41 protein-coding genes (1 of these 41 cut by a window edge) are annotated in these 57,671 nt (G+C 66.7%); 25 read left to right on the plus strand and 16 right to left on the minus strand.

Annotated elements, in window-relative coordinates; genetic code table 11:
- The first annotated feature begins 91 nt into the window (after window positions 1-91).
- Window positions 92-2,455 carry a TonB-dependent receptor gene (locus tag IE187_RS17205; RefSeq protein ID WP_189677260.1) on the plus strand — a complete coding sequence of 788 codons (2,364 nt, stop codon included), beginning with the start codon at window positions 92-94 and terminating at the stop codon, window positions 2,453-2,455.
- Between the two features lie 237 nt (window positions 2,456-2,692).
- On the opposite strand, the gene IE187_RS17210 is transcribed toward IE187_RS17205, so the two are convergent.
- From IE187_RS17210 to IE187_RS17235, 6 genes are all read right to left on the minus strand, one after another.
- The gene (locus tag IE187_RS17210) at window positions 2,693-3,658 is read right to left on the minus strand and encodes a fumarylacetoacetate hydrolase family protein (protein ID WP_189677261.1); all 966 of its coding nucleotides are present in this window, start codon (window positions 3,656-3,658) and stop codon (window positions 2,693-2,695) included.
- Window positions 3,659-3,692: 34 nt separating this feature from the next.
- On the minus strand, window positions 3,693-4,472 hold the full coding sequence (locus IE187_RS17215; RefSeq protein WP_133187964.1) for a cyclase family protein: 780 nt from the start codon (window positions 4,470-4,472) through the stop codon (window positions 3,693-3,695).
- The gene (locus tag IE187_RS17220; protein ID WP_189677262.1) at window positions 4,469-5,626 is read right to left on the minus strand and encodes an alpha/beta hydrolase family protein; all 1,158 of its coding nucleotides are present in this window, start codon (window positions 5,624-5,626) and stop codon (window positions 4,469-4,471) included. Before IE187_RS17220 ends, IE187_RS17215 begins: the two co-directional genes overlap by 4 nt.
- A gap of 3 nt (window positions 5,627-5,629) precedes the next feature.
- Entirely contained in the window at window positions 5,630-6,532 is a 903-nt protein-coding gene (locus IE187_RS17225) for a VOC family protein (RefSeq protein WP_189677263.1), read from the minus strand.
- Window positions 6,533-6,560: 28 nt separating this feature from the next.
- Window positions 6,561-7,676: an FAD-dependent oxidoreductase gene (locus IE187_RS17230; RefSeq protein ID WP_189677264.1), complete on the minus strand. Its 1,116-nt coding sequence runs from the start codon at window positions 7,674-7,676 to the stop codon at window positions 6,561-6,563.
- A 161-nt stretch (window positions 7,677-7,837) separates the two neighbouring features.
- Window positions 7,838-10,267, minus strand: coding sequence for a TonB-dependent receptor (locus tag IE187_RS17235; protein WP_229839473.1), 2,430 nt, complete (start codon window positions 10,265-10,267; stop codon window positions 7,838-7,840).
- A 129-nt stretch (window positions 10,268-10,396) separates the two neighbouring features.
- On the opposite strand from IE187_RS17235, the gene IE187_RS17240 reads away from it, so the two are divergent.
- The 3 genes from IE187_RS17240 (at window position 10,397) to IE187_RS17250 (ending at window position 13,905) form a co-directional block, all read left to right on the plus strand.
- Window positions 10,397-11,305: a LysR family transcriptional regulator gene (locus IE187_RS17240; protein WP_189677265.1), complete on the plus strand. Its 909-nt coding sequence runs from the start codon at window positions 10,397-10,399 to the stop codon at window positions 11,303-11,305.
- A gap of 313 nt (window positions 11,306-11,618) precedes the next feature.
- Complete coding sequence (locus tag IE187_RS17245) at window positions 11,619-12,017, plus strand: hypothetical protein (protein WP_229839474.1); 399 nt, start codon at window positions 11,619-11,621, stop codon at window positions 12,015-12,017.
- A gap of 274 nt (window positions 12,018-12,291) precedes the next feature.
- Complete coding sequence (locus tag IE187_RS17250; RefSeq protein ID WP_189677266.1) at window positions 12,292-13,905, plus strand: M28 family peptidase; 1,614 nt, start codon at window positions 12,292-12,294, stop codon at window positions 13,903-13,905.
- Window positions 13,906-14,276: 371 nt separating this feature from the next.
- On the opposite strand, the gene IE187_RS17255 is transcribed toward IE187_RS17250, so the two are convergent.
- Window positions 14,277-16,619: a glycoside hydrolase family 31 protein gene (locus IE187_RS17255; RefSeq protein ID WP_189677267.1), complete on the minus strand. Its 2,343-nt coding sequence runs from the start codon at window positions 16,617-16,619 to the stop codon at window positions 14,277-14,279.
- A 681-nt stretch (window positions 16,620-17,300) separates the two neighbouring features.
- Between IE187_RS17255 and IE187_RS17260 the strand changes: the two genes are divergently transcribed.
- From IE187_RS17260 to IE187_RS17280, 5 genes are all read left to right on the plus strand, one after another.
- Window positions 17,301-19,601 carry a TonB-dependent receptor gene (locus tag IE187_RS17260; RefSeq protein ID WP_229839475.1) on the plus strand — a complete coding sequence of 767 codons (2,301 nt, stop codon included), beginning with the start codon at window positions 17,301-17,303 and terminating at the stop codon, window positions 19,599-19,601.
- A gap of 72 nt (window positions 19,602-19,673) precedes the next feature.
- Window positions 19,674-21,014, plus strand: a complete 1,341-nt coding sequence (locus tag IE187_RS17265; RefSeq protein ID WP_189677268.1) for an alpha/beta hydrolase family protein — start codon at window positions 19,674-19,676, stop codon at window positions 21,012-21,014.
- Between the two features lie 59 nt (window positions 21,015-21,073).
- Window positions 21,074-22,276 carry a mannonate dehydratase gene (gene uxuA / locus IE187_RS17270; protein ID WP_189677269.1) on the plus strand — a complete coding sequence of 401 codons (1,203 nt, stop codon included), beginning with the start codon at window positions 21,074-21,076 and terminating at the stop codon, window positions 22,274-22,276.
- Window positions 22,277-22,283: 7 nt separating this feature from the next.
- Entirely contained in the window at window positions 22,284-24,182 is a 1,899-nt protein-coding gene (locus tag IE187_RS17275) for a glycoside hydrolase family 2 protein (protein WP_189677455.1), read from the plus strand.
- 37 nt (window positions 24,183-24,219) lie between these two features.
- A complete protein-coding gene (locus IE187_RS17280; RefSeq protein WP_229839476.1) occupies window positions 24,220-26,757 on the plus strand; it encodes a beta-glucosidase family protein in 2,538 nt (845 codons plus the stop codon).
- A gap of 69 nt (window positions 26,758-26,826) precedes the next feature.
- Here the strand turns inward: IE187_RS17280 and IE187_RS17285 are convergent, their stop codons facing one another.
- Window positions 26,827-28,935 (minus strand): M3 family metallopeptidase, encoded by a 2,109-nt coding sequence (locus tag IE187_RS17285; protein WP_189677270.1) that lies wholly within the window; start codon window positions 28,933-28,935, stop codon window positions 26,827-26,829.
- An 83-nt stretch (window positions 28,936-29,018) separates the two neighbouring features.
- Entirely contained in the window at window positions 29,019-30,434 is a 1,416-nt protein-coding gene (locus tag IE187_RS17290) for a M20/M25/M40 family metallo-hydrolase (RefSeq protein WP_189677271.1), read from the minus strand.
- A 297-nt stretch (window positions 30,435-30,731) separates the two neighbouring features.
- Here IE187_RS17290 and IE187_RS17295 point away from each other — a divergent pair, with 297 nt between their 5' ends.
- The 6 genes from IE187_RS17295 (at window position 30,732) to IE187_RS17320 (ending at window position 35,533) form a co-directional block, all read left to right on the plus strand.
- Window positions 30,732-31,919 (plus strand): DUF2252 family protein, encoded by a 1,188-nt coding sequence (locus tag IE187_RS17295; RefSeq protein WP_189677457.1) that lies wholly within the window; start codon window positions 30,732-30,734, stop codon window positions 31,917-31,919.
- A 49-nt stretch (window positions 31,920-31,968) separates the two neighbouring features.
- Window positions 31,969-32,463 (plus strand): nucleoside deaminase, encoded by a 495-nt coding sequence (locus IE187_RS17300; protein ID WP_133187938.1) that lies wholly within the window; start codon window positions 31,969-31,971, stop codon window positions 32,461-32,463.
- A complete protein-coding gene (locus IE187_RS17305) occupies window positions 32,460-32,666 on the plus strand; it encodes a helix-hairpin-helix domain-containing protein (RefSeq protein ID WP_189677272.1) in 207 nt (68 codons plus the stop codon). The genes IE187_RS17300 and IE187_RS17305 overlap by 4 nt, the downstream gene beginning before the upstream one ends.
- A gap of 214 nt (window positions 32,667-32,880) precedes the next feature.
- Entirely contained in the window at window positions 32,881-34,272 is a 1,392-nt protein-coding gene (locus tag IE187_RS17310) for a phospholipase D-like domain-containing protein (protein WP_189677273.1), read from the plus strand.
- Between the two features lie 118 nt (window positions 34,273-34,390).
- Entirely contained in the window at window positions 34,391-35,068 is a 678-nt protein-coding gene (locus IE187_RS17315; protein WP_189677274.1) for a nitroreductase, read from the plus strand.
- A gap of 189 nt (window positions 35,069-35,257) precedes the next feature.
- Window positions 35,258-35,533, plus strand: a complete 276-nt coding sequence (locus IE187_RS17320; RefSeq protein WP_133187930.1) for an HU family DNA-binding protein — start codon at window positions 35,258-35,260, stop codon at window positions 35,531-35,533.
- A 138-nt stretch (window positions 35,534-35,671) separates the two neighbouring features.
- Here the strand turns inward: IE187_RS17320 and IE187_RS17325 are convergent, their stop codons facing one another.
- From IE187_RS17325 to IE187_RS17350, 6 genes are all read right to left on the minus strand, one after another.
- Window positions 35,672-37,375 (minus strand): cation acetate symporter, encoded by a 1,704-nt coding sequence (locus IE187_RS17325; protein WP_189677275.1) that lies wholly within the window; start codon window positions 37,373-37,375, stop codon window positions 35,672-35,674.
- Window positions 37,372-37,698 carry a DUF485 domain-containing protein gene (locus IE187_RS17330; RefSeq protein ID WP_189677276.1) on the minus strand — a complete coding sequence of 109 codons (327 nt, stop codon included), beginning with the start codon at window positions 37,696-37,698 and terminating at the stop codon, window positions 37,372-37,374. The genes IE187_RS17325 and IE187_RS17330 overlap by 4 nt, the downstream gene beginning before the upstream one ends.
- 55 nt (window positions 37,699-37,753) lie before the next feature.
- On the minus strand, window positions 37,754-38,818 hold the full coding sequence (locus tag IE187_RS17335) for a lipocalin-like domain-containing protein (protein ID WP_189677277.1): 1,065 nt from the start codon (window positions 38,816-38,818) through the stop codon (window positions 37,754-37,756).
- The gene (locus IE187_RS17340) at window positions 38,818-41,346 is read right to left on the minus strand and encodes an FtsX-like permease family protein (protein ID WP_189677278.1); all 2,529 of its coding nucleotides are present in this window, start codon (window positions 41,344-41,346) and stop codon (window positions 38,818-38,820) included. Before IE187_RS17340 ends, IE187_RS17335 begins: the two co-directional genes overlap by 1 nt.
- Complete coding sequence (locus tag IE187_RS17345; protein ID WP_189677279.1) at window positions 41,336-42,016, minus strand: ABC transporter ATP-binding protein; 681 nt, start codon at window positions 42,014-42,016, stop codon at window positions 41,336-41,338. The genes IE187_RS17340 and IE187_RS17345 overlap by 11 nt, the downstream gene beginning before the upstream one ends.
- A gap of 71 nt (window positions 42,017-42,087) precedes the next feature.
- On the minus strand, window positions 42,088-44,979 hold the full coding sequence (locus tag IE187_RS17350; RefSeq protein WP_189677280.1) for a TonB-dependent receptor domain-containing protein: 2,892 nt from the start codon (window positions 44,977-44,979) through the stop codon (window positions 42,088-42,090).
- Window positions 44,980-45,269: 290 nt separating this feature from the next.
- Here IE187_RS17350 and IE187_RS17355 point away from each other — a divergent pair, with 290 nt between their 5' ends.
- Complete coding sequence (locus IE187_RS17355) at window positions 45,270-46,928, plus strand: M20/M25/M40 family metallo-hydrolase (RefSeq protein WP_189677281.1); 1,659 nt, start codon at window positions 45,270-45,272, stop codon at window positions 46,926-46,928.
- Between the two features lie 21 nt (window positions 46,929-46,949).
- Here IE187_RS17355 and IE187_RS17360 read toward each other — a convergent pair whose 3' ends face one another.
- A complete protein-coding gene (locus tag IE187_RS17360) occupies window positions 46,950-48,212 on the minus strand; it encodes a YihY/virulence factor BrkB family protein (protein WP_229839477.1) in 1,263 nt (420 codons plus the stop codon).
- A gap of 301 nt (window positions 48,213-48,513) precedes the next feature.
- On the opposite strand from IE187_RS17360, the gene IE187_RS17365 reads away from it, so the two are divergent.
- The 9 genes from IE187_RS17365 to IE187_RS17405 form a co-directional block, all read left to right on the plus strand.
- Window positions 48,514-49,452, plus strand: a complete 939-nt coding sequence (locus tag IE187_RS17365) for a DUF808 domain-containing protein (protein ID WP_189677282.1) — start codon at window positions 48,514-48,516, stop codon at window positions 49,450-49,452.
- 166 nt (window positions 49,453-49,618) lie between these two features.
- Window positions 49,619-50,680, plus strand: a complete 1,062-nt coding sequence (locus IE187_RS17370) for an AI-2E family transporter (protein ID WP_229839478.1) — start codon at window positions 49,619-49,621, stop codon at window positions 50,678-50,680.
- A gap of 122 nt (window positions 50,681-50,802) precedes the next feature.
- On the plus strand, window positions 50,803-51,708 hold the full coding sequence (locus IE187_RS17375) for a diacylglycerol/lipid kinase family protein (protein WP_189677283.1): 906 nt from the start codon (window positions 50,803-50,805) through the stop codon (window positions 51,706-51,708).
- 24 nt (window positions 51,709-51,732) lie between these two features.
- Complete coding sequence (locus tag IE187_RS17380; RefSeq protein ID WP_189677284.1) at window positions 51,733-52,260, plus strand: peptide-methionine (S)-S-oxide reductase; 528 nt, start codon at window positions 51,733-51,735, stop codon at window positions 52,258-52,260.
- 216 nt (window positions 52,261-52,476) lie between these two features.
- Complete coding sequence (locus tag IE187_RS17385; protein WP_229839479.1) at window positions 52,477-52,749, plus strand: hypothetical protein; 273 nt, start codon at window positions 52,477-52,479, stop codon at window positions 52,747-52,749.
- A 124-nt stretch (window positions 52,750-52,873) separates the two neighbouring features.
- Window positions 52,874-53,689 (plus strand): universal stress protein, encoded by an 816-nt coding sequence (locus IE187_RS17390; RefSeq protein WP_189677285.1) that lies wholly within the window; start codon window positions 52,874-52,876, stop codon window positions 53,687-53,689.
- 86 nt (window positions 53,690-53,775) lie between these two features.
- A complete protein-coding gene (locus IE187_RS17395; RefSeq protein ID WP_189677286.1) occupies window positions 53,776-56,322 on the plus strand; it encodes a cation-translocating P-type ATPase in 2,547 nt (848 codons plus the stop codon).
- 143 nt (window positions 56,323-56,465) lie between these two features.
- A complete protein-coding gene (locus IE187_RS17400) occupies window positions 56,466-56,804 on the plus strand; it encodes a hypothetical protein (protein WP_189677287.1) in 339 nt (112 codons plus the stop codon).
- Between the two features lie 238 nt (window positions 56,805-57,042).
- On the plus strand, window positions 57,043-57,671 hold the beginning of the coding sequence (locus tag IE187_RS17405) for an SLC13 family permease (RefSeq protein WP_189677288.1). Its footprint extends 1,147 nt past the window's final position; the window shows 629 of its 1,776 coding nt (coding positions 1-629); it begins with the start codon at window positions 57,043-57,045; its stop codon lies off the right edge, out of view.

Genomic DNA, 57,671 nt, shown 5'->3' on the forward strand with positions numbered 1-57,671 from the left:
CGCGATTATTATAAGCAGTTATTCAAATCGCACAAAGTCGCATATCCTTTGAGGACGGTTGTCGGAAGAACGGCCCAAAAGGAGAGAAAGCATGAGAACAGCGCGATGGATCTTGCGGTGCGCCCTGCTGGGCAGCGCGACGGCAGCACAGGCCCAGGTGTCATCCCCGCCCCCCGCCAAGACGCAAGCGAGCGCCCCCGCCGAAGCCGGGTTGCAGGACATCATCGTCACCGCGCAGCGCCGCTCGGAAAATCTGCAGCGCGCCGCGGTCGCGATCAGCGCCGTGTCGGGCGACACGCTCGCCAGCGCCGGCATCACGCGCCCGACCGAGCTGACCTCGGTCGTCCCGTCGCTCCAGGTCGCGCCCGCGGCGGGCCCGTACGCGCTGTTCTATCTGCGCGGCGTCGGCAATTTCAACGGCAACGCGCTGTCGGACTCGGCGGTCGCGTTCAATTTCAACGGCGTCTATGTCGGCCGCCCGAGCTCGACCACCGGCTTCTTCTACGACCTCGAGCGCGTCGAAGTGGTCAAGGGCCCACAGGGTACGCTGTACGGCCGCAACGCCACCGGCGGCGCGATCAACGTCATCCCCAAGCGCCCCGATTTCGACAAGGCCAGCGCCGAGGGCAATGTCGAGTACGGCAATTACAACGCGCTGCGGCTCGATGCCGCGGTCAACGTTCCGCTCGGCGAGAATGTCGCGCTGCGCGCCGCGGGCATCTATGTCCGCCACGACGCCTATATGAAGGACGGCACCGACAATCAGAAGGACGGCGGTGGCCGCGTTTCGCTCCGGCTGCGTCCGACCAACACGCTGTCGATCAACCTCACCGCCGATTATTTCCGCCAGCGCGGCCGCGGCACCGGCGCGACTCCGCTCGGGCTCAACCCCGACAATCGCGACGGTTTCTTCTCGCCCGCGGGCCAGGCGTTCGTCAACGGACAGGTTGATCAGGTGCTGGGCCGCACGATGGTCGCGCAGACGACGCCGCAGTTCCTCAACAACAGCTATTGGGGCGTGTCGTCGACGATCGAGCTCAACACGCCCGCCGGCACGATCACCGTCATCCCGGCCTATCGCGAGGGCAAGCTCGATTATCTGTCCTATTCGCCGGGTTTCTACATACGCCAGGTCGAGAAGGACAAGCAGACCAGCCTCGAGGCGCGGATCGCGTCGGACGAGACGCATCCGCTGCGCTACATCGCCGGGCTGTTCTACTATGACGAGAGCAACCACGTCCCCGGCAGCTATATCAACCAGCAAGCGAGCGTGAACTCGAACGTCGCCGACCAGCGCACCAAGAGCATGGCGGTGTTCGGGCGGCTGACCTATGCGATCGCGCCGACGTTCCGCGTCACCGCGGGCGCGCGCTACACCACCGAGGACAAGTCGCTCGATGGCTTTACCACAGCGGCGCTGCGGCTCTGCACGCGCCCGAGCAGCTTCTTCCCGACCTATGTCGCGGGCTGCCCGACCGCACAGCCGATCGCGGTGTCGACGGCGATCCCGTCGGTCGTGCCGACGCCCAATTTCAACCCGTTCATCGATGGTACGATCACCACGCTCGCGATCGGCACCTATCAGGGATTGAAGGCCAAGCGCGCCTCGTTCGATCGCATCACCTATCGCGCGGCGGCGGACTGGGACATCACGCCGCGCAACCTGGTCTATGCGAGCTACGAGACCGGCTTCAAGTCGGGCGGCTTTTTCCAGACGGTCGATCGCGGCGTGTTCCGCCCCGAGCGGATCGGCGCCTGGACGCTGGGGTCGAAGAACCGCTTCTTCGACAATCGCCTCCAGCTCAACCTCGAGGCGTTCTACTGGCGCTACCACGACCAACAGATCAGCCATGTCGTCGCCGACTCGTCGGGCAGCCAGATCCTCGCGACCGAGAATGTCGGCCAGGCGACCTTCAAGGGGGTCGAGGTCGAAGGGCGCCTGCTCGTCACGCGCTCGACGCAGCTGACCGCCGACGCGCAGTATCTCGACGCGCGCTACGATTCGTTCGTCTACAGCGCGCCCAACAACAATGGCGGGCGCGACAATGGCACGGCTTGCGCCACGCGCGGGACGCCGGGCGCGACCTATGTCATCGATTGCTCGGGCCGCCGCCCGCCCAACGCGCCTGAGTGGACGATCAACCTCGGTGCCGCGCAGACGGTAAGGCTGGCGAACGACGGGAAAATCGTCGGCAACGTCCGCGCGCATTACCAGAGCCGCACGCTGACCGGCCTCGAGTTCACGCAGGTCGAGTATCAGAACGCGTATTGGACCGCCGACGCACAGGTCACCTACACCGCGCCGGGGAGCCGCTATTCGATCGGGCTGTTCGTCAACAATGCGTTCGACAAGACCGTGCTGGCGCTCGCGACCCCGGTGCCGTTCACGTCCTATTACGCCGGCGCACTCCGCCCGCCGCGGACCTTCGGCGTGCGCGCCGGGGTGAAGTTCTGAGGGGCGTCGGATGCCCCGCTGGTGCGGGCCGCCCGACGAGTGCAGTACTCCGCTCGCATCTAGCTGGGCGCTTCCCCGGCTAAGGCCGGGGCCCAGTCGCGAAGGTGGTCGTCTTCGGGCACTGCCGCTGCCATCAGCCGACCGCGACTGGGCACCGGCCTTCGCCGGGGAAGCGCGGCCGTGGTGACGCTGCGGATATTCCCGCGAGCGAAAGACAGGATTCGATAAGCTAGGGCCTCAGCCCTTGACCACGCGCTGGTCGATCACGCCGAACAGCGGTGTGCCATCGACGCCGCGGGCTTCCATCCGCACCCGGTCGCCGAAGCGCATGAAGCCCGTCACCGGGGCGCCGTGGTCGATCATCTCGATCGCGCGACGCTCGGCGATGCACGACGATCCGACCTCGCGATAGTCGACATTGGCGACCGTCCCCGATCCGATAATCGTCCCCGCCGGCAGCGCGCGCGTGCGCGCGGCATGCGCGACCAGCTCGGGAAAGCTCACCGCCATCGCATCGCCGCGCGCGCGACCGAAGGGCTCCCCGTTCCATTGCACCTCGAGCGGAAGACACACGCGCCCCTCCGCCCATGCCGCGCCCAGCGCGTCGGGCGTCACCGCGACGGGCGCCATGCTGCACGCCGGCTTGGCCTGGACCCACCCGAACCCGGTCTTCATCTCGGGGCCAGCGAGTGTGCGCAGCGACCAGTCGTTGATCTGCACCACCAGCCGGATCAGCGCGGCGGCATCCGCGGCGCTCGTGCCCATCGGCACGGCGGCGGTGATGACGCCGAACTCGCCCTCGAAATCGATGCCATGCGCCTCATCCGGCAGCGGCACGTCGGCGGTCGGCGCGAGGAAGCAGTGCGACATGCCCTGGTACATCAGCGGCAGCTCGGTCTCGATCGGCGGTGCGTTGTACGCGCGCTGCATCAGAACGCCGTGGTTCGGGAAAGCCGACCCATCGAGCCACTGCCACGCGCGCGGCAACGGTGCCTCGAGCGCTTCGCCCGCCAGCGGCGTGCCCCCGCCCGCGGCAAGCTCGGCGGCGAGCGCCCGCAGCGCCGGCTCGACCGCGTCCCAACGTTCGAGCGCGTCCTGCAGCGTCGGCGCGATCGCCTCGGCACCGGCATAGCGCTCGCCGTCGGGCGAGACGATCACGAGGCGACCGTCGGGCCGCCCATTGGCGAGCGTAGCGAGCTTCATCGAAAACAATCCTGTGTTGGTAGGGGCCGCCCGGTCAGTCTTCGAAGATCGCGACTGCGCGGGTCCAGCCGGCCGAGCCGGCCTTCACCTTGTGCGGGAAGCACGACACGGTGTAGCCGGTCGCGGGCAACGCCTCGAGATTGTGGAGTTTCTCGAGATGGCAATAGCCGATGTCCGCGCCCGCCTTGTGGCCTTCCCAGATCAGCGAGGTATCGCCCGTCTCGGCGACGCGCTTTGCGGTGTGGACGAACGGCGCATCCCACGACCAGGCATCGGTGCCGGTCACGCGCACACCGCGCGAGGTGAGGTACATCGTCGCTTCATAGCCCATGCCGCAGCCCTTGCTGACATAATCGGGCTGCCCCAGCGCCGCGCCTGCGGCGGTGTTGACGAGCACGATGTCGAGCGGTTGCAGATCGTGCCCGATGCGCTTGAGCTCGGCCTCGACATCCGCCGCGGTCGCGACATAGCCGTCCTCGAAATGACGGAAGTCGAGCTTGACGCCCGGTCGGAAGCACCAGTCGAGCGGCACTTCGTCGATCGTGATCGCGCGTTCACCGCCGTTCATCGTGGGATGAAAATGCCACGGCGCGTCGAGATGCGTGCCGTTGTGCGTCGTCATCTTGACCGTTTCCGCAGCGGCAAACCCCTTGCCCCCGCGCAACTGCTCCGACGTCAGGCCCGGGAAGAACACCTGCATCCCCGCGGTCGTCTCGTCATGCGTCTCGTAGGTGATCTCCGGCCGCATGAAAGGTGGATCGGTGATGACATCATTGTCGAGCGTGATCGACAGATCGACGAAGCGGCGTGTCATCCGAGCTTCCCTCCCAACGTATCGGCGAACCAGTCGGCGATATAATCCTTGCCGAACGCCATATTGTCGGCGCCGACATGCTCGACCCCGCCTTCGCGCTCGGTGAAGATCTTGAGCTCGCGCTTGGCGGCGTTGGTCAGCTGGTCGTAGCTCTTGTGGGCATATTCGAGCCCGATCTGGCGGTCCTTCTCGCCGTGCGTGACGAGGAACGGCACCTTGATCCGCTCCATCACGCCGTCGAGCGTCATGCCCTTCGATTTCTCGAGGAAATCGTCCATGTCGCTCGCGCCGAACACCCAGTGCACATGCCCCCAGTAATGCGGCACGGGGTTCTCGCCCTCGCGGCGCAAGCGCTTTTGCTGGACCTCGGCCCAGTCGTGGTTGGCGCCCCACACCGCGCCCGCGGCAAAGCGCGGCTCGAACGCGACGGCCCGCGGCGTGTAATAACCGCCGAGCGAAATGCCGGTCATGCCGATCCGCTTGGGGTCGACCTCGGGCTGCGTCTCGAGCCAGTCGACCCAGGCCGATGCCCAGCGCTCGCTCTCATGCGTTGCGGGAAGGCTCTGCAACCGCAGCGCCTCGCCGGTGCCGGGCTGGTCGACGCTCAGCGTCGAGATGCCGCGCTTGGCGAGCGCTTGCGGGAGCCCCGAAAAATAGAGGAGCTCCTTGGTGCTGTCGAGCCCGTTGCAATAGATCACGCTCGGCCCGTTCGCGGCACCCGGCGCGCGAGTCCAGATCGCCGACAAGGTCTTGCCCTCGTACGCGATCTCGACGCGCTCGGCCGATTCCCCGGCGAAGCGCGTGCCCTTCTCGAAGCTGGCGAGCTGGCGCGCATAGGTCTCGGCCTTGCCGGGATGCCCGTGCCCCTGCATCCGCTCGGCCACCGCGAAATAGAGGCTCGCGCGCTTGAGCTTCTCGCCCGCCGAGAAGAGCCGCCCACGCGCCTCGTCTTCGTCGGCGAGGCCGCTCAGCCGCTCGGCCATCGCCACCCACTGCGCCATGAAGGCGGGCGTGCCGGCATCCTCGCCGCGTTCGGCCGCATCGAGCAACGGGGCGCACATGTCGACGATCTCGCCAATCTTGGCGCCGCTCTCGAGCGCGATCGCGAGCGACAGGTTCCAGACATAGTTCGGGAAATATTGGAAAAGTGCCATGGTTCAGACTGCCACCGGCTGGAAGAGACCCTTGTCGGGTGCAGGCTTTGGCATCGTCTGCGGGCCACCGATGCCGGTGCCCCACTGATCCATCGTATTCGGCCCAGCCTCGTGCACCGTCGCTTGGTGCGTCTCGAAATCGACCGCCTCGACCTCAGCGGTATATTCGACCGCGAAGCCGTTGGGCGTGGTGAAATAGCTGAAGGTGTTGTTGCCCGCAGTGTGGCGGCCTGGCCCCCACTTGATGTCGACGTCCTTCTTCCGGAGGCGCGAAACGCCGCGCATCATGTCGTCGATCGACGCGACCTCATAGGCGACGTGATTGAGGCACGGCGGCCCCGGCAGGAAGGCGAGCCGGTGATGGCAGCTATTGCAGCGCAGGAACGCCATGAAATCGCCGAGCCAGTCGCTGAGCTTGAAGCCGAGCACGTCGATGAAGAACTGCACCGCCGCCTTATGGTCGGGCGAATGCAACACGATGTGGCTGATGTTGCGCGGGATGCCTTCCCATTTGACGATATCGCGCTTGTCGCCACGCGCGACGCCTGCCGACACTTCGAACGGCAGGCCGTCGGGCGAGAAGAAGCGGAAGCCATAGCCGCCGCCGAAGCTCTCGAGCGCCTTGGGCGCGAAGATGATCTTGCAACCGGCGTCGACGACGCGCTGGTGGAGCGCTGCGACATCGGCATCGGTCTCGGTCGCGAGCGCGATCACGTCGATGCGATTCTCCTCGGCTTCGCGCAGCCGCACGACGTACAGCTCCTCGTCGCCATGCGTCGCGAGATAGGTCATCCCGTCCTGCTCGGCGACGGTCTTGAGGCCCCATTTTTCGGTGTAGAATTCGCGCTCGGCCGGCAAGTCGACGACGCCATATCCGACATAGCGGATCTCGGTAACACGGCTCATAGTCATATCCTCACGCAGAGCGGCACACTCAGATCGGTTGCGCCGTCAGTTGAAACATTTCGAAAGTGGCCGCCGCCTGGTCGACCATCGGCCCGCGACCCAGCTGCCCGTCACAAATCGCGATCGACGCGCGCACAATGTAGGCACAGCGATCGAAGCGCCGCGCGCGATATGCGGCGAACGCCGTCTCGGGATCGGCAGCGCGCGACAGTTCCTCGGCGAGCACGAGCGAATCCTCGATCGCCATGCCGGCGCCTTGGCCGAGATGCGGCGTCGTCGCGTGGACCGCGTCGCCGAGCAGGACGACCCGGCCCTTGTGCCACGGCCCCTCGACCAGCAACCATTCGAGCGGACGATAGACCACGCCATCGTCGTCGGTGATCTGCGCTGCCAGCGCCGCGATCTCGGGCGGTGCGCCAGAAAGCTTGTCGCGCATCGCACTGGCGAGTTCGCTCCGCTCGTAGCGCCGGTTATCGGGCTCGGGCGTCGTCACGAACATGTACATCAGGTCGTCGGACAGCGGGACCAGCCCGATCCCGAGCGGCCCCTGAAAGGCGTGCAGGCTGGTGACCTCGGCAGGGCGCGGGAAATTGTAGCGCCACACGCCTTGGCCGGTGAAAAGCGGGGCTGGCGCATCGGGAAACAGCGCGGCGCGCGTCTGCGAGTAGACGCCGTCGGCACCAATTACGACATCGTAGCGTGCGTTTGTCCCGTCGGAGAAATAGGCGGTGACACCGGCGCCGTCATCATCGAGTCGCTCGGGCGTAACGCCAAGTCGGATCGTGGTGCCAGCCTCGATCGCGCGCTTGCCGAGCACATCGTGCAGCGCGCGCCTTCCGATCCCGAGATTGGCGGGCTGGCCATCGACCAATTTGTGGCTTGGAATAGTCGCGGCATGGCGGCCGTTGGGGAGGTAGATGTCGACGCTGTCGAACGGAAAGCCCGCGCCGATATAATCCTGCAGGATCCCGAGCGCGTCGACCGCGCGCAGCACATTGGCCTGCTGGATGATTCCGACGCCGTAAACCGACCACGTCGGATCGCGCTCGACGAGATCGACCGCAAAGCCGCGCTTGCGCAGCGCGATCGCCGCCGTGAGGCCGCCGATACCGCCACCGACGATCAAAATAGTGCCGTTTTCCATCAGCAACTACGGGCCGTTTTAGGCTTCGACGCGATCATTTTCTCTCTCCTCGACGCGACCATATCGGGCTGAACGTATATGTAAATCTACTTATATTGATCCTATTCTATCAATATAATTGATAGATCGGGCAGAGGGCGCTGCCCCCTGCCCGTCCCGCGCTAGAACCGAAACTGCGCAGACAGACCGATCGTCCGAACCGAATCGAGCCCGAATTGCTGGGTGTAGGACAACATCGGCGTCGCCTGCCCGCGCGCATTGCGGGCATTGGCGTCGCCCGAATCCACGCCGATTGCGGTCGGCGTGATCTTGTTCGTGCAATTCTTGCAGAACAGCGCGAGACGCAGCGCCTTGCCGACCTTCGCACCGACACTTGCTCCGAAGATATCGACCGCGTTGAAGGTTGCGCCCGGTGCCTGGCTCACGACGTAGTTGATGCTCGAGCGGTGATACCAATTGCCTTCGATGAAGGGTGCCACCGGCCCTTCGGTCGGCACTTCGTACATCGCCTGGAAGCTCGAGGTGAAGGCCGGCGCCGCGGGGAGCCGCAGGCCCGACGCATCAAAGGTCTGGACCGTCGCGGAGCAGCCGCGTGTGGTCTGCGTGGGATAGCATTGTGCGCCGGCAAAACTGTCGAACTTGGACGACAGGAACGATGCGCTCTCGTTGATGCTGAACCCGGCGAACGGACGCAGCCCGACCGCCACTTCGACCCCCTTCGATTTCACCTTCGCCGCATTCTGGACCAGGAACGACACCGTCACGGGATTGAACGCCTGGACCTGGAAATTGCTGAACTTGGTGTAGAATGCCGAGACGTTCACCGTCAGACGACGGTCGAGGAAGCTCGTCTTGACGCCGATCTCGCCGGTGTTCGACGTCTCGCCCCGCACGATGACGTTCGAGGTCGCGGTCGGGAAGGAATCGTTGAAACCCGGCCCCTTATAGCCGCGCCCGTAAAAGCCATAGGCCATGATCGTCGGGGTCGCCTGGTATTGCGCGCCCGCCTTCCAGCTGAAATCGGTGTTGCCATAGCTCGCGGAGAACGTCCCGCGCGGACCGCCCAGTGCGGAGAAATAGTTGAGCTGGTTTTGCGCGGTGGTGAAGTCGATATCGTCGCGAGTCACACGCCCGCCGGCAAACGCGGTCAACCCGGTGGCGATCGTATAGGTCAACTGCCCGAATGCCGCATAGCTCTTGGTCCGCAGCACGTAATTGGCGTCGCTGCCGATCTGCGACACGTTGCTGACGGTGCAGCGCGGAGTCGTGCCGACGATCGCGCCGACGCAGAACGGCGAACCGGCGGCGACGAAGTCGGGCGTGTAGCTGTTGCCGCCCAGGTTGCGGCGAAGGCTGAGGTCAGACTGGAAATAATACAGGCCAGCCTGGCCGCTCAGCCGACCCGAGGACGGCAATGCGAGCCGCAATTCGTTGGAATATTGATTATATTTCGCGTGCGATTCGTTGCGGTTGAGCCCGTTCGCCGACAGGTAATCGGTGTCGAAATTCTGGTCCTGCTTATAATACCGCCATGCAAACAAATTGCTCAATTCCCAGCCGCTGGCGAAGCTGTAGGTCGCCTTGGCCTGCGCGCCACCCGTCGCGAGATCGCGATACTGGTCGCCATCGCCACCGAATTTCAGATTGTTCGGACCCGCGACGATTCCGTCGGCGGCGAGCGGTCCATTGTTGAGGCTGGTCGGCGAGACCTGACGATAGGTGACGTCAGCGATCCCCGCGATGCCGTGGCTCTCGTTATAATCGCCGATCAGATAGAAGGACAACGCGTCGGTCGCTTGCCAAAAATACTTGCCCTTGAGCGAGAAGGAGCGCGCATTGAGATCATGCCGGGTGCCGTTCCGCGGCGTGCCGACATAGGTCGTGCCGGGCTCCTGGTACGAATAGAGCATGTTCAAGCGCAACGCCGAGGTCGCGCTGACCGGGATGTTGAGCGTCTCGCGGGCGATGATGCCAGGTGCCGTGCGGCGGACGCCCGGCGTGGCGCGCGAGGCGAATTCGACGTCGGTCGCGCTCGAGACAACGCCGAGCACCGGACGGGCGGTGACGATGTTGATCAATCCAGCCGAGGCATTCTTGCCGAACAGCAGGCCCTGCGGCCCGTTGAGCACTTCGACCCGCGTCAGATCGTTGAGCAGCGGCGTATTGAGGATCGGTCGACCGAGATTGACCTCGTCGATCGCGGTGGCGACGCTACTGTCGATCGTGCCGGCAAAGGCGAGCGTGCCGACGCCGCGAACCGAGAAGGTGTTGTCGATGCCGACCTGCAGCGTCGGTGCGGCGCGCGAGATCTGGGTGAGATCGTTGAGGTTGCGCGACGTCAGCGTCTCGGCCGACAAGGCGGTCAGGCTGACCGGAACGCGCTGCAGGCTTTCGCTGCGCCGCTGGGCGGTGACGATGATGTCGCCGGCTGCCGTCGCGTTCTGCTCGGCTTCGGCGCTGGCGATCGTGGACGGGGTCGCCGATGCTTCGGGGGCGGAGCCTGCCGGCGGCGTCGACGTGGCATTTTGCGCATAGGCCGGTGCTACGAACAGCGGCATCGCGGCAAGCAAAAGTGCTGCTTTGAGTTTCATGACCTCTCCTGTCTTGACCATTTTCTTATGAGATTGGTCTAACTGGTCAGGCCATTTTCCTCAAATTGATTGTTTTTCTCGCAAACGATTTGTACGATTTGTCGTCTGCAAATCAGGAGAGGATGCAACGTGCGGTTCAAGGGTCTCGATCTCAACCTTTTCGTCGCGTTCGAGGCGTTGATGGAAACGCACAATACCGCGCTGGCGGGCGAGCGGCTGGGGCTCAGCCAGCCTGCCGCCAGCGCCGCGCTGGCGCGGTTGCGCGACTATTTCGGCGACCCGTTGCTGCTGGTGAAGGGACGACGGATGTATCCGACTCCCTTTGCCGAAATGCTGCTTCCCAAGATCCGGCAATGCCTGCGCGAGGCCGAAGGCGTCATCACGACGTCGGCGCAGTTCGACCCGGCGACGGCCGATCGCCTGTTTCGCCTGATGGTTTCCGATTATATCCTGGCCTCGGTGATGGCACCGCTGCTCGAAGATCTCGCAACGCGCGCGCCGCATTTGCGCTTCAGCTTCATCCAGGTGTCGGAGACCGCTGGCGAACACTTGCGCCATGCCGAGATCGACTTGCTGATCACGCCGGTCGAATTCGCGGTGGCGGGTATTCCGACCGAACCCTTGTGTGAAGAGACCTATGTCGTCGCCGGCTGGGGACAGCACCCGATCTTCACGGGCGACATCACGACCGAGGACGTGTTCCGCTACGGCCATGTCTCCGTGTCGATCGGCGGTCCGCGCGGCTATACCGTCGGCGACCGGCGGCTCGATCTGCTGGCGCACCGGCGGGTGATCGAAGTGTCGACGGCGTCGTTCTCGGTCGTGCCGTACCTCCTGGTCGGCACGACGCGGCTGAGCCTGATGCACGAGCGGCTGGCGCGGATCTCGGCCAAGAGCTTCGATATCCGATATCGCCCCCTACCCTTCGCGTTCGAGCCGCTCCGCGAACTGGTGCAGATCCACGAGACTCGTGTGGCCGATCCGGGCGTCCGCTGGCTGATCGAGCAGATCCGCGCGCAGGCGGCGCGGATCGACTGAGCGACCGCGCCGCTGCGGTTGCGTTGCCGCGGGTTGGACCACGAACGTCGAGACGGCCGCCACCCGGGACAAACGGGCGGCGAAAGCGCGGACGCCGGCGTTGCCCGCGACGATCAGTATTTGACGCTCAATCCCGTGCCACAGGGGCGCGGCGACGCCATCGTCGACGCACACCGCGCGGGTGCTGACCGATCGCCCGATCCGTCGCTGGGGCTCGCTCGTCTTCGAGATGAACAGACGTTGCAAAGCGAGTTCAGGATTGGTTCGGGGGCGACTCACTAGACCGTCTTCATCACTTGAAAGGAGACGTACGATGTTGAAGCAAAAGTTCGCCCTCACCGCCCTTGCGGCTGCCGCGATCCTGCCGATGGCCGTTGCAGCACCAGCACAGGCGCAGCGCTACGGCTACAATGATCGTGCGCAATACGAGCGCAATTACGATTACGACCGCGCGCAATATCAGCGCAGCGATACCGGCGGCTATACCGACGGCCGGGTGTATCGCGGCTATGCGCGCCGCAATTACCAGGATTGCCGCCGGTCGAGCGGCACGACCGGCCTGATCGCCGGGGGCGCTGGCGGTGCGGTGCTGGGTTCGGTGCTCGGCGGCGGGACGCTTGGCACGATCCTCGGCGCGGTTGGTGGCGGCCTGCTCGGCAAGAGCCTCGACCAGAAGCACGATCGTTCGCAAAACTATCGCAACGGTTGCTGATCGCAACAGCGCGGCCGGTCGCACGACCGGCCGCGCTGTCGGTATGGCCGGTGTCGCACCGATCGTCCCCGCGCTCGCCAATCTGATCGGCCCATCCCGCGAAATGGAGCGAAGTACGCGAGCGCCGGAGCCCTCAAAGGTGCGGATGCTGCGTCCCCCGCGCGATTAGATGGTCCCGCGCACGTGCGCCGAAAGGGGTTTCGGCGAGGCGATCGCAGCCTCGCCGATCGAATGATGGTTGCCAGGACGGCATGGCTCATCCCAAGATGCCAGCATGCTCATATCGCTCGTCGCTCTCGCCGCCGCTGTCGTCACCCCGATCTCGGCCGACCGTATCAAAGCCGATGTCCGGACCCTGTCGTCCGATGCGTTCCTGGGTCGCGGACCGGGCGAGGCTGGCGAAGACAAGACGATCGACCACATCGCCCGACAATTCGCCGCAGCCGGACTGGAACCTGCGGGTGAGCATGGCGGCTGGTATCAGGACGTGCCGCTCATCAGGCTTGATCGACAAGCCGGGGCGACGCTCGCGCTGACGGTCGGGAAATGGCACCGGTCTCTGGCGCTCGGTCGCGATGCGACCTTGTCGCTCCGCAACCCTGGCGACACGACGCTCGCACATGCGCCGCTGGTGTTCGCGGGCTACGGGGTCGTCAACGCAAAGCTCGGTTGGGACGCCTATGCCGGCATCGACATGCGCGGCAAGATCGCCGTCGTCTTGGCCAATGACCCGGACTTTGAGGCGGGCCGCGATCTCGGCTTCGAAGGTCGTCGGCTCGCCTTCGAAGGACGCGTGGGCGAGAAGTTCGCAGCCGCTGCCAAGGCGGGCGCTGCCGGCGTCCTGGTGATCCACGAGGATGCGGCCGCCAGCTATCCGTTCCTGCAAGTGGCAAGCGGCGACGCTCTGCCGGCAATGGTCATCGCACCGCTCCCGCCCTCACCCGGTTTCATGCTGTCGGGCTGGCTGCGCGGCGATGTCGCTGCCTTGATGCTCAGCCACGCAGGGCTCGATCTGGCGACCCTCAAGGCACGCGCGCGCGACCCAAGGTTCCGCGCCTTCCCGCTCGGCGACGGCAGCGTGGCAGCACAGGGCAGCCTGAAGGCGACGCCGATCGTCAGCCATAATGTCATCGGTAGAGTGCGCGGGACACGTCGGCCGGACGAAACCGTCCTCTACGGTGCGCATTGGGACGCAAACGGGCAGAACGGCCCGGTCGCGGGCGACGGCATCCGAAACGGCGCCGTCGACAATGCGACGGGCACAGCCGAGTTGATCGAGGTCGCCCGCGCTTTCGCGCGCGGGCCACGGCCGGCGCGTAGCGTGGTCTTTGCGGCCTGGACCGCGGAAGAGAAGGGCCTGCTCGGGTCCGAGTATTACGCCGCGCATCCGGTCTATCCCCTCGCCACCACCGCGGCGGTTATCAACCTCGATCCGCACGTGGTGTTGCCCGCGGCAAAGGACATCGAATTGATCGGCAGTGGCCGCGTTTCGCTCGAGGCCGATCTGCGCCGCATTGCCGGGACCCAGGCGCTCAGCGTCATCGACGAACCTGCGATCGAGGCCGGCTGGTACTTCCGATCCGACCAATTTTCCTTCGCCCGGCGGGGCGTGCCCGCCATCACCTTCCGTGCCGGTCGCGATCTCGTCAACGGTGGCACGGAGACGGGCGCAGCGATCGTGGCCGACTACAATGCGAAGCGCTATCACCAGCCGAGCGACGCGTTTGATCCGGCATGGAGCTTTGCGGGCACCGTCCAGGAGGCGACCGTCGCCTATGATCTCGGCCTCGAGGTTGCGAACGCATCCGCCTGGCCGACGTGGAACACCGGTGCCGAATATGGAGCGCTTCGTGCCGCGACGGACGCCGACCGGAAGGCGGGTCGATAAGCCGGGCACCGATCGGCAAGGCCTGACCTGGTAGCCACGCCCGCCCGTCAGATCGCGCAACCGCGAGTCATCGGCTCGATCGTTATCGGCACACTATCCTTGGTGTCGAGCGGCACCATCGTGGCATAGCGCCCGCAGGCGTCGATCCGAACGCCCCGGTCCTGCTCGGGCCGGTGCTGCCGTCAGCCCCTGCAGCATGACGTGTCGCGCAAGCGCCGCAATTCGCGCAGGCGCCCGCAGGTCCGCCAGATAGACCCAGCCGACCGGTTCGGTCTCCGCCTCATTCTCGTCCAGCGTGCCGCTCAGGCACGGCGTCGCACCGCCGCCACGACCATCGGGTGGCGCATGAGATCGAAAGCGGGCTCCGGACGTTAGCGCCCGATCACCTTGACCAGCATGCCCGGATCCTGCCCGCTCGGCAGCTTGCCCGAGGCGGTCAGCCGGCGGGCGGCATCGTCCCAGCGCAATGTCGCGGTGCCGCCGCCCTTGCGATAGGCGTTGCTCACGCCGTCATCGTCGTACAGCGTGAAGCTGGTCGAGCGCCCGGGATAGACGCGGATGCTCTCGAGCGGCTGGCGCGTCGCGGTGCTGGGGACGTGCGCGCCCATCGGCACGATCGATCCGGCGCGGACGAACAGCGGGATCGTGTCGATCGGCGCGGCGGCGGTGATCGTCTGGCCACCAGTATGCCGCTTGTTGGTCCAGTAATCGTACCAGTCGGCGCCTGCCGGCAGATAGACCGGCCGGCTCGTCGCGCCCTGCTCGGTCACGGGTGCGACGAGGAAGGCGGGGCCGAACATATATTCGTCGCCCATGTCGTTGACCTTGGGGTCGTTCGGGAAATCCATGAACAGCGCGCGCATGAACGGCGCGCCGCTCTCATGGGTGTGATGCGCCATCGCATAGAGATACGGCACCAGCGCGTAGCGCAGCTTCAGATAGTGCGCGAGCACCGGCTCGGCCGCCTTGCCATACTCCCAGACCGCGGTCCTGGGCCGCTGACCGTGGATGCGCAGCGTCGGGGTGAAGGTGTTGTACTCGAACCAGCGCACGAACAGCTCGGGGTAATCGGCATAGCTCGGCGCCATCGTGGTCGCGCCGGCAGGATCGAGCAGCACGGGGTGCTCGGCCTTGGGGCCATTCGGATACTGCCAGCCGCCCGTGTCGCTGCTCCAGTACGCCATGCCCGACGCGGTGAAGTTGAGCCCGGTCGGGACCTGGCGCCTGAGTGCTTCCCAGGTCGCCTGAACGTCGGACGACCAGAACAGGCAGCCGTTGCGCTGCGTGCCGAGATAGGCGGCGCGGCACAGGATCAGGTTGCGGAAATCGGGCCGGTCCTTGGCCGATCCATCGGCGACGCTGGCGGTGTGCACGAGCGGGAAAAGATTGCGATAGCGATCGCCCGAGCCGATCGCGAACTGATGACCGTCGGGGACGAGGTCGGGCTCGGTCTCGTCGAGCCAGAACCAGTCGAAGCCCTGCGAGGCGATATTGTCGCGAATGCGATCCCAGAACCAGCCGCGCGCATCGGGATTGGTGCTGTCGAGCAGAGCGCCCGCGCGATCCGAGCGGATCGGCAGCCCGTCGACGACGCTGCCGTCGGAATCGTGCAGCAGCCAGCCCTTGGCGGCGAGCATGTTGAAGTAGCGCGACTCCTTCTCGAAACGCGGCCACACGCTGATGATGCTGCGCAGGCCGAGCCCCTTGAGCTGGGCGTTCATCCCCTTGGGGTCGGGGAAGAAGGTGCGATCGATGTCGAGCTGCCCCATCCGGGTCCAGTAGAACCAGTCCAGCACCATCACGTCGAGCGGATAGCCGCGGCTGCGATAGCCCTCCGCCACGGCGAGCAGTTCGGCCTGGCTCTCGTAGCGCGCCTTGCTCTGGATCAGCCCGAACGCGGCCTTTGGGGGGAGCGGCGTCCTGCCGGTCAGCCGGGCATAACCGGCATAAAGTTCGTCGGTGGTTGCGCCGGTGATGACGAAGAACGAGACGCGCTCGCCGACCTCGGATTGCCAGTGCGTGCTGTTGTGCAGCCCGGGCGACACCGTCGTCGCCGACGGGTTGTCCCACACGATGCCATAGCCCTTGTTGGTCACCATGAACGGCACGCAGACCGTCTCGCCCGCCGGCGCATCGTAATTGTGGCGGCAGTCGATCGTGCGACCGCGCAGGTCGAGCTTGCCGTCCTGGTTCTGGCCGAGCCCGTAATAATGCTCGTCGAGCGGGGCGGCAAAGCTCGCACCGACCTTGAAGGTCTTTTCGCCCGCAACGGTGTGCGGCGCCATTTCCCACCCGGTCATCTGCGTGATGCGGTGCCCGTCGGCGCCGTTCACGCTGATCGACACCGGCGGCAGCGACGGCGCGAAATAGCGCTCCATCTGGCTCGGCGCCTTGGGCCAGGGCTGCGCATCGACGGTGAGCGACAGCGCCGACGAGGCGAACACGTCGCCCGATGCGTCGGCGCGGTGGCTCCACCCCGATGCGTCGGGCGTGGCATTCGGGCCAGGCCCGGGCGCGGCCTCGGCGAGATCGCGGTCGAGCGCGATCGTCACGCGCACGATGTTGGGAGCATAGGGTTCGATCGCGACGCGACTGCCGTTACGGTCGATCGAGGCGAGCGGGCCGGCTTGCGCTGCAGCGAGCGGGATAAGGGCGATGACGGCGCCGCCGGCCAATTTGGCGAGTGCGCGTTTGCGTGCCGATACCCTTGCCATGTCGCGGTCCCCTGTGTCGCTGCGCAAGGCCGAAGCACGTGCGCCGCTTAGTTCGTTGCGTTCGCTACACTACATCGCTTCGCCGACACCGACGACCGTGCAATGCGACCATAGCCCTGACGACCATCTGCGGCGTGCCAATCGTGGTGGCAACCGCTTCGATGGTCGTTGATCGGGTGCTCCCGGCGCGTGCCCCTCACCGACGGCGTGACCGCAAGTCACGACCTCACGCTCACACCAACGCAGCCAAGGCCATGGTGAGGGCATGGAGGTCACCGACTGGCACCTCTTCGACTGCCTAGCCAGCTCGCTCCGCGCGGGACGGAACGAACGGCCCTTCGGCGCACTCCGATAAACTGCCCCAAAGCCGCTCGGTAGTCGCTGACTACCGTCCAGAATCGATGAAGCAACCGACACCTCGACTCGGCGGTCGTTGTGTCCATCGTCTGCCTAAAGTCTGCAATCGCGACAATTGGTCTGTTCAAATTTGTCCAGGCCGCCATCGGAGAATATCGTCTCCGATGGCAACAAAATCCTGAGTTTGCCTATAAAGCATGCACATAGCTGGACATACCATGATACTTGGCAACCCCTTGCATGTGGTCAGGCCATTTGATAGCTTTCGCTTCTAACGGGTCCGCAAACACCAAAGAAGTTGCGGTCCGATTTGGGGGGGACACCATGACGATCCTGTGCAATTCCGTGTGCCGTAACGCGTTGATCGCTGTAATGCTCGTCGGGGCCACGCCCGCTCTGGCACAAACCGCCGCGCCGGGCGCACTAACCCAACCATCGCAAAGCGCCCCAGGTGGCCCGACCAGTACCGTCGCACCCGACCCTGACAGCGCAACCGACATCATCGTCACCGCCAACAAACGCGCCGAGAACGTGCAGGACGTGCCGCTCGCGGTTTCGGTTCTGCAGCCTGCGCAGCTCCAGGCAGCGGGCGTACGCGAGTTTCAGGATCTTGGCCGAGTCGCCCCGTCGCTCGTCGTCCGCCCCGCCGAGCATCCGGTCAACGCCAATGTCTCGCTGCGCGGCGTTGGCACCTTCGCGTTCGGGATCGGCGTCGAGCCGAGCGTCGCCGTGCTGGTCGACGAAGTCCCGCTCGCATTCCAGGCACGCGCCTTTTCCGATCTGCCCGATGTTGAGCGGATCGAAGTGCTGCGCGGGCCACAGAGCACGCTTTACGGCAAGGCGGCGTCGGCCGGCCTGATCAATATCATCACCCGCAACCCGACACCCACCTTCCACGCCCGCGCCAACGCGCTGGTGACGAGCGATCAGGAATATGGCGGCAATTTCAGCCTGTCGGGGCCGATCAGCCCCGAGCTGGGCTACGTCTTTTCGGGCAGCTACAACTACTACGACGGCAACGTCCGTAACGTCTTCAACGGCAAGGACGTCAATGGCCGCCGCACGTTCAACACGCGCGGCAAGCTGCGCTGGAAGCCGAGCGACGACATCGCCATCACGCTGTCGGCCAACTATCTCAACGGCAAGACCGACGTCGGTCGTCCCTTCATCCGCGTCGCGCCCAACGCGCTGTTCCGCAACACTGCGGGGCTGACGCCAGCGGTGGTCTTCCCGGGCTTCACGCCGAGCACGCAGAACGACAAGATCAGCAACAATTACAACGCACGTACCAATTACGAAGGGTATGGCGGCTATCTGCGTGGCGAATTCGGGCTTGGCGATCTGACGCTGGTGTCGATTACCTCGTACGACAAGTTCCAGCTCAACGACTTCCTCGATCAGGACGATACCGCGCTGGCCGTGCCGATCGGCAGCAACGTCCAGATCGGCACGTTCAATTCGAAGCTGGTGACGCAGGAACTGCGGCTGCAGTCGCCGGGCGACAAGCCGTTCCGCTACACGATCGGCGCCTATTTCGCGAAGGTCGACTTCAACCGCCCGTTCTATCGCGGTCCGGCCTTCTCGCTCGCCAATTGGTACGCCACGTCGGCCTCGCGCCAGCTTGCGGGCTTCGTCCAGGCCGATTGGGAATTCCTGCCCAAGGCGACGCTGACCGGCGGGCTGCGTGTCCAGAACGAGAAGATCAACTACACCTTCCGCGACATCCAGAACGGCAACGCGTTCTTCAGCGGCGGTGCGGAAGATACCGCCGAGACGCACCGCGTCAGCCTGCGCTACGAATTCACGCCCGACGTGAGCGTGTTCGGGACCTATTCGACCGGGTACAAAGGCCAGACCTACGATCTGACCACCGGCTTCAACGCAAACCGTGCGCTCGCCGGGCCGATCAAGCCCGAGACCTCGCGCGACTTCGAATTGGGCCTGCGGACGCAGTTCCTCAATCGCCGCGTGACGCTCAACGCCACGGTGTTCGATACCAACTTCACCAACCTCCAGGCACAGGGCATCGAGACGCTGCCCGACGGCACGCAGAATTTCCGCCTCGCCAATGTCGGCAAGCTCAACACGCGCGGTGTCGAGGTCGAGAGCACGGCGCGGATCGGCCACGACGTGTCGATCAACGCCGCCGCGACCTATCTCGATGCGCGGATCAAATCGTTCCCGGTCGCGCAATGCTATATCGGGCAGACCGCGGCGCAGGGCTGCACCGGCACGCCAGCACGCCAAAATCTGGCCGGCGCGCGCGCGGCGCAGGCGCCCGAATGGAAGCTGTCGGCGGGTGCGGATTATTCGCCGGCAATCGGCGATACGCTGCGCGGCGTGGCGCAGATCAACTGGCAATATACCAGCACGGTCAACTATTCGCTGTCGCAGGATCCCGAGACGATCCAGAAGGCGTACAGCATCTTCAACATCGGCCTCGGCATCCGCGATGCCAACCGCCGCTGGGAACTGGTCGGCTTCGTCAACAATCTGTTCGACAAGCAATATTTCCCGGCACTGGTGAACACGGCGGGCAATTTCGGTGGTGCGCAGGCAACGCAGGCGATTTTGCCACGCGATTTCCGGCGTTATGGCGGGGTGCGGCTCGCGCTGAACTTCTGAAGGTCTGCGGGGGGCGGCCGTTGCCGCCCCCCGCCCGCGTTGCTGGCATCGAACTTGATCAGGGACCGTATGATGCAGCACAAGCTCAAGATCGCGCTCGCCGCGTGTGGCGCCGGGGCGCTCCTTACCAGCGCCGCCCCGGCCCAACGGGCACCTGCCGGAGAGGCGTCGGCGCAAACCGCACAAGCCCGGCCCGGCATCGATGCGCCCGAACTCGCGCGGCTTGGCGCGCATCCGGTCGGGGTCGCGGACGTGGAGTTCGTCCAGCCGGCACAGGCCGATCCGCTGACGGGCACAGTTGTACCGACGGTGGCTGACCGGCATCTCCCGCTCAAAATCTGGTATCCCGCCGCAGCAGCCGGACGCGGCACGCTCTATCGCACCGGCTTGCCGGGCGAAGACGGCCGCGACGTCGTCTTTGCCGTTGCGGGCATCGCCACCCCAGGCGCGCAGGCCGCGGCCGGTCGCTTCCCGCTCGTCATCCTCGCGCACGGCTACAGCAACACCCCCGAAGTGCTGTCCTGGCTCGGCGAGAACCTCGCGAGCAAGGGGTATCTCGTCGTCACCCCGGCGTTTCGCGATCCCTCGATCACGATCCGCACAGCGGCCGCCGCCGCCGGCCCGATCACGCGGCGCCCGCTCGACATCGCCTTCGTCGCGGCCGAGGCGCAGCGGCGCGCGACCGCCGGGCAAGGCCTGTTCGCCAGCGCCGACCCGACGCGGACCGCGCTGATCGGCTATTCGATGGGCGGTTACGGCGTGTTGACCGCGGCGGGCGCACCGCTCGATCCGGGGCTCGCGGCGGCGACGCGCGGCGTGCTCGCGCCGTATGTCGCGGGGGCCCGCGCGGCCGACACGCTCAAGGTCGCCAACCTGAAAGCCGTGGTGGCGATTTCCCCGGCAAGCGTGATCCGTGGCACGCCGCTCTGGGCCAAACCCGGCGTCGGCGCGCTCACGGCCCCGACGCTGTTCATCGTCGGCAGCCAGGACCGCACCGTCGGCTATGCGCCCGGCGTGCGCACGCTGTTCGACGAAGCCGTCCACGCGCCGCGCTATCTGCTCACCTTTCGCGAGGCCGGCCACAGCATCGGGTTGATCGCCGCGCCACCGGCGATGCAGCGCACCTTCTGGGACAAGGACTGGTTCGAGGATGCGGCGTGGCGCAAGGACCGGCTGCTTGCGGTCGAAGCGCATTTCATCACGGCGTTCCTCGACCGCTACGTCAAGGGCGACGCCGCAAAGGCCAGCTATCTCGACGGGCTGGTGCCAAATTCGAATGATGGCGTCTGGGCCGGCCTGACGCCCGGCCGCCACACCGAATACAGCCCCGGGCCGCCGGCCGCGACGCTGTGGAAGGGTTTCCAGCCGGGCAAGGCGGCGGGCATGAGCTTCGAATTCAAACCCGCTGGGTAGGCAAACACGATGAGGGCCACGCCGCACATCGGTGCAACGGCTCGGGAGCTAGTGCCTTCATGTTGATGACACAGACGATGCGCTGGTTCGGCCCCGAGGATCCGGTGTCGCTCCGCGATATCCGCCAGGCCGGCGCAAGCGAAGTGGTGACGGCGCTGCACGAGGTGGCGAATGGCGACGTCTGGCCGCGCGCCGCGATCGCCGCGCGCAAGACGATGATCGAACAAGCCGGGCTTGGCTGGAGTGTCGTCGAAAGCGTGCCGGTGCACGAGGCGATCAAGACGCGCGGGCCCGACTGCGACCGCCTGATCGCGCACTATTGCGAGAGTCTGCGCAATCTGGCGGCGTGCGGGATCACGGTCGTCACCTACAATTTCATGCCGCTGCTCGACTGGACTCGCACCGATCTGGCCTGGGCAATGCCCGATGGCGCGCTCGCGCTGCGCTTCGAGCTCGAGGCGGTCGCGACCTACGACATCCACATCCTGCGCCGTCCCGGTGCCGAGGGCGATTACGCGCCCGCGCTTGTCGATGCCGCAAGCCGCCGCTTTGCGGCGATGGACGACACGGCGCGCACCGCACTGGCGCGGACGATCGTTGCCGGGCTGCCGGGCAGCGAGGAGAGCTTCACCGAGGCCGAATTCCTCGCGGCGATCGACACCTATGCCGAGATCGGGCCCGACCAGTTACGCGCCAACCACATCGCCTTTCTCCAAGCCGTCTGCCCCGTCGCCGAAGAAGTCGGCGTGCAGCTGGTCGTCCATCCCGACGACCCGCCCTTCCCGATCTTCGGCCTGCCGCGCACCATCAGCACCGAGGCCGATGTCGCCGACCTGTTCGCGCGCGTGCCGAGCCGCGCCAACGGGCTGTGCTTCTGCGCGGGCTCGTTCGGTGTTCGCGCGGACAACGATCTGCCGGGGATGGTCGATCGGCTCGGCGACCGGATCGGCTTCCTCCATTTGCGATCGGTCCAGCGCGAGCCCGATGGTGCCTTCCACGAAGCCCCGCACCTCGAAGGCGATGCCAACATGGCGGCGATCGTCGGCGCGGTGCACCGGCTGCAGCAACGGCTCGGACGCTCGATCCCGATGCGCCCCGATCACGGGCACCAGATGCTCGACGATCTGACCAAGCGCACCAACCCGGGCTATTCGCTGCTCGGCCGGATGCGCGGGCTCGCCGAATTGCGTGGGCTAGAACGCGGCATCGCCTTCGCGCGCGCCGACGCCGCAAATCCACAGATCACCACAGAGGAACGCTGACGTGCAGATGACTCGCAAGATTCGGTATTTGGTGGCGGCGGTGCTCGTCGGTGCGGCGCCGGTCGCGGCGCAGGAGGTTGCGCCGCAGCCGCTGACGCTGGCGACGGTCAAGACCAGTCCGCTGCTCGCCTCGGCCGACATGCGCGACGGGGTCGATCTGTCGGGGCCGTGGCATTATTCGATCGACCCGTTCCGCTCGGGGCTGGCCGGCTTCCACGGCGAAGTGCCGGGGCTGTCGCAGCAACGCTATCTCGATCTCGACGTCGGCAAGGCGATGCGCGACGACAATCGCGCGCTGTTCGAGTTCGACCTGCCGCACTCGCCCGTCACCACCCTGCCCTCGTCGTGGCTCACCGAGGCGCCCGAGCTGCGCCATTATCAGGGACTGATGTGGTATCAGCGCAGCTTCCCCGCGCCGGCGCAGCGCAAGGGACGCAGCTTCCTCCGCTTCGGTGCCGCCAATTACGCGACCGTCGTCTATCTCAACGGCAAGCCGCTCGGGCGCCATGAAGGCGGCTTCACGCCCTTCGCGTTCGACGTCACCGGACTGCTGCGCGACGGCGACAACCAGATCACCGTCGGAGTCGATTCCCAAGCGACCGCGGCCACCGTGCCGCCGCCCGTCACCGACTGGGAGAATTACGGCGGCATCACGCGCGCCGTGCGGCTGATCTCGACGCCCGACACCTATGTCGACGACGCCTGGGTGCGCATGACGCGCGATGGCAAGCTGGCGGTCGAGGCGCATCTGCGCGGCCCGCAGGCCGGCGACCAGCCACTCCATCTGCGCATCGCCAAGCTCGGGCTCGATCTGGCGGGCCGCACCGATGCGAAGGGCAATTGGCGCGCGACCGTCGCCGCGCCGCGCGCGCTGATCCGCTGGTCGCCCGAACGCCCGCAGCTCTACGACGTGACGATCGCCGCCGGGGCCGACACGTGGCGCGATCGGATCGGCTTCCGCACGATCGAAGTGCGCGGCACCGACATCCTGCTCAACGGCAAACCGATCTTCCTGCGCGGCATCTCGCTCCACGAGGAGGAGATCGGCACCGAGCCGACCCGCGCCATCACCCAGGCGGCGGCACGTGCGCTGCTCGGCGAGATCAAGGACGGGTTGCACGGCAACTATGTCCGGCTGTCGCACTATCCGCATTCCGAGGTGATGACGCGGATGGCCGACGAGATGGGCCTGATCGTGTGGAGCGAAGTGCCGGTCTACTGGCTCGTCGCCTGGTCCAACCCCGACACGCTGGCGACGGCGCGCAACATGGTGGCGGAAAACATCCTGCGCGACCGCAACCGCGCCTCGATCGCGATCTGGAGCGTCGCCAACGAAACCCCGGTGACCGATGCGCGCAACACCTTCCTGCGCACGCTCGTCAGCGACGTACGCGCGCTCGACGACACGCGCCTCGTTAGCGCGGCGCTGCTGGTCGAACGCTCGCAGGGCCCGACCGGACCGGTGATGACGATGGCCGATCCGCTCGCCGACGTGCTCGATGTGCTGGCGATCAACACCTATAACGGCTGGTACACGCCCGACCGGCTTGCCGACGTGCCCGGCATCAGCTGGCGCGTACCCGCCGGCAAGCCGCTGGTCTTTTCCGAATTCGGCGCCGATGCCCGCGCCGGCTTCCACGACATCGGTGCCGCGCCGCAGAAATTCTCCGAGGAATTCCAGGCCGACTTCTACCGCGCGACGCTGGCGATGGCCGATCGCGTGCCGACGCTGCGCGGCATGTCGCCGTGGATCCTCAAGGATTTCCGCTCGCCGCGGCGGCAAAACCCCGACTTCCAGCAGGGCTGGAACCGCAAGGGGCTGATCTCGGAAACGGGCGAGCGCAAGCAGGCGTTCGGCGTGCTGGCGACCTATTACGACGCCAAGGCGACACCCCCCGCGAAGTGACGAGGCCGCGCGAAGCGGCCCTACAGGAGAGCAGAGCATGACCATCCGCACCGCGCGCATCGCCCATTTCGCAGGAGTGGCGGCGCTGGCGCTGGGCCTTCCCGGTCCGACGTACGCTGCGACGCCACACCCGTGGATGGCGCGCGCCACGGTTGCAAAACAAGCCGCCGCGCGCGCGGATGCGGCCAAGGAGGCGATCGCCCGGTCGCGTGCGCGTCAGCTCGTCGCGGCGATGACGCTCGCGCAGAAGCTCCAGCAATTGACCGGCAGCGAACCGTCGGTCCTCCCCGAACTGCCCGAATGCTTCGGCGCGCGCCACGTCACGGGGATTGCCGCGCTCGCCATCCCGACCTTTCGCATCACCAACGGCCCGGTCGGGGTCGGCCAGAACGACTGCGTCTCGCGCGACGTCGAAAAGGCGCGCGCAGTGCCGGGCGCGCCGTTCTTTCTCCCGTATTCGCACCCTAGCTCGGCGCACGCGACCGCGCTCCCGTCGGGCATGGCGGTGGCGGCCTCGTTCGACCCGCGCGTTGCGGCCGACTTCGGCGGCGTCATCGCGACCGAGATGAACAACCTTGCGCTGCACGTCTTCGAAGCGCCGGGGATGAACCTCGCGCGCTTGCCGATCCTCGGCCGCAACTTCGAATATTTCGGCGAGGATCCGTATCTCGCCGGCACGATGGCGGTCGCCGAGACCAAGGCGGTGCAGTCGGCCGGAATCATCGCGATGGCGAAGCATTTCGTCGCCAACGAGCAGGAAACCAACCGGATGACGATCCGCGAGACCGTCGACGACCAAGTCCTGCGCGAACTGTATCTGCTCCCGTTCGAAATGAGCGTGAAGGACGGCAAAGTCGCCGCGATCATGTGTTCGTACAATTATCTCAACGGCCTGCAGGCGTGCGCCAACAAGGCGATGCTGACCGGCGTGCTGCGCGACGACTGGAACTTCAGCGGCTACGTCCAGACCGATTTCTTCGCGCTGAAGAACACGGTGCCGTCGCTCGAAGCAGGCACCGATCACGAAATGCCGACGCCGCTCTACTGGTCGCCTGACAAGATCAGCGCGGCACTCGGCCAGCACAGCCTGGCGATCGGCCAGATCGATACCGCGCTCGAACGGCGCTATACGCAGATGTTCAAGGCGGGGATCTTCGACCGCAAGCTCGTCCAGACGCCGATCGATTTCGTCGCCGGCGGGAAAGCCGCGCGGGCGATCGGCACGCGCGCGGCGGTGCTGCTGCAGAATAACGGCGCATTGCCGCTGTCGCCGACCGCGCGCAGCATCGCGCTCGTCGGCAAGGCGTCGCAACCCTATGCGCAGCAAGCGATCGCCGGCGGCTCGATCCTCGGCAAGGCGATGGGCGCAGGCGGCGGGAGCTCCGACGTGGTGCCCGACTACACCGTGGCCCCGATCGACGGCATCCGCACCGCGTTGCGCGAGCTCGGGCGCGGCGAGGCGGTGGTCAAGCTGGTGCTGATCGACGATGCCAATGCCAGCGCGACGATCGACGGGGTTTCGGTCCCGTTCGCCAAGGCGCTCGAGACGATCGGCGCGTCGGATTCGGTCGTCGTGATGGCCGGCACCAATGCCGAGGAAGGCGCCGATCGCGCGACCTTTGCCGACAAGGACGGGCACCAATTGGCGGCGAACGCGGCGGCGGGCCTGTCGCTCGACTGGTACGTCGCCAAGCCGAGCGCGATCGCCACGACCGATCCCGCGGGCAATACCGCCAAGTCGAGCCAGACCGGGGCGATGCTGCAGGCGATCCTCGCTGCGCGCTCGACCACCGGCGTTGCGATGCCGGCAAAGACCGTGCTCGTGCTCAAGGACAATGCCAGCGTCGCGATGGACCCGGCGTTGCTCGGGAGCCACGGCCCCGCGATCCTCGAAACGTGGTTTCCCGGCCAGGAAGACGGCAACATCGTCGCCGATCTACTGTTCGGCCGGGTCGATCCGGTCGGCCGGCTGCCGGTCACCTTCCCCGTCGCGGGCAAGGGATTTCTCGATACCATCGCTGCCGATCAATTCCCCGGCGTGCGCGATCCGGGCGGCTCGTTCCAGGCCGTCCAATATAGCGAGAAGCTCGCCATCGGCTATCGCTGGTACGACGCCAATCCGCTCGGGAAATGCGCGCCGGTCGGCGGGGTGAACCCCTGCGTGGCGTTCGCGTTCGGCCACGGCTTGTCCTACACCCGCTTCGCGACATCGGCACCGAAACTCGCCACCGACGCCGCGACGGGCCGCTACCGCGTCTCGCTCAGTGTCAGGAACACAGGGCAGCGTTCGGGGTCCGAGGTCGTCCAGGCGTATGTCTCGCTCCCCGAGAGTGCGGATCGGCTGGGCGTCAAACAGCCGCCGAAGCGTCTCGTCGGGTTCGGGCGCGTCACGGTCGCGCCCGGCGCGACGCAGAGCGTGACGATCACGATCGATCCCGCCGCCAGCCATCATCCGCTCGGCGTCTGGAACAGCGCGGAGCATCGCTGGGTGATCGCGTCGGGTCGCTACACGGTGTGGGTCGGCACGTCGGCGTCGCCGGCCAGCCTCGTCGAAGCGGGCCAGTTCGTTCGATAGGCCCCGGCGCGTGCCCGCTCGGAAGTCGGCGGTCGCTCGCCGGCGGCGGTCGGCCGCCGGCGATGCCGCTTAGGGGGTCTTCGGGTCGAGGCCATGCTTGCGCAGCAGCGGCGCGACTTGCGGGTCGTGTCCCGTCATTGCGCGGAACATGACCGAGTAATCCTCGGTATGGCCGCGCGACAGCACCAGGTCGCGGATGCGCTGTCCGTTCGCGCGCGTCATCCCGCCATGCTGGACGAACCAGTCGTAGACATTCTGCTGGATCATGTCGGTCCACAGATAGGCGTAATAGCCCGCCGCATAGCCCGAGCCCCAGATGTGCGCGAAATAGCTGGAGCGATAGCGCGGCGGCACATGCGCCACGTCGAGCCCGGTCGCGCCGAGCGCCTTGGCCTCGAACGCATCGACGTCGCCCGGCACCGCGGTCGCCGGGACCGAATGCCACGCCATGTCGAGTTGCGCCGCCGCCAGCGTCTCGCCGAAGCTGTAGCCCTGGTTGAACGTCTCGGCGCGCTTGATCTTGTCGACCAGCGCCTGGGGCATCGCCGCCCCGGTCTGATAATGATGCGCATAATGCGCGAGCACGCGCGGCTCGAGCGCCCAATGCTCGTTGAACTGCGACGGGAATTCGACGAAATCGCGCGCCACCGCGGTGCCTGAGAGCGTCGGATAGGTCTGGTTCGCGAACAGCCCGTGCAACCCGTGGCCGAATTCGTGGAACATCGTCCGCACGTCGCTGAACGTCACCAGCCCCGGCTGGCCGGCCGCCGGCTTGGTGAAATTGGCGGTGTTCGAGATGACCGGCTTGGTTCCGAAGATCTTCGCCTGCCGAACGAAGCTGTTCATCCACGCGCCACCCGACTTGTTGTCGCGCTTCCAGTAATCGAAATAGGCGAGCCCGAGCGGCTTGCCGTTTTCCTCGAACACTTCGTAGACGCGAATGTCGGGATGATAGGTCGGAATGTCGCTGCGCCGCTTGAAGGTCAGCCCATAAAGCTGGTTGGCGGCGTAGAAGATTCCGTTTTCGAGCACGTTCCAGATCTCGAGATACGGCTTGGTCTCGTTGAGATCGAGGTCGAACTTCGCCTTGCGGACCTTCTCGGCGTACAATTCCCAATCCCACGGCTCGAGCTTGAAGCCTCCCTTCTCCGCATCGATCGCTTGCTGAAGCTCGCCGACCTGTGCCGCCTGCGCAGCAGCGGTCGGAGCATCGAGCGCATCGAGGAAGCCGCGCGCCGTGTCGGCGGTCTTGGCCATCTGCTCCGCCAGCGAATAATCCGCCCAGGTCTTGTAACCGAGCAGATTGGCCTTGCGCGTGCGCAGCGCGATCAGCTGGAGGATCGCGGCGCGCGTGTCGTTGGCGTCGCCCTTTTGCGTGCGCGTCCAGCTCTGGTCGAACAGCGCCTTGCGCGTCGCTCGGTCGCTCAGCGCCTCGAGCGCCGGCTGGCCCGTCGTGTTCTGGAGCGGCAGGAGATACTTGCCCGGCAGCTTGCGCTCGGTGGCGTCGCGCGCTGCCGACTGGACCTCGCCCGCCGACATCCCGGCGAGCTTGGCCGGATCGTCGACCACCAGCGCCCCGGCCTTGGTACCCGCGAGCAAGCGCTGGCGGAACGCGATGCCGGCCATCGAGATCTGCTTGTTGAGATCGCGCAGCGTGGTTTGATCGGCCGCCGACAATTGCGCGCCGGCGCGCACGAAGTTCGTATAGTATTCCTCGACCAGCATCGCTTGCTCGGCATCCAGCTTGAGCGACGCCTTGCGGTCGTACAAATTCTTGACGCGGGCAAACAGCTTGGGATCGAGGAAGATCGTGTCGCCATAGGCGGCGAGCTTCGGTGCCAGGACGGCTTGCGCGGCCTGTAGCGTCGGATTGGTGTTTGCCTGCGCGACTTGTCCGAACGCAGCTTGCGCGCGCGCGAGCATCTGCCCCTGCCGTTCCATCGCGACGATCGTGTTGTCGAAGGTCGGCGCGGCGGGATTATCGGCGATGGCGCGCACTTCGGCGAGGCTTTCGGCGATCCCCTGCTCGATCGCCGGCTGGTAATCGCCGTCCCGGATCTTGTCGAACGGCGGCGCCTGATACGGCAGCGAGCTGCGCTGCGCGAAGGGATTTTCGGCCTGGGCGGGCGCGAAGCCGATCACCGCGACAACGGTAGCAAGCAGGAAAACATGGCGCATCTTCAGTCCTTTCGGGATGCGGCGAGCCTAGCGAAGGCAGCCGCAGCGTGTCGACCCCGGGCGATCATCCCGCCCGGCGTTGCTCAGCCGGCATAGGCCTTGATCAGATCGAACAGATAATCGCGGCCCGAATAGACCGCCTTGACGATCGCGCGCTCGTTGAGACCGTGCGTGCCGTTGCCGTCAGGGTCGCCGTACGTGCCCGGCGGGCCATAGACCGGGATGCCGATCGCCTCAAAGAAGATGCCGTCGGTCGCGCCGGTCGACATCATCGGGCTGAGCGGCACGCCGGGATAGTATTTGGCGAGCAGCGTCCGAGCGGGCTCGACGATTTTCGGGTCGAGCGGCACTGGCTTGGCGACTGGCCCGCGGCTGTCGGTCTGCTTTACGGTGAGTGCGGGATCGGCGATGACGGCAGCGATCTGGTCGCGCACCGCGTCGGGCGAAACGCCGGGGAATATCCGGCAGTTGATGTTCGCGCCGGCACGCTGTGGCAGCGCGTTATTGGCATGGCCGCCGTCGAGCAGTGTGGCGACGCAGGTCGTGCGCAGCATCGAATGATAGCTCTTGTCGGTGTCGACCGTTGCCAGCGCCGCGGTGTCGGCGGGATTGGCGGCAAGCGCGATCATCGCACGCCCCATAGCGTCGCCGCGCGCGGCGCCGGCGGTGCGGAAATAGGCCTTGGTCGTGTCGGTCATCATCACGGGGAAATCATAGGCGCGCAGCCGGACCATCGCGTCGGACAGCTGGTAGATCGCGTTTTCCTTGACCGGTGCCGAGCTGTGCCCGCCCGGATTGGTCGCCTCGACGCGGTAGTTGATCGCGGTCTTCTCGCCGACATGGAGCGTCGAGATGACGAGCTTGCCATGCCCGTCGCTGCGCCCGCCGCCGCCTTCGTTGAGCGCGAATTCGGCAGCGATCAGCTCTGGCTTGTTTGCCGCGAGCCACGACGCGCCGTTGAACGCCCAGCTCGTCTCCTCCCCACACGTCAAGGCAAGCTTGATCGTGCGCTTGGGCTGGTATCCCTGCTGTTTGAAGCGGATCAGGCTATCGACCCAGATCGCGTCGAGCGCCTTCATGTCGGCGGTGCCACGGCCATAGAAATAGCCGTTTTCCTCGATCAGCGTGTACGGATCGCGCACCCAATCCTCGCGCTTGGCGACGACCACGTCGATATGGCCGAGCAGCAGCATCGGCTTGACGCTCTTCGAGCTGCCCGGATAGACGACGACCAGCCCGCCTTCCTTGGGATGATCGGGCACCGAGAAGGGCGTGATCTGTGCGTCGGCGAAGCCCGCCGCCTTGAAGCGCGCGGCAATCTTGCCGGCAAGCGCGGTGCAGCTGCCCGTCGTGATGCTGGTGTCGGTTTCGACCATTTCCTTGTAGAGCGCGCGGAACGCCTGCTGGTCGGGCCGCAGCGTTTGCGCCGCGCCGGGCTCCGCCGCAAACAGGCTCGTCAGCGTCGCCAGACCGATGGCGATCGTCGCGGCATTCTTCATCGTGCTTCCCCGTGTCTGGCGTCCCTTGGCGCACACTATGCGCAGACAAAGGGCAATCGGGAAGCCTTGGCGGAGCGATCTTTTACGCGGGCGCGGATCGGTCCGCGGCGGTGTCCCCCCGCCCCCGCGGCGTTTCGATGCCGAAGCTGCGGCCTGGCTGCATCGCCCCGCTCGACGCGCGCGTCGCGGACAAATTCCCGACGTTTTCCCCGGCGTCCCAACACTTCCGCAACACTGCGTTACAAATGCGGCCGATGCGCGTTGATGCGATCGCCACTCACCGAGGTCCGCCTGACGATGCCCCTGCCTACCGACCGTACCGCCGTTCTCGAAGCCACACGCACACTGAAGATGGCGCGCTCGGCGCACGCCTATGTTCGCGGAAACACCGCCAAATTCTACGAGTGGCTCGCGGGCTCGCCTGCCGCGCGCCGCGTGCCCGAAGGTCCGGCGATCTGGATTTGCGGCGACTGCCATCTCGGCAATCTCGGCCCCCTCGCCAATGGCGACGGGCGGGTCGAAATCCAGATCCGCGACTTGGATCAGGCCGTCATCGGCAATCCCGCGCACGATCTCATCCGGCTTGGCCTGTCCCTGGCGACTGCGGCGCGCGGGTCGGATCTGCCCGGCGTCACCACCGCCCGGATGATGGAAGAAATGATCGATGGCTATGCCGCCGCCATTCACGATCCGACCAGCGGCGACCCGGGCGTCGAGCCCGAGGTCGTCCGCAGCATCAAGCGTGCGGCGCTGGGCCGGCGCTGGCGGCATCTCGCCAAGGAGCGGCTCGAAGCGATCGAGCCGCGCATCCCGCTCGGCAAGAAGTTCTGGGCGCTGGCCGCAGACGAGCGTGCCGCGCTCGAACAGCTCTTCGCCGATCCTGCTGTCGCGCACCTCATCCTGTCGATGAAGGGCAAGCCCGCCGATCGCGAAGTGCGCCTGGTCGATGCCGCATATTGGATGAAGGGCTGCAGTTCGCTCGGGCTGCTCCGCTATGCTGCGATCGTCGGGATGAAGACGAGCAAGGGGCGCTGGTCGTACGCGCTGGTCGATTTGAAGGAAGCAACCGCGCCGATCGCACCCGCCGCCGCCGCCGCGGCCATGCCCGCGGACAATGGCGACCGCGTCGTCGCCGCGGCGCGCGCGCTCTCGCCGCATCTGGGCACCCGGATGAAGGCGGTTCGCATGCTCGGCCGGTCGCTGTTCATCCGCGAACTGGCGCCGCAGGATCTCAAGCTCGAGGTCGACCAGTTCAACCATGCAGAAGCCGTTCGCTCGGCGCGCTATCTCGCCTTCGTCGTCGGCAAGGCCCACGCCCGGCAAATGGACAGCGCGACGCGCGAGGCGTGGATCACCGTGCTCGAGGCCGACCGTCGCGGTGCGATCGACACGCCGTCGTGGCTCTGGGAAAGCGTCGTATCGCTCGCTGGCAGCCATGAGGCGGGCTATCTCGACCATTGCCGTCGCTATGCGCTCGCCGCCTGACGCGTCGATTTCGCGCGATGTGCGTTGCGCCTTCACCAAGGAGATTCCGATGCACGCGAATGACGATGAGATGTATATGCGCATGGCGATCGAGGTCGCGCGGTCGAAGGGTTCGGACCCGTCAACCTCGCCGCTCGGGTGCGTAATCGTGCTTGATGGCAAGGTCATCGCAGCCGAGCGCAACCAGACGCACGAACTGCCCGATGCGACCGCACATGCGGAAATGATGGCGATCCGCCGAGCCTGCGAAGACACGGGCGAACTCGAACTGCGCGGCGCGACGCTGTATTCGACGCTGCAGCCGTGCGGCATGTGCACGATGGCCTCGATCTGGTCGAAGGTCGGGCGCGTCGTCTTCGGGGCGGGCCGGGACGATGTCCACCCGATGTATTTCGAGGCGCGCCACGTCGATACGCTGGGCTTCATCCAGGATGCCTATCGCGACGACATCACGATCGAGGGCGGCTGCCTCGCCGATGAATGCGCTACCCTCTATTACGGACCCGACGCGACCCTCCCCGAGGACGAGCAGGCAAATCTATGAGCACGGCACCCCTCATCGACGTGAACACCGCCAGCGCCCAGGAACTCGACCAAGTGCCGGGATTGCAAGGCCACGGATTCGAGATCGTGCGCTATCGCGGCGAGCGTGGTCGATTTACCGATCTGCGCCAACTCGACGAGGTGCCGGGCCTCACCGGCAAGGCCGATGCAAGCAAGCCGGCTCTGACGGTTGGCGGCGACTGAATCGCCGTAGCCGACAGCGATTCAGCCCGGCATTTCTGAGCGAGCTGCCACAAGACCTTTAGGGCTGCGTGACGCGAGTCTGATAAGAAGCGATTGCGTGTGGAGCCGACCTTGGCCAATCAGCCTTTGGACGGATCGTTACACGACGCAATTGGGAAGACATCGCGTGGGCTTGGACAACAACGCATTCTGGCGCGTCGCTGAGGCAACCCGGATGAGCGTGCTCATCGACGCCGAGGACTATTTCAAGAACGCCCGGCTGGCGATGCTTCAGGCGCGTCGTCGGATCATGCTGATCGGCTGGGATTTCGACGCACGCATCCACCTCGTCGGATCTGACCGTGAAGCCGGCGAGCCGGAGGCGGTCGGCGACTTCATCTATTGGCTCGCCGAGCGCAATCCCGAGCTCGAGATCTTCCTGCTGCGGTGGGACGTCGGCGCGCTCAAGACGCTCGTGCGCGGCTCGAACATCCTCACGCTGGCGCGGTGGATGCAGCATCCGCGGATCCATACCAAGCTCGACAGTTTCCACCCGACCGGCGGTTCGCATCACCAGAAGATCGTCGTGATCGACGATTGTTTCGCATTCTGCGGCGGGATCGACATGACGAGCGAGCGGTGGGACACGCGGCATCACCGCGATGTCGAGCCACGCCGTGTACTGGCCAATGGCAAACCCTATACGCCCTGGCACGATGCGACGACCGCGTTGCAGGGCCCCGTTGCGGCGGCGCTGGGCGAGCTCGCCCGCGACCGCTGGGAACATGCTGGCGGGCACCCGCTCGACCCGGTCGAGGCGGCCGATACGCCGGGGCGCTGTTGGCCCAAGGAGCTGGCAACCGAGTTCGAGCAGGTTCAGGTCGGGATTGCCCGAACTTCGCCCGACATGCCCGACTGCCCCGAAATTCGCGAGATCGAGCATTTGTTCGTCGCGCAGATCGCGTCGGCGAAAGTCTCGATCTATGCCGAAAGCCAGTATTTCGCGTCGCGCAAGATCGCCGAGGCGATTGCGGCGCGGCTGGCCGAAGCCGATGGTCCCGAGATCGTGATCATCAATCCCGAGCACGCGCAGGGCTGGCTCGAGCCGCTCGCGATGGACACAGCGCGCGCGCGCCTCGTCGCTGCGCTGAAGCAGCGCGACCCCCACGGCCGGCTCCGGCTGTACCATCCGTTCACCGAGAAGGGCACGCCGATCTATGTCCACGCCAAGGTGATGATCGTCGATGGGCGCATGCTCCGGATCGGATCGGCGAACATGAACAATCGCTCGCTGGGCCTCGACACCGAATGCGACGTGACGATCGACGCCGGCGACGAAGGCGCCGCTGCCATTCGCGCGATCCGCGATGGCCTCATCGCGGAGCATCTCGGCGTGTCGGTCGCCACGGTTGCCGCGCAGATCGACTCAAGCGGCTCGCTGATCGCGACGATCGAGGCGCTGCGCGGCACGGGCCGATCGCTGCGGCCGTACGAAATCCCCGATCTCAGCGAGGTCGAAGCTTGGCTCGCCGACAATGAGGTGCTCGACCCAGAAAACCCGTCCGAAATCTTCGAAAGCGTCGCCAAGCGCGGACTTTTTCGTCGGCTTCGCCATCCGTTCGGGTGATGGGGCGTGCGGTTTCCCGGCTGGCGCTTCCCGTACCCGGGGCTTCGGCCCTGCTTGCGGCGTGGCGCGAGATCTTAGCGCGTGACGCGGCGTCGCCACCCCTCGAAAAGGAGTTCCCATGGACTTTGACGATGTGATCCTCGGACGGCGCAGCATCCGCGGCTATCGCCCCGACCCGGTGCCGCGGCCGCTGATCGAGGAGATCCTGATGCTGGCGATGCGTGCGCCCTCGTCGATGAACACCCAGCCGTATCATTTCTACGTCATCGGCGGCAGCGCGCTCGATGCGATCCGCGCCGGCAACACCGAACGGATGGTGGCGGGAATCCCGCAATCGCGCGAATTCCGCACCGGGACCGCGTTCGCCGGCCCGCATCGCGATCGCCAGATCGGCGTCGCCAAGCAGCTCTTCGCCGCGATGGGCATCGCGCGCGACGACAAGGATGCGCGGCAGGACTGGGTGATGCGCGGCTTTCGGCAGTTCGACGCGCCGATCTGCGTCATCATCACCTACGATCGCGACCTCGCCGAGAGCGACGACACCGCGTTCGACTGCGGCGCGGTCGCGACCGCGCTGGTCAACGCCGCCTGGTCGCGCGGACTCGGCACCGTGATCAACAGTCAGGGGATCATGCAATCGCCGGTCGTTCGCGAGCATGCCGGGATCCCCGACGATCAGGTCATCATGAAGAGCATCGCGCTGGGCTGGCCCGACGCCGAATTCCCCGCGAACGCCGTCGTCTCCGAGCGCCGATCGGTCGCGGACGCCGCGGTTTTCGTCGGATTCGGGGAGTGAGCCGCGCTCGGCCGGCCGCGGCGCCCACCGCCCGCAGTTAACCACGCATTTGCGGTCTTTGCGCCTCGCATCCACCGATTTTGCGCACAAACCGCACCGAATCCGGGCGCTGTCCGTCACACACCCACTGGTCACGGCGCGGATCGCTCGTTAGGGCGCCGGCTCCCTTTCTTCTGCAGGACATGTCTCATGAACAATGCCGACCTGAACGAAAAAATCGCCACCGCACACGGCATCCCCAAGACCGACGCCAAGGCGATCGTCGATAGCGTCTTCGCAGCGATCACCGAAGCGGCGCAGGCCGGTGAAGAGATCGCGCTTGCCGGGTTCGGCAAGTTCAAGGTCAAGGACAGCCCCGCACGCGAAGGCCGCAACCCTTCGAACGGCGAGACGATCCAGATCGCAGCGTCGAAGAAGCTCGGCTTCGCGCCCGCCAAGGCGCTCAAGGATGCGCTGAACGGCTGATCCATCGTCGCGCATCGGGACCCGACCGGATCCCGATGCGCGAATGGGCTGCAAGTCGCGGCGGCACCACGCTCCGCGACTTGCAGCACCCCCGCTTGCGCACCGCTCGCCACCAAACCGGCGGCGCGTCCCTCCCGCTCAGTGCGCGACCGAGTCGTGGACGCCGATGCCGGTTTCGGACCGCAGGCGCTGCGCTGGATAAGCCGCCCGGTCGATCGCCGCGCGGGGCGACCGGTCGAGCGTCGAAATCAACCAGATCGCGAAGAACCCGGCCGGCACCGAGAACAAAGCCGGCGAGCTGTACGGGAAGATCGCGTGGTCGAACCCGAACACCGCTACCCAGATCACCGGCGACACGACCGTCAGGCCGAACGCCGCCAGCAGGCCGATCGCGCCGCCCCATGCCGCGCCCTTGGTGGTGCAGCCCTTCCACAGCAGCGACATCACCAGCACCGGGAAGTTGCCCGACGCGGCGAGCGCGAAGGCGAGGCTGACCATGAAGGCGACGTTCTGCTTTTCGAACACGACGCCGAGGATGATCGCCGAGATCCCGAGCAGGATCGTCGTGATCCGCGACACGCGCAGCTCCTTGACCGGATCGGCATCGCCCTTGCGGAGCACGCTCGCATAGATGTCGTGCGAGATCGCCGACGCCGCCGATAGCGTCAGCCCCGCCACCACCGCGAGGATCGTCGCGAAAGCGACCGCCGAGATGAAGCCGAGGAACAGATTGCCGCCGATCGCATGCGCGAGGTGCATCACCGCCATGTTGTTGCCGCCGCGCAAGAGCCCGTCCACGCCGACATAGTCCGGATTGAACGAGATCATCACGATCGCGCCGAAGCCGAGGACGAAGGTGAGCGCGTAGAAATAGCCGATCCAGACGGTCGCCCACATGATCGACTTGCGCGCCTCGCGCGCGTCAGGAACGGTGAAAAAGCGCATCAGGATGTGCGGCAGCCCGGCAGTGCCGAGCATCAGCGCGAAGCCGAACGACAGCGCCGAGATCGGATCCTTGATGAACCCGCCCGGCCCCATGATCGCACGTCCCTTGGCCGCCGCATCGGCGGGCGAAAGACCGCTTTCGAGTGCCAGTCGAGTCTTGATCGCGACGGCGCGGGCGAACAGCGTCTCGAACGAGAAGCCGACATGCGCCATCACGCCGAGCACGAGGAAGCTCGCACCGCACAGCAGCATCACCGCCTTGATGATCTGCACCCACGACGTCGCGCGCATCCCGCCGAACAGGACGTAGATCATCATCAACCCGCCGACGACGGTGATCGCATAAAGATACGGCAGACCGAACAGCAGCTGGACGAGCTGCCCGGCACCAACCATCTGCGCGATGAGATAGAAGGAGACGACGAGCAGCGTGCTCAGCGCCGCAAAGCTGCGCACCGGGCCCTGGAGGAAGCGGTACGAGGCGACATCGGCGAAGGTGAACTGGCCGAGGTTGCGCAGCTTCTCGGCCACCAGGAACAACACGATCGGCCAGCCGACGAGGAAGCCGATCGCGTAGATCAGCCCGTCATAGCCATCGTTGAAGATCTGCGACGTGATCCCGAGAAACGACGCCGCCGAGCAATAGTCGCCCGCCATCGCCAGGCCGTTCTGGAAGCCGGTGATGCCGCCCCCGGTATAGAAATCGGAGACCGTCCGAGTCCGCCGGGCAGCCGCGCCGGTGATGAACAGCGTGATCCCGACAAACCCTGCGAACATCAGGATCGCGGTCCAGTTCGTCGGCTGGCGCTGGATCGCGCCGCCGATCGCCGCGGTCGCGCCGGTCGCCCAGCCGAGCAACGCAAGCAGGCCGGCGGTCCACCACAGGTTGCGCGTCACGCGGCGACGCTCGCGAGCAGCTCGGCGAGTCGGGCGTCGTATTCGCCGTTCGCGCGCCGGACATAGACCGCGCAAATCGCCACCGTGCCGATCAGCATCGCCGCGCCGAGCACTACAGCGAGGCTGATCGTGCCGCCGCCGATCGGCTGCGCCATCAGCGGCTTGTCGAACGCGATGAGCGAAATGAAGCTGCTATAGACGACCACGGTGATCGCGGTGAGCGTCCACGAAAAGCGCTGCCGGTCGCGCACGAGCGCGGCGTATCGCGGGTCGGCGGCAATGCGCGCTTCGAGCGCGCCGTCGGATTGGGGGGATGGGGGCATGGCGCATCATCCACAAGGATGCGCCGCTTGGCAACGCACCTTACCGCGTAAGACGTCACATCTTCAATGCGCGGTCATAGCCCGTCAGCTCGAGATAGCCGCGCCCGCCCGTCGTCCGCACCGCGCCCTCCCAATAGACCGGCAGACCGCTGCGCCGCGCGTCGAGTTCCTGCGCCGCGAACAGCGGGGTGAGCGGCCAGCGGTGCACGCCGTCGGGCAACCGCACGCTGAGCTCCTGCGCCACCGGATAGACCGCGCCCGTCACCGGGCTGCGCCACCGGGCCTGCGGGCGGAACGCCACGTCGCCCGGCGCGAGCACGACCGTCGTGCCGTCGGCGCGGCGCAGCGATCCCCCCGCCCATAGCGTGCCGCCCGTCTTGCGCCTGATGCGGAACGCCATCAGCGCGCTGCCGTCATCGAAGTTGAGGCCGGTCCAGTCCCAGCCCTGCGCCTCGCCCTGCAGATAGTTGGACGACCATTCGCGATCGAGCCACGCCTCGCCGGTCACCGCGACCGACTTGGCGCCGCGCCGCACCTGGCCCGAGACCTTGAGGTGCGGGATCGAATAATAATAGCTCGCTGCACCAGCTTCCGGGCCCTTCCGGCTATAGCCCCCCGCGCCCTGCGGCAGCGGCGGCTGGGTCGGCGCGAAGGCGAGCGCAAGCGCGAAGTCGCGCGCGGCCACCTGCGTCGCCCAATGCCCGTCGGTGCTGCGGCGGAGCCGCCAGTCGCGGATCGTGACATCGGCATCGGCGGGGCTTGCACCTGCAAGGCCAAACCCGGCGCGGGCGGAGCGCTCGCCGTGGAGCAACCGCCCAATCCGCGGGTCGGACAGCGCGGCGTGGGCGAAGAGCACTTGCCCGGCGGCAAAGCGGCTCGGATTAGCCGGATCGACCGGCGGCCGCGTGCGGAAGAACGTGACCTGGAAGCCGAGATCGGCGCCGTCGGCGGTGCGCAGCCAGCCCGTCACGTACCACCATTCGGTGCGGAACGGCGGATGCGCGCCGTGATCGCGCGGGAAGCGCAACGTGATGCCGGGCTTCACTACGGGATAGGGCGCCGGCGCGGAGGCGGTCAGGCTTGCCGCGGCGAGGATTGCCATGAACGGGGAGACGCGCATCACCAATCCTCCCGTACCGATTGCACCGCGCTGCGCGACGTCGCGCGCCGCCCTGCCAGCAGCGCGGTCACCGCCGCCGCCCCGGTGAGCGCGGCCGCCACCGCGACCAGCGTCCCAACGGGCACGCGCGTCGCCATCGTCCAATTGAACGATTGCGGGTTGATGACATGGATCAGCACCTGCGACAGCACGAGACCGAGCCCGATCCCCGCCAGCGCACCCGTCAGCCCGACGATCGCCCCCTCGGTCGCGAGCATCGCCCCGAGCTGACGCCGCGTCAGGCCAAGATGGCGGAGCATCCCGAACTCGCGTTCGCGCGCCAGCGTCTGCGCCGACATCGTCGCCGCCACGCCCGCCAGCCCGACCAGGATCGCAATCGCCTCGAGCAGATAGGTCACGGCAAAGCTCCGGTCGAACAGCGTCAGCGCGAAGCGGCGCAGCGTCGCCGGCTGCGTGATGTCGACTTGGTCGCGCAGCGCCGGGCTCAGCCGCGCGCGCAGCCGCTGCGTCACTGCGGCAGCGTCGCTGCCCGGCTCGAGCGTGACCGACGCCTCGTCGCGCCCAGTGTCACCGGTCAAGCGCTGATACGCCGCCGCATCGATCAGCACCGCCCCGCCTTGCCGGGCATAGTCGCGCCACACTCCCGCGACCGCAAAGCGCGTGCCGCCGCCGATCGGCAAGCGGATCACGGCGCCGGGGTGCCAGCCGTAAAGCCGCTCCGCCGGTTCCGACACCCATATCGGTGGAACGCCCGCCGGAAGCGCATCGGCGCGCGCGATCAGCACCAACTGTCGATCCCCGGCGTCGGGCGTTGGCCGCGCGACAAGCGCGATCGCGGGACGATCGGGTGCGATGGTCAGCTGGAGCTGTCGCCCGAAGGCGAGACGCGCAACGCCCGGCGTCGCGGCGAGCGTCGCGCGCGTTGCGGGGTCGAAGCTCGCGCCGGCATTGGTGCGCATGTAGAGATCGGCGCTGAGCACATCGCCGAGCCAGTCGTCGACCGCGCCGCGGAAGCTCGTGACCATCGTCGCCATCGCAATCATCAGCGCAGTCGAGGCGACGATGCCGCACAGCGCTGTCGCGGCCTCGCCCGGCGCACCGTGCAAATGCCGGATCGCGAGCTGGCGCGGGACGGTTCCGATCGCGCGCGCGGCGAGCGGCGCGAGCAGCGCGCGGGCGAACCACGGCACGCCCGCTATGCCCCCGGCGAGCAACAGCGCCATCCCGACAAAGCCGAACACCGGCAAGTGCGCGATAGGCGGCAGCAGCGACACCACGCCCCCCGTCAGCAGCAACAGCGCGGCGGGCCACCACGCCACGCGCTGCCGCGGATCGAGCACGTCGCCGGCGTTCTTGAGCGCCGCGGCAGGTGCCGCGCGCGCCGCCAGCCGCGCCGGCACCGCGCTCCCGACGATCGCCGCGAGCAGGCCGATCGCGAAAAAGCCGAGCGCGGCCCAGGGCTGGAACACCACCCCTGCCCCGGCCCCGCGGAAATAGCCGGCGCCCAGATCGCCGCCGAGCCACTGCACCGCGGCCCAGGCAAGGCCATAGCCTGCCGCCAGCCCGAGGCCCGATCCGATCACGCCGATCGCCACGCCCTCGGCGACGACCGCGGCGATCACCCCGCCGCGCGGCATGCCGAGCGTGCGCAGCAACGCGAACGCGCGCTGGCGTCGGACGACCGACAGCGACTGCGCCGAATAGACGAGGAAGCCGCCGGTCAGCAACGCGACGAGCGCGAGCATGTCGAGATTGACGCGGTACGCGCGCGACAGCGCATCGCCCTGCGAACTCTGCGCCTGCGCGCTCGAGACGACGGCGTCGCCCGGCAGGAGCTTGGCGAGCGCACCTTCCGCCGCTGCGCGATCCGCCACCGCCACGTCGAGCCGATCGAGCCGTCCGATCCGGTCGAACTTCCACTGCGCCGCGGCAATGTCGATCACCGCGACCGCACTGCCGTCGGCCACCCCCGGCAGCGTTCCCGCAATCCGCAGCGGGACCGCGCGTCCGTTCGCCTCGACCGTGACGACCGCACCCAGTCTTGCCCCGATCCGCTCGAGCGCAGTGCGCGACAGGAACACGCTCGCTTCGTCGAAGACATCGCCGCCGACCCCATTCGCCGCTTGCGTACCAACCCCGATCAGCGTCGGCGTCACCGCTGCGGCGCGGAGAATGTCGAGCCCGAGCAGCGTCACGCGTGCCGTCCCGATCCGCGCGTCGAGCTGGACGACCGGACTTGCGTCCACGACGCCCGTCGCGCTGGCGACGCGCGGGTAGAGACGTTCGTCGAAGCCGAGCCGGCTCGTCGCCTTGACACTCAGGTCGGCGCTGCCATTGACCCCGCGTACCGCGCTGTCGAACGACGCCAGCGCCGAACCATTGACGAGGTGCACCGCAAAGCCGAGCGCAACCCCCACCGCGATCGCCAGCGCGGTGACGAGGAAACGCGCCGGGTGAAAGCGCCACTCGCCGCCGATCAGCCAGCCGAGCGCCAGCCGTCCCGACCACAGGCCGGGCTCAGCGCGCACGCGCGACCAGCCCGTCGGCGGTGAGCGTCAGCACGCGGTCGGCGATCGCAGCAGTGGCATCGGAATGCGTGACCATCACCGCCGCCGCGCCGCGGTCTCGCGCAGCATTGGCGAAGAGCGTCAGGACGCGCGAAGCGGTCTCGGGATCGAGGTTGCCGGTCGGCTCGTCGGCGAGGATCAGTGCCGGGCGGTGGACCAGCGCGCGCGCGATCGCGACGCGCTGCAATTCTCCGCCCGACAGATCGCGCGCATAGCCTTCGCCGCGCCCGCCAAGCCCGACCGCGACGAGCATCGCCTCCGCCTCGGCCTGCGCCGCCGCGCCGTCAGCCGACACCAAGGCGAGTGGCAAGGCGACGTTCTGGCGCAAGGTCAGATAGGGGAGGATGTGGAAGGCCTGGAAGACGAAGCCGATCCGCTCGCGCCGCAACCGCGTGCGCGCCGTCTCCCCAAGCGCGCCGAGCACGACACCCTCGATCGCCACTTCGCCGGTATCGGCATCGTCGAGCCCGGCGAGGATATTGAGCAACGTCGATTTGCCGACACCCGATTCGCCGGTGATCGCGACGATCTCCCCCGCCGCCACCTCGAGATCGAGCGCATGAAACAGCGATCGCGGTCCGGGAACGCTTTTCGCGAGCGCGCGCACCGTCAGCAGAACAGGATGGGCCATCAGCCCTTGTCGCCGCTTGCCAGGGCGGCGACAAGATCAATCCTCGTCGGTCGATCGCTCCGACCGATGCCTCAGAAGCCGTACGACAGCCGCAGATAGCCGAACTGGCCGGGGACATCGTAGGTCGTCGCATCGAAGTTCGCGCCGTCGCACGTGATGCAGACCGGCGGCTGCTTGTTGAAGACGTTGTTCACGCCGGCAACGAGCTTGAACTTCTGCATCCACGCGGGCGACAGATACAGCTGGATATCGCCATAGGAGGTCGGCGCCATCCGGTGTTTGGTCGCATTGTTCTCGGTCACCGCGCTGATGTAGCGACCGGTGAACGACGCCCCGAACGCAGGCGTCGCAAAATCGACCGTTGCATTGAGCTTGAAGCGCGGGAACGCCTGGTCGACCGAGAGGCAGCGCTCTTTCCCGACGCATTGCTGCAAGCCGGTCGGGAGCAGCGCGTCATACTTCAGCAGGTACGCGGCGTTGACGCTGAGCCCGGCGGTTCCGCCGTGGATCTGCGGCGTGCGGTAGAGGAACGTGCCGTCGAGCCCGTCGGTCTTGATCGAGTTGAGGTTCTGCAAGACAGCCCCCACCGATGCGATGGTGCCCACGGTCGTGCGCTTGACGAGCGCACAGCTCGCGGCATCGGCATTGAACGCGCAACGCGACAGGATCAGCGACGCGGGCGCCGAGTCGATCGCGTTGCTCAAGCTGATCGCGTAGTAATTGACCTCGAGGCTGAGCACGCTGGCGATGCCGCCCCGCGCCCAGGACGGGCTGTACACCCCGCCTGCGGTCCAGGTCACCGCGGTTTCCGGCTTGAGCTTGACGTTACCCCCGGAGAACACGCCGATCTGCCCGGCGGGCTCGGCATAGCTGCCATTTGCGGGCACGCCATTGGCGATGCAGTTCGCCTTGACGGTCGCGTTCGTCTGGAACGATCCGCCGAGCCCGCTGGTGCACGGATCCTGGATCGTCTGGTCCGATCGCGACGCGCCGGCGTAAAGCTCGCCGATGCTCGGCGCGCGCAGGCTCTCGGCATAGCCGCCGCGCAACAGCAGGTCTGCCGTCGGCTTCCACAAGCCCGATGCGGTGAACACGGTGTTGCTGCCGAAGGTCGAATAGTTCGAATGGCGCACCGCACCGTCGAATTCGAGCTTCTGGAAGAACGGCGTGTTGGTGAGGATCGGCACGCGCAGCTCGCCGTAAATCTCGTCGACGTTGAAGCGGCCGCGGCTTGGCTGGGTCGGGACGTCGGCGCCTAGCCCGGCAACGATCACGGGATCAGGATCGTAGCTCGCGCCCTGGTCGCGATGCTCATAGCCGATCGCCACGCCGACATCGCCCGCAGGGAGCGTGAACAGCGCACCCGACAGATTGGCGCTGAAATCGTTGAGCTCCTGCTGGCTCTTGTCGCGCTGGTCGAAGGTCACGAAGGAGAGCATCGCCGGGGTGATCGAACCGGCCCCGCCGACCGTCGCGCCGCCGAAAATGTTGAACGGCACGCACGCCCCGGTGCATTGCGACACCGGCCCGAGCGCTTGCGCGAGCTTGGCGGCGTTGACGTTGCCGGTGAAGAGCTGGTGCGCGTCGTTGAGCCCGTAGACCGCGTTCGCGTCCCAGAACCATTTATGGTCGCCGATATGGAACGAGCCGTCGAGCGTCACCGTGCCCGAGAAGGTATCGACATCCTGCGTGAAGACGCGCTGGCCGCCCTCGACGAAACGCCGGTTGATCGCGACGTAGTTCGCCGGGCGCCCCGACGGCGTACCGTCGAGGTTGACGCCCGATGAAAGCGTGACGCCGAACGGGTTGAACGGGTTGCTCGCATCGACCGAGATCCGGTCGAGCAGGTTGCCGTTGCCAGCGCCCGGTCCGATCACGAGCGGAAGGAACGCCGCCTGGGTCCGCGAATGCCGGTGGTTGTACACCAGCTTGACGCGCATGTTAACCGCATCGCTCAGCGCTTGCTTGAAGTTGAGGAACCCGCCGTAGCGCTCGGACGGCGTAAGCAGATAGTTGAACGGCGCGAAATTGAAGCGGTCGGCATCGGTAAAGGTCTTGAAATCGGCAAGCGTCGCAGTGCGGCCGATAACTGGCGCCCTGAGTGTCAGGTTCTGGCCGAGCACACGGTAGCGCCCGAGCGGCGGCGAACCGCTGCATCCCACCCCGCCACTCGCGGCAAAGGCCGGGTCGGCGCAAGAGACGGCACCCGCCGACGGAAATTGCGAAATCGCGCGGTTGGCGGTGCTGACCGCTTCCTGCTTGGTGTAATAGCCGCCGAGCACCACCGACGTCCCGCTTTCGGGCTTCTGGATGCCGTAGCTCAGTTCGTAATTCTGCGTGTGGCCGTCGCCCTGCCGGAAGGTGCCGAACTGGGCGTTGGCCCGCAGACCCTTCTGGTTCTGCTTGGTGATGATGTTGACGACGCCTGCGACCGCGTCGGTGCCATAGAGCGGCGATGCGCCCGATTGCAGCACTTCGATCCGTTCGATCGAGTTCATCGGAATTTCGTTGAGATCGACCGACGCCGGGATGCCCCCCGCCGACGACCCGTTGACGTAGCGCAGGCCATCGACGAGCACGAGCGTCCGCTTGGCGCCGAGATAGCGCAAGTCGATCTCCGCCGCGCCCGAGCTCACCCCCGTGCCATCGGGCGGGCCGCCGATATTGCCGGCATTGTTGACCTTGGTGTTGAGACCACCGCCCGCGCTCGGCAAGCGCTGCAGCACGTCGGCGACCGAGCTGAGACCGGTCCGCGCGATCGCGGTCTGATCGACGGTGATGACCGGCTTGTCCTGGTCGAGCGGACTGCGGCGGATGCGCGATCCGGTGACGACGATGTCCTGATCTGACGCCGACGCTGCGCTGTCCGGCACGGTCTGCGCCGATGCCGGTGCGACCGCCAGCCCCGCAGCGAGTGCGAGCATGGCACCACTTGCATAGTATCGCGACGTCAACTTTTGCATGATTCGATCCCCCGTTTGTCGTCTTCGCGACATCCTCTCCGGATCTATACGACGAAACTGAAACAATCTGTCGTGGGGTGGCAAGGCGCAATCTGCCCGGATCGGCCTTTTCAGCAGATGTTGTGATAAATGGGAGACAGTCGTTACGGGTGGTGACTCTGGCGAAGGTCATACCGGCGCAGCGCGCGCTTCCTCTGTCCCGTGCAACGCGGATCTGTCCTTGTCGGTACGGCGCATACGGTCGAGCGTCGCGCAGTTGCGCTGCGAGAGGCGCGCGATACAGTGCGGCGATGACGCTCCGCACCCTCGCTTTGCTCGCCGCGCTCCTCGCGAGCGCCACCCCCGCTTTTGCCAAGCAGACGATCGACCCCGCCCGCTTAACCGAAACGGTCAAGACGCTCGCGTCGGACACGTTCGAGGGCCGCGCGCCCGGAACCGCGGGGGAAGACCGAACGGTCGGCTATCTCATCGCGCGCTTCCAGGCGCTTGGGCTCGATCCCGGTGGGCCCAACGGACAATGGGTGCAGACGGTGCCGTTGCTTCACACACGGCTTGGAACGCCCAGCGTGCTGCGCTTCAACACGCCCAAGGCAGCGGTCGCGCTCGAACAATCGCGCTCGGTCTATGTCTCGACGATCCGCCCCGACGACGTCTCCACGATCGCCAAGGCCCCGCTCATCTTCGTCGGCTACGGCGTCACCGCGCCCGAGCGTGGCTGGGACGATTTCAAGGGCGTCGACGTGAAGGGCAAGGTGCTCGTCTTCCTCGTCAACGACCCCGATTTCGCCGCCAAGCCGGGCGATCCCGCGGCGGGCAAGTTCGGCGACCGCACGATGACCTATTACGGGCGCTGGACCTACAAGTTCGAGGAAGCCGCGCGGCGCGGGGCGATCGGTGCGCTGATCGTGCATGAGACCGCGGGCGCAGGGTATGGCTGGAACGTCGTTATCAGCCCGGGCGGCGAGAATTACGACATCGCGCGCAAGCCCGAGGACGTCACCAGCCTGCGCTTGCAAGGCTGGATCGCCGGCGATGCCGCCAGCGCGCTCTTCACCGCGGCGGGGCTCGATCTCGCCGCGCTGGAAGTCACCGCCCGAAACCCCGGTTTTCGGCCGGTGCCGCTGCCCGGCGTGACGCTCGATGCGAGCATCCCGGTCACCCACGAACGGATCGACAGCCACAACGTGCTCGCGCGGATCGCCGGCACGAAGCGCGCGCAGGAAAGCGTGATGTTCGGGGCGCACTGGGATGCGTACGGCAAGGGCCCGCCCGATGCGCAGGGCCGCGTCTACCGCGCCGGCGCCAACGACGATGCGCTCGGCATCGCCGGGCTGCTCGAGATCGCCCGGTCGATCAAGGCCGGTCCTGCGCCCGATCGCAGTGTCGTGTTCGCCGCCTGGACCGCCGAGGAGCGCGGGTTGCTCGGGTCCGAATATTACGCCACCCACCCCGTCTTCCCGCTCGAAACGACCGTCGCCAACCTCGCGATCGACATCCTGCAAACCGCGGGGGCCGGCAACGACGTGGTGCTGGTGGGCAAGGGGCAGGATACGCTCGAAGACGATATGGCGCGCGTCGCGGCGACGCAGGGCCGCCGCATCACGCCAGAAGGCTTGCCCGAACGCGGGCTGTTCTACCGCGCCGACCACTTCTCCTTCGCCAAGCGCGGCGTGCCGGTGTTGCTCATGATGGGAATTGCTGGCGCGACCGACCTCAAGCAAGGCGGCGTCAAGGCCGGGCAGGCGTGGATCGATGCCTATACCGGGCAATGCTATCATCAGGCATGCGACCAGTGGAGCCCCGACTGGAACCTCGCCGGTGCGGTGCAGGACCTTGGCTTGATCGGTCAGATCGGCGACGAACTCGCCCACACATCGGGCTGGCCACGCTGGAAGGACGGATCCGAGTTCAAGGCGGTGCGCGATCGAAGCGAAACGCTGCGGCGCTGAGCCAGCACCTATAATAAGGGGTCATCGATCGCTCAGCGGGGAGTGCGGCGGGTCCGGCTCGCACGGATGGGCTGCCGGGCGTTCGCGCAAAGCCCACATCGTCGCCGCGGTAACGCCGATCACGGCCACACCCGACACCCCACGCCCCCGCCGCAACAAAGCGAGCCCGAGCGTTGCCGCGACCGATGGCACCCAGCCGACTTTCGGAAGGCCGATCAAGCGTCCCGCGTGCACCGCGCCACGGCTCGCGACCACGTCTCCGACCCCGCTCGGTTTGGCCGCCGTCAGGCCCCCGGGCGATGCATCGGGGATGCCGTCATCGGCGACATGATCGGCGACCCAGGCGCCACGCGCCCCGAGTGGCGCGTCGGCGGTGGTCGTATCCTTGGCGGTCTGATGCTCGAGCTCGGCATTGAGCTCGGCTCCGAACAACAGGATGTAGCTCGAGAGATAGAGCCAGGTCAGAGTCACCACGACCGTACCGAGTGAGCCGTAGGTCGCATTGTAATTGCCGAAATTGGCGACGTAGACGCCGAAACCGACCGTCAGCGCCAGCCACATCAGCGCCGCGAACAGCGAACCCGGCGTCAACCATATCCAGCGCGCATTTTGCCGCGACGGGCCATAGCGGTACAGCGTCGCCGCCGCGCCCGCCCCGGCCAGTGTCAGCAGTAAATAAGCGACGAGCTTGCCGAGCACGACGACCGCATCGGGCGCCTGCGGAAGCACCGCCTGGAGATAGCCGAGCGCCGCGACCGCGACCAGCGCCAGGATCGCCACGAGCACGGCGGCGGCGGTGATGCCGAGCGCCAGCACATTGAGCCGTACGAAACCGCGTGCTTCCTGCTCCTCATACACGACATTGAGCGCGGTGATCACGGCGCCCGCCCCATTGCGCGCGCCAAACAGCGCGAGACCGACCGCGAGCAACAAGCCGAAGCCCTTCTTGCCGTCGGACGTCTTGACGACGTTCATCAGCTGTTCGCCGATCAGCTTGGCGACTTCGGCGGGCATCACCGCCATCAACTGCTTCATGTTGTGCATGACGGTCGAAGGCTCGGCGGCAATGCCATAGATCAGCACGATCGCGCCGAGCAGCGGCACGAGCGCAAGAAAGCCGTAAAAGGCGACGCCAGCGGCGATCAGACCAATATTGTCGGTCCCCGTTTCGGCCCAGGTGCGCTTTGCGACGCTGAGCCAGGCCTTTGGTGGCATCTGCCACGGGGTGGTGGCGTCATGCCCTTGCGCGTTCAATAGCTCTGCCCGTTTCCAGCGCCCGATCATGTGACGCGGTGCCTGAACACCTGCCTTCCACTAGCGTTCCCGCGCGCCACTCGGACACGCAATTTCGGCACGCTTCCCGACAGCTTTGTGTTTCCGCACCATTGCTGGCGCGTTACATTGCATGTCTGCGCGACGACGAAGCGTGTTGCCGCGTTGAGCCATCGTACCTGGATCGGTTAGCACCGCCTGAGCTGCCGTCTCGCCCACCGTTACCTCACCTTGGTTTTGCCCCGCCCCGAACATCTGCGCGTTCGCGGGCCGACAACCACTCGACAATCACCCGACAATCACAGGGAATACCATGCCGTCAGGACTCGTAGCACTGCTCGACGATGTCGCCGCGATCACCAAGCTCGCCGCCGCGTCGCTCGACGACGTCGCCGCCGCAACGGGCAAGGCCGGCAGCAAGGCGATGGGCGTGATCGTCGACGATGCCGCGGTGACTCCGCGCTACGTCGCGGGCTTCACCGCCAAGCGCGAATTGCCGATCATCGGCAAGATCGCGCTCGGGTCGCTGCGCAACAAATTGCTGATCCTGCTTCCGGCGGCGCTGCTGCTGAGCGCCTTCGCGCCGTGGCTGGTGACCCCGCTATTGATGCTCGGCGGCGCCTATCTGTGTTATGAGGGGACCGAGAAAGTCGTCGAGGCGATCTTCGGCGGGCATGCGGCCGAAGCCGCGCCGGTGGAAGGCGACGCCGCGACGCTGGAGGCGCAGAAAGTGTCGGGCGCGATCCGCACCGACTTGATCCTGTCGGCCGAAATCATGGCGATCGCGCTTGCCGAAGTGGCGTCCTCGCCGATCATCACTCAGGCGATCGTGCTGGCGCTGGTCAGCGTCGCGATCACGCTCGGGGTTTACGGTGTGGTCGCGCTGATCGTGAAGATGGACGACATCGGCCTGTTCCTGGCGAGACGGGAGGGCGCAGTTTCCCGCGCGGTCGGCCGCGGATTGGTGATCGGCATGCCGATATTGATGCGCGTCCTGGCGATCATCGGCACGGCGGCGATGATCTGGGTCGGCGGCGGCATCCTGGTGCATGGGCTCGAGACCTTCGGGGTGAGCGGCCCGGCGCATGTCAGCCACGCCTTCAGCACGGCCGCGGCCGCGCTGCCGGCGATCGGCGGCGTGGCGAGCTGGACCGCGGGCGCTGCCTTCGCGGCGGTGGTCGGCCTTGTCGTCGGCGGCGCGATCGTGCTCGGGCATTCTGCGGTGACGCGGCTGCGCGGCGGGCACGCATAAACCGCGCGGCTGTTTTTTGCGGAGCGATCCGCACCGTTGCGCGTTACGGCCCCGCAACGACAGATTTCGTCGCCTTGCCACCGCATTGCACCGGCTAACATCTTTGGAGGACCAGACAATCGCGATCGATCGACAGTGCGTTGAAAACGGCGGGCTTATCCTCTTTGTGACCGCGATCTCGGTCGGACTGGTACTGGTCGTGTCGAGCTTCCTCGGCGCGCTGCTGTGGTCCGCGCTTGCCGCGATCCTGTTCCAGCCGCTCTACCAGCGCTTGCTTGGCTATTGGCCGGGACGCCGCAATCGCGCCGCCCTGGTCGCGCTGCTGATCATCACCGTCGCGATCGTGCTGCCGTCGTTGATCGTGAGCAGCATGGTCGTCGACCAGGCAGCGGGCGTCTATACCCAGATCCGCTCGGGCCAGATCAACATCGCGTCCTATTTCGAAAAGATCCACGACGCCTTGCCGATCCGCCTCCAGCAGATGCTCGACAGCGCCGGGTTCGGCAGCTTCGAGCGCGCGCAGACTCAGGTCGTCGAGGCGGTGAGCAACAGCGCGAGCCTGCTTGCCGGGCGCGCGCTCTCGATCGGCGCAAACGCCGCGGCGTTCCTGCTCGCATTCGGCGTCGGGCTGTACGTCACCTTCTTCCTGCTGCGCGACGGCGAGCGGCTCGGCCCGGCGATCGTCCGCGGCCTTCCGCTGGAGCAGAGCGTCGCGACCCGGATCGCCGACCAGTTCGTTTCGGTCGCACGGGCGACGATCAAGGGCTCGGTCGTCGTCGCTTTGGTGCAAGGTGCGCTCGGCGCCGCGACCTTCTGGATCGTCGGGCTGCCTGCGGCCTTGTTGTGGGGCGTGTTGATGGCGATCGCCGCGCTGCTGCCAGCGATCGGGCCGACGATCATCTGGGCGCCGGTGGCGGTCTACCTGCTGGCCACGAGTGCATATTGGCAGGCCGGCGTGGTCGTCGCGTCTGGCATGCTGGTGATCGGCCTGGCCGACAATATTCTGCGGCCGATGCTGGTCGGGCGTGACACCGGCATTCCCGATTGGCTCGTCCTGGTGACGACGCTGGGCGGCGTCGAGCTGGTCGGCCTCAGCGGGATTGTCGTCGGCCCGATCGCTGGCGCGCTGTTCATCACGGGCTGGAGCATCCTGACCGAAAAGCGGCTGGGCGATCCAGCCGGAACCGACGACGCGCCAATTCGCGAGGATGCCAGCGCTCGATCCTGACGACGACCGCGCTGGCCCGACGCGACCGCGGAAAGCCCGGAGATGCCGTTGGCGTCGAACACCGTCGTTCCAACACGCCGTGCTGCGCGGCATCCAAACCGTTCCATGAGAGTTGTCATGCGATGACCCCAGCCCCCCTCCCCCGCGCCGCGGCCCTGATCGTCAACGCGCATTCGCGGAGCGGGCGCGATCTCTTCGTCGAGGCGAAGGCCAAGCTCGAGGCGGCGGGGATGACGCTGACCGAAGCCCATGCGGTCGAGGACCCCAATGCACTCGCCGAAACGGTCCGTCGCGCGGTGGCGAACGGCGCGCCGATGGTGATCGTCGGCGGGGGCGATGGCACCTTGTCGGGGACGATCGACGAACTGATCGGCCAGCATTGCGTCTTCGCGGTCCTGCCGCTCGGCACCGCCAACAGCTTTGCGCGCACGCTCGAGCTGCCGCTCGATCTCGACGGCGCGATCGCGGTGATTGCCGGTGGCAGGCGTCGGCGCGTCGATCTGGGGATGATCGACGGCGACTATTTCGTCAACGGCGCTTCGATCGGCCTACCCGCCTTGATCGGGCAGACCGTGCCGCATGCGCTGAAGCGGTACCTCGGCCGTGTCGGATATCTCCTCTGGGCGTTGCGGTGCTCGATCCGCTTCCGCGCGTTCCGGCTAATGATCGACGACGGGATCGTCGAGCGGCGGATGTGGTCGACCGAGGTCCGTATTCTCAACGGGTGCTATCATGGTGGTGTCGAACTGTCCGACACCGCAAATCTGGAAAGCGGCGAGATCGTCATCCAGGCGGTCGTCGGTCGCAGCCGCGCGCGCCTTGCCGCCGACTGGTACGCCAAGTTCTTCCGGCTGCGTGACCGGCAGGCGCACACGCGCGAATTTCGCGGCTGCACCTTCCGCATCGAGACGACGCCGCGGATGAAGATCTCGATCGACGGCGAAGTCCTCGCCAAGACCCCAGTCGTCGCCAAGATCGCTGCGCAGGCTGTCGAAATTGCAGTGCCGCGCGGCGCTGCATCTGTCTGATCCGGTCGGCGCTGAGGACCAACCGTGGAAACGATCGGCTTCGGCGGCGGCTGTCATTGGTGCACCGAGGGCGTATTCCAGGCGCTGCGCGGTGTCGCACAGGTCGACCAGGGCTTCATTCGGTCGGAAGTCCCGTGGGAGGCCGCGGCGGAAGGCGTGATCGTCGGCTTCGATCCGGCGGTCATCAGCTTGGCGACGCTCATCGAGGTCCATCTCAGGACGCATTCGGCCAACGGGACCTACTCGCCGGGCGGCCGCTATCGCAGCGCAGTCTATGTTTTCACAGCGGAGCAGCGCGCAGTGGCCGAGATTGCAATCGATCAGTTCGCCAGCGCTTCGCGAGAGGCTCCCCGAACGCTGGTGCTTGCCTTTGTCGGCTTCGAACCGTCGGCGCCGCGCTATCGCAATTATTATCGGACCGACCCGCAGAGGCCGTTTTGCCGCCGCTATATCGACCCCAAGCTCGATTTTATCCGGCGTCATTTCACCGACAACGCGCTTCCTGATGCAGCGGCGGCGAGCGCAGACCTGGCTCCGCCGCGAACCGAATAAGGCGATCGACGTCAGTTCGTCACGCTAGGCGCGAAGCAGCACAATTGCGCCTGGCGAACGACCTGTGTCTGGCGGGATCCGCCATCTTGTGGCGGCTCGCACCGACAGCGGCTTTGCGCCCGCTGCGCTTCCAGGTGTATTACTCGAATGGCACACGACTTGCAGAGCGACCAGTACGCGGCGCCACGGACGGCCGCCGCAACCGGGAGCTTGGATATGACGGGTATCACAACGATCACGCTTCTTGCCGCGGCGGTATTGCTGACGGGTCAGCCACCCGCGGCCATCGCACGGTCGGGCGCCACGACGACCGAGGACTACCGCGTGCGGTATGACGCGCGGCGCGACGTCTATTGTGTCCGCTTCTTTGCCGATCCGCCCGCTGCCGATCCGCATCCTGGTCCATCGATCGACACGTGCCAATCCCGCGACGCCTGGGCGCGCGAGGACGTTCGCATCGACCGGCTGCCGCCGTCTGAGCCGTCGTGATCGCAGTCGCCTCCGACCCAGCCCGGCGACATGGTTTGCGCGCTGGGCGGACAATCGTCCGTAGAGTCACGTAGAGCGACAGCGCCCCGTCCGGCGCAATATGGCGCCTTCAACGGGGGCCGCCATGATCAAGACACTTCTCGCGATTGTCGAAGGGCCCGCCCGGAAATCGGGTTTCATCGACACGGTTCTGACACTCGCCGCGTTCCGGCAAGCGCATGTCATCTTCGACGTGCTGACCGCGGCCCCGCTACTCTCGGAACAGCTTGCGCCGCTTGGGACGCTCTACACCTTGCCCGGGCAGATCCGGCAGCTCGCGCAATCGCACGCCGATAGCGTCCGCGCGATGCTGCCGACGGGCGCGCCTGCCGAGGTCGTCTCGCATTTCGACGATGTCGGCTGGATCCCGGGCGACGTCCGCGCGACCGCCCCGCTTGCGGATCTCGTCGTCTTTGGCCCCGCCGAAACCTGGTCGATCGACTGGCTGCGGCGCCGCACGATCGAGACGCTCCTGCTGTCGTCGGGCTCGCCGCTGCTGCTGCTGCCATCGGGGCGGTCGCTTCGCGCGATCGACCATGGGGTGTTCGGGTGGAAGCCGGGTCCTGCGGCGATGCGCAGCTTGCACCATCTGATCCATCTCGCCGCGCCCGGCGCCCGCATCGACGTCGTCTCGCTCAAGCATGGCTTGGACGACCTGGCCGAGACCGACCTCGCACCGGTCGTCACGCTGCTCGAGCGGCATGGTTTTTCCGTGACGGGCCATGCGCTCGATCGCTCGGAGAGCGCGCACGACACGCTCACCGGCTTCGCCCTCGAACACGGGGCCGATCTGCTTGCGGTGGGTGGCTTCGGACACGCCCGCGTCCGTGAAATCCTGCTCGGCGGGGTGACGCGCAGCCTGATCGCCGACCCGCGCCTGCCCGTCCTGATGGCCCATTGAATGCGGCACGCAGCGTACGTCACGATCACAGGACGCGTGCAGACCATCCTCGCCGACGATTGCCGCGCGTTACGGCACCAGGCGCGATGACCGTTCCACCACGCCACCCCGGCCTTTCAACGGCCGCTGCGGCCGAGCGCCTGGCGAGCGACGGCCCCAACGCGCTGCAAAGCGCTGGACGGCGATCGATGCTCCGCATCGCGCTCGACGTGTTCCGCGAGCCGATGCTCGTCCTGTTGCTCGCGGGCGGCGTCGCCTATCTGCTGCTCGGCGACCTTACCGAAGCGCTGATCCTGCTCGCCTTCGCGACCTTCTCGATCGTCGTGACGGTCGTACAGGAGACCCGCACCGAACACGTGCTCGACGCGCTGCGCGACCTGTCCGCGCCACGCGCGCTCGTCATCCGCGACGGGGTGCGGGTTCGGATCGCGGGCCGCGACGTGGTGCGCGACGATCTGCTCGTGCTCGAACAGGGCGACCGCGTCGCCGCCGACGCGATGCTGGTCGAGGCCGCCGATCTGCAGGCCGATGAATCGTTGCTGACGGGGGAGTCGCTGCCCGTCGACAAGGTCGCCGACAGCGAGCAGGATACGGGCGCCGCGCGGCGTCCGGGCGGCGGCGACCAGCCCTATGTCTATTCGGGTTCGCTGGTGACGCGCGGCAGCGGCATCGCGCGCGTGCTGGCGACCGGGCCGCGCAGCGAGATCGGCAAGATCGGCCAGTCGCTCGCCACGCTCGAGACCGAAGCGCCGCGGCTGCGGCGCGAGACGACGCGGATCGTCACGTGGTGCGGGATCGGCGGCGGCGCGGTCGCGCTGCTCGTCGTGCTGCTGTACGGGCTGCTGCGCGGCGGCTGGATCGATGCGGCGCTCGCCGGGATCGCGATCGGCATGTCGATGCTGCCCGAGGAATTCCCCGTCGTGCTGACGGTGTTTCTCGCGATGGGGGCTTGGCGGATCGGCGCGGTCGGCGTGCTCACGCGGCGCGCCGCAGCGATCGAGACGCTCGGATCGGCCACCGTGCTGTGCACCGACAAGACCGGCACGCTGACCGAGAACCGGATGTCACTCACCGAACTCTGGCTGCCGTCGGGCGAAACGTTCGCACTGCAGCCCGATCTCGCGGTCGGCGCGGCGTATCATGATCTCCTCGCCACCGCCGCACTCGCCAGCGCGGCCGAGCCGACCGATCCGATGGAACTGGCGTTGCACAGCGCCCGCGCGGCGAACGCGACGACCGCGTCGCTGCCCACAGGCGCCTTGGTCCATGCCTATGCGCTGCGACCCGATTTGCTGGCGATGTCGAACGTCTGGGCGGATGGCGATGCCTTGACGATTGCGGCCAAGGGCGCGCCCGAGGCTATTGCTCGCCTGTGTCATCTGTCGGCGGCCGAACTGGCGGCGATGACGGCCGCTGTCGAGGCGATGGCGGTTCGCGGCATCCGCGTGCTTGCCGTCGCGCGCGCTACGCCGAAAGACCGGGATTGGGCCGCGACCCAAGGCGACTATGCCTATGCGCTGACCGGCCTCGTCGGCCTTGCCGACCCGATCCGCGCGAGTGTCCCCGACGCAGTCGCCGAGTGTCGCCGTGCCGGGATCCGCGTCGTGATGATTACCGGCGACTATGCGGCGACCGCGCGCTCGATTGCGCGCCAGGCCGGCATTGCCGAAGGCGACGTGCTGACCGGCGACGATCTGGCGGCGCTCGACGACGCGGCGTTGGCGGAACGCCTGAAGTCGGTGACGGTGTTCGCGCGCATCATGCCCGAACAGAAGCTGCGGATCGTCGAGGCGTTCAAGGCGGCAGGCGAAATCGTCGCGATGACCGGCGACGGGGTCAACGACGCGCCATCGCTCAAGGCCGCGCATATCGGCGTCGCGATGGGCAAGCGCGGCACCGACGTCGCGCGCGAAGCGGCGGCGATCGTGCTGATCGACGACGATTTCGGATCGATCGTGCAATCGGTGCGGCTCGGCCGGCGGATCTACGACAATCTCCGCAAGGCGATGGCGTTCATCTTCGCGGTGCACGTGCCGATCGCCGGGCTTGCGTTGCTGCCGCTCTTCGCCGGGCTGCCGATCCTGTTCGGGCCAATCCACATCGCCTTGCTCGAAATGGTGATCGATCCGGTCTGCGCCCTGGTGTTCGAGGCCGAGCGCGACGAGGACAACATCATGCGGCGCCCCCCGCGCGATCCCGCCGAAGCGTTGTTCTCGCTGCCGATGATCGTGTGGAGCGTCTTTCAGGGCGGGCTGGCGTTCGCGATGCTCGGAACAGTCTTCCTGGTCGAGCACCGCTCGGGAATGGGCGAATTCGAACTGCGCGCGCTGATCTTCTTCGCGCTGATCGCCGAGATCGTCGCGCTGATCCTGGTCAACCGCTCGTTCGGCGCGTCGCTGCGCGATGCCCTGACGCGGCACAACGCCGCACTCCGCTATGTCGCGGGCGCGATCGTGGCGGTGACGGGTTTGATCCTGTTCCTGCCAAGAGCGCAGGCGCTGCTCAAGTTCGGATCGATCGGGTGGCGCGACATGGCGCTGGCGCTCGGTCTGGGCTTGCTCCTGCTGGTCTTGCTCGAGGCGTGCAAACCCTTCGTGCGCTCGGTTACGGCGCGGCTGGCGGCGCGGGCATGACCGGGCGCCCCGCAGCTGCAAGCTGACGGACCGCTGATCGCTCCGGACCGAGTATTCGCACTCGGTATCGATCCGGCGCTGGTGTAGGGGAATCGAGCGCGCCGCCCATGACGGGCGGCGCAGGCACGGATCCAGAGAGACGCATGGCTCGCAAGCACTCGAAACACGGCGGTTACGAAGACCCGATGGGCGAGGAAGAAACGGTTGAGGTGGCACAGCCGTGCTGGCTCTGCGGTCGGCCGACCGGCAAGACCATCGTCTGGCACCATCCCGTCCCCAAAAGCCGCGGCGGTCGCGATGTCGTGCCGATGCACCCGATCTGCCAGCAGACGGTGACCGCCAACTTCACCAATTCCGAGCTCGAGCGGCACGGCATGAACGCCGAGGCATTGCTCGCCGAACCTGCGGTGCGCAAGTTCGTCGATTGGGTCGCGAAGAAGGATCCCGATTTCACCGCCGGCACGACGAAGAAGCAGCGCTGACGGGGGATCGTTGCAAGGCGGCCGGACCTGCAGCGCGCGTCCGACCGGACCACCAGCTCGGCGCGCGATGCCGCTGGTACACGGCTAGCCCCTGCGATGGCGCGCCAAATTGCCCGCCTGTCGGTGTTTTGGAAGGCGCCAACGGAGCGGAAGGAACGCGGGCGCGTTCAACCACGATGACCATCGAACACCCATCGGCCACGGCCAAGGCAAACGCGCTGGCCGGGATGCGGCCGCGATGACCTACGCTCAGGGTCTGTCCTTCGCCGTGATCGGCGGCGCGGTGGCGATGTTCGTGTGGGGCCGGTTTCGCTACGATCTCATCGCGCTGGTCGCCTTGCTGATCGGCATCGCGACCGGCGACGTCCCCGTCAAACAGGCGTTCAGCGGGTTCACCAGCGATGTGGTCGTGATCATCGCCTCGGCCCTGATCGTCAGCGCCGCGATCGCGCGCTCGGGCGTGATCGAATGGGCGGTGCGACCGCTGATGGGGCGGCTGCACAGCACCGCGACGCAAGTGCCCGCGCTCGCCGGGACGACCGCCTTGCTGTCGATGCTGACCAAGAATGTCGGTGCGCTGGCGATCATGATGCCGGTCGCGCTGCGGATCGGCCGCAAGACCGAGACTTCGGCATCGTCGCTGTTGATGCCGATGGCGTTCATGTCGCTGCTCGGCGGATTGGTCACGTTGGTCGGCACATCGACCAACATCATCGTCAGCCAGGTGCGGCAGGACACGCTCGGCAAACCCTTCCAGATGTACGATTTCGCGCCGGTCGGGCTCGTGCTGACCGCGCTCGGCTTCGTCTTTGTGAGCTTTGGCTGGCGGCTGCTGCCACGCGACCGCCAGGGACGTGGCGGGCTGGA

The sequence above is a fragment of the Sphingomonas glacialis genome (assembly GCF_014653575.1).
In the GTDB taxonomy this organism is placed as follows: domain Bacteria; phylum Pseudomonadota; class Alphaproteobacteria; order Sphingomonadales; family Sphingomonadaceae; genus Sphingomonas; species Sphingomonas glacialis.

Excerpts from the sequence above, each read along its gene's own strand:
- IE187_RS17205 (WP_189677260.1), top strand. The coding sequence starts at position 92 with ATGAGAACAGCGCGATGGATCTTGCGGTGCGCCCTGCTGGGCAGCGCG.
- IE187_RS17210 (WP_189677261.1), bottom strand. The coding sequence starts at position 3,658 with ATGAAGCTCGCTACGCTCGCCAATGGGCGGCCCGACGGTCGCCTCGTG.
- IE187_RS17215 (WP_133187964.1), bottom strand. The coding sequence starts at position 4,472 with ATGACACGCCGCTTCGTCGATCTGTCGATCACGCTCGACAATGATGTC.
- IE187_RS17220 (WP_189677262.1), bottom strand. The coding sequence starts at position 5,626 with ATGGCACTTTTCCAATATTTCCCGAACTATGTCTGGAACCTGTCGCTC.
- IE187_RS17225 (WP_189677263.1), bottom strand. The coding sequence starts at position 6,532 with ATGAGCCGTGTTACCGAGATCCGCTATGTCGGATATGGCGTCGTCGAC.
- IE187_RS17230 (WP_189677264.1), bottom strand. The coding sequence starts at position 7,676 with ATGGAAAACGGCACTATTTTGATCGTCGGTGGCGGTATCGGCGGCCTC.
- IE187_RS17235 (WP_229839473.1), bottom strand. The coding sequence starts at position 10,267 with ATGAAACTCAAAGCAGCACTTTTGCTTGCCGCGATGCCGCTGTTCGTA.
- IE187_RS17245 (WP_229839474.1), top strand. The coding sequence starts at position 11,619 with ATGTTGAAGCAAAAGTTCGCCCTCACCGCCCTTGCGGCTGCCGCGATC.
- IE187_RS17250 (WP_189677266.1), top strand. The coding sequence starts at position 12,292 with ATGCTCATATCGCTCGTCGCTCTCGCCGCCGCTGTCGTCACCCCGATC.
- IE187_RS17255 (WP_189677267.1), bottom strand. The coding sequence starts at position 16,619 with ATGGCAAGGGTATCGGCACGCAAACGCGCACTCGCCAAATTGGCCGGC.
- IE187_RS17260 (WP_229839475.1), top strand. The coding sequence starts at position 17,301 with ATGACGATCCTGTGCAATTCCGTGTGCCGTAACGCGTTGATCGCTGTA.
- IE187_RS17265 (WP_189677268.1), top strand. The coding sequence starts at position 19,674 with ATGCAGCACAAGCTCAAGATCGCGCTCGCCGCGTGTGGCGCCGGGGCG.
- uxuA (WP_189677269.1), top strand. The coding sequence starts at position 21,074 with ATGTTGATGACACAGACGATGCGCTGGTTCGGCCCCGAGGATCCGGTG.
- IE187_RS17275 (WP_189677455.1), top strand. The coding sequence starts at position 22,284 with ATGACTCGCAAGATTCGGTATTTGGTGGCGGCGGTGCTCGTCGGTGCG.
- IE187_RS17280 (WP_229839476.1), top strand. The coding sequence starts at position 24,220 with ATGACCATCCGCACCGCGCGCATCGCCCATTTCGCAGGAGTGGCGGCG.
- IE187_RS17285 (WP_189677270.1), bottom strand. The coding sequence starts at position 28,935 with ATGCGCCATGTTTTCCTGCTTGCTACCGTTGTCGCGGTGATCGGCTTC.
- IE187_RS17290 (WP_189677271.1), bottom strand. The coding sequence starts at position 30,434 with ATGAAGAATGCCGCGACGATCGCCATCGGTCTGGCGACGCTGACGAGC.
- IE187_RS17295 (WP_189677457.1), top strand. The coding sequence starts at position 30,732 with ATGCCCCTGCCTACCGACCGTACCGCCGTTCTCGAAGCCACACGCACA.
- IE187_RS17300 (WP_133187938.1), top strand. The coding sequence starts at position 31,969 with ATGCACGCGAATGACGATGAGATGTATATGCGCATGGCGATCGAGGTC.
- IE187_RS17305 (WP_189677272.1), top strand. The coding sequence starts at position 32,460 with ATGAGCACGGCACCCCTCATCGACGTGAACACCGCCAGCGCCCAGGAA.
- IE187_RS17310 (WP_189677273.1), top strand. The coding sequence starts at position 32,881 with ATGAGCGTGCTCATCGACGCCGAGGACTATTTCAAGAACGCCCGGCTG.
- IE187_RS17315 (WP_189677274.1), top strand. The coding sequence starts at position 34,391 with ATGGACTTTGACGATGTGATCCTCGGACGGCGCAGCATCCGCGGCTAT.
- IE187_RS17320 (WP_133187930.1), top strand. The coding sequence starts at position 35,258 with ATGAACAATGCCGACCTGAACGAAAAAATCGCCACCGCACACGGCATC.
- IE187_RS17330 (WP_189677276.1), bottom strand. The coding sequence starts at position 37,698 with ATGCCCCCATCCCCCCAATCCGACGGCGCGCTCGAAGCGCGCATTGCC.
- IE187_RS17335 (WP_189677277.1), bottom strand. The coding sequence starts at position 38,818 with ATGCGCGTCTCCCCGTTCATGGCAATCCTCGCCGCGGCAAGCCTGACC.
- IE187_RS17345 (WP_189677279.1), bottom strand. The coding sequence starts at position 42,016 with ATGGCCCATCCTGTTCTGCTGACGGTGCGCGCGCTCGCGAAAAGCGTT.
- IE187_RS17350 (WP_189677280.1), bottom strand. The coding sequence starts at position 44,979 with ATGCAAAAGTTGACGTCGCGATACTATGCAAGTGGTGCCATGCTCGCA.
- IE187_RS17355 (WP_189677281.1), top strand. The coding sequence starts at position 45,270 with ATGACGCTCCGCACCCTCGCTTTGCTCGCCGCGCTCCTCGCGAGCGCC.
- IE187_RS17360 (WP_229839477.1), bottom strand. The coding sequence starts at position 48,212 with ATGATCGGGCGCTGGAAACGGGCAGAGCTATTGAACGCGCAAGGGCAT.
- IE187_RS17365 (WP_189677282.1), top strand. The coding sequence starts at position 48,514 with ATGCCGTCAGGACTCGTAGCACTGCTCGACGATGTCGCCGCGATCACC.
- IE187_RS17375 (WP_189677283.1), top strand. The coding sequence starts at position 50,803 with ATGACCCCAGCCCCCCTCCCCCGCGCCGCGGCCCTGATCGTCAACGCG.
- IE187_RS17385 (WP_229839479.1), top strand. The coding sequence starts at position 52,477 with ATGACGGGTATCACAACGATCACGCTTCTTGCCGCGGCGGTATTGCTG.
- IE187_RS17390 (WP_189677285.1), top strand. The coding sequence starts at position 52,874 with ATGATCAAGACACTTCTCGCGATTGTCGAAGGGCCCGCCCGGAAATCG.
- IE187_RS17395 (WP_189677286.1), top strand. The coding sequence starts at position 53,776 with ATGACCGTTCCACCACGCCACCCCGGCCTTTCAACGGCCGCTGCGGCC.
- IE187_RS17400 (WP_189677287.1), top strand. The coding sequence starts at position 56,466 with ATGGCTCGCAAGCACTCGAAACACGGCGGTTACGAAGACCCGATGGGC.